Below are 57,671 nucleotides of genomic sequence, written 5' to 3' on the forward strand. Positions count from 1 at the left end.
CTGAGACAGGTGCTCAAGTTGTGCGGCATAACGGCTCCGGGCCAGTTCAGGAAAGAAAAAATGCAGCCACAGGGTAGTACGCCTGTCATCCACCCCTAACTGATAGAAGTCAGATGCGGTCCCAAAGGTTTCAATAACGCGGACCATGGCGTCTCCGCGCGCTAGCATAGGGATGTGCTCTGATACGCACTCTTCCGCCAACACCTCAACGGAAGAACCACGTAGCTCAAGCTCCCACCCGGTCTCCTCAATGAAATGCCGCCGCGCCTCTTCCACCAGTTCTGGAGCGGCCTGTCCGACGCACACGATACCCACCTTGCGCTTTTCTTGATAGATTGATGGCGTGTCGACGCAGGAGAGTCCTTCAGGCAGGATGCGGGTCAAGACCTCTTTCAGCGCCGGTGGATAGATAATCATATGCAGGCGCACATTCCAGCCGGTTACCCCCGAAATTGAGGCCAGCCGTTCAGCATAGCGCTCCCTGGCGATATCAGGGAAGGCAAAGCGTGGAATCAAGGTGTGGCTATCCACCTCTACTTTTACGCGCAAATAACCAGGCAGCGGCTTCAAGAGCTCTTGCGCGTAATGGAGTGCATCCTCCATGCGATATGGTTTATCAGTGGGACGCGTCGCCAACGCCCGGCTATGCAGATGGGAGCCGTTCGTCGTACCAGGCAGGGAAGAGACATGCAACAGCGAGAGCATCCAGCCGGTTGTAACCTGAAATTCGGTGCGCGCATCGCTAATGTCCTCTTGCGAATCGTAGCCATCATAAATGAGGCGCACCGTTTTCTGTGCCGGCAGAACCTCTGGCATTCCAACGCAGACCAATCCATCAGGCAGCGAGCGCCGGGCGACCTCGATCAGGGCATCACGAGCAGCGATGGGAACGATCTTGACGTGCCAGCCGGTAGCGTCGGCGATCTCTTGCCATAAAGAGGCATGACGGCCACGCGCGACATCGGGGAACAAAAACGAAACGATTAAATTGGAATCCTCGGCATAGACCCGTACAAAGCCCGGTAAAGAACTGAGGCGTTGCGTGGCAAATTGAAGCGCCTCCTCAGGCGATACCAGCACACCGGCGACTGGCTCCGCGACCATCTCGGGCAACGTCTGAGGAAGAGCGGTCGCGCCAATGGTTGCGCCGGTAAACGTGATATGCCAGCCGGTCAGATCACGATAGTGGGTCTGTGCCTCCTTCAGTGCCTGGGGCGTCGTCTGTCCACTGGCTTCAAAATGAATATGTTTGCTTTCCTGATAGACCGAAGGATGGCTCTGAATGCTCAGTCCCTCCGGAAGCACCTGCTGGGCAACCTCGCTGAGCGCATCTTGATGGGCATATGGCGATATAATAATGCTTACATCAACCTCTTCAGCGGCTTCGGACAAAGCCTGCTGATACTTCTTTTTGGCGATGTCCGGAAAGTGGAAGGAGAGTGTAAGATCGCCTGTATCAGGATCAAAACGTCTGCGATAAAGGTCGGGAGGATTACCGATATGCTGCTCCAGAATCTGCAATACCATGCGGCGATCAAGCTGGGAGGTTGAAGGCTCGGCCTCGTCTTTCTTCAGCGCCTCCTGCCAGTTGGGAGCCAGGGTATAGATGGTCTGACCCTCTTCGAATTGCGGCATTTGCTGCACATAAAAGAGTGAAGAGCTACGCTGCACCAGGTCCGCGACCGCCAGACGATCAACCAGTTCCCTGGAAGAGACACCGATCAACTCGCACAGCTCGCTCAATGTGTAGCTGGTATTCTCCTGGCAGGCTAGAGCCAGTTTGCGCGCGGAAAGTGAGCGGCGCAATACACGCGCCTGGCGGCTCAATTCAGTAAGATAAGACGAGACCTGGCGCTCTTCGATATGTTCGGGCAGCGCGCCCAGTACATCTAGAATTGTAGAGTAGGCATAGCGAATCCGATCGGATACGCCAGGGGCGAACTGCACACGTACAGAGGCGGTCGGCAGGAGACCCCGACATAAAGCGGGCATTGGACTGCCACCAAAGGCGACCTGCACAAAGAGCACCTGGCCGATCAAATCACTAAAGAGCTCCGAAGCTGTGCTTTTGCCACGCACATAAAACGCCTCTTCAAGCGCCCGGTGCGGCATAAAATAGCGATAGCGTGGATCTTGCTTGAGCACATCCAAAATACGAGTAATGGTCTCTTCGTGCGCCTGCCCCTCCCATATCAGAGCCAGTTCGCGCGCGGTTACGATACGCAGGAGAGGAATCTGTGAAACAACCTGCCAGAGCTGCTCAACATGGGCCCGTTCAAAAAGCCGTCCTTTGCCGATACCAACGGCGAGCTGCGATAAGGCGACCGCGTGATTATGTGTTACAGGATACACAACCCGGCCGGCAGAAATGGTAAACTCTGCCGCGTTATCTGGTAACAATACCTCCGCATCGGGCAGGCGCGCGCGCAACGCCAGCCGCGCCTCTTCATCTCCATGAACCAGGGCTACATATAAGGGCTGCAGAGAGGCTGCGTAACTGGCCAGCTCGCCAGCATCGGCATGGGCCGACAGGCTATACTTGCCCACATGGCACTGTATCAGGGTACTGACGCCGTCCAGATCGAGATGGTCCTGGCGCCGATCCACCACATCCAATAAGCGCCGGCCCGGCGATTCCTCATCCTGATAGCTGGTAATTAAAATCGAGGCCTGGGGATTGGAGATCAGGCGCGAGGCGTACCAGACGCTGGGTCCACCCGTCAGCATGCCAGAACTGGTAACGATGCAGGCCGGCTCACCGGCCAGAATATGTTCCCGATCGTGTTCATCCTTGACATATGTAATGCGCCGTCCGGCAAAAGGATAATAGCCCTTACTGATCTGGCGTGTCAGACGCGGGGTCAGCGCTTCTGGCAAAAGATGATAGGTTGAACAGACGCGGCGCACCAGGCCATCCACATAGATTGGGAATTCTGGGATCAAGCCTTTCTGCTGCGCATCCACGAGCAGCAACAGTACCTCCTGTCCCCTCCCCAGACCGAAACAAGGAATCAACACATGACCGCCACGCTCAATGCCTTCGGCGACCGCCTGCGCCAATCTCTGCTCCTCAGCCTGCCGATTAGCGTGCAACCGCGCCCCATATGTAGCCTCAAGCACGAGAAGATCAGGTTTCTCAATCGGCGGCGGCTGGGCACCACAAACGGTGCGCTGCTCAGTCACACTGATATCACCGGAGACCACCAGAGAGCCGTCAGAAGCGACGAAACCAAAGCTGACCGCGCCAGCGATATGTCCTGCCGGGCTGGCGATAACGGTCACTTCAGGCAGTTCTGGGACTGTAACGGCCTCTCCAACCGGCAGAGGACGTACCTGATTAAGCATACGTTCAACCAGATCACCAGGGTAAAGAGGAAGCTCCATCTCATCAACGGCCCGGCGCTGCATGATGCGCTGCGCATCCGCCAGCATCACCTCCATCAACAGGCCCGTCGCACGTGAAGCAAAAATAGGAGCATCTGGATATGCCTGGTGTAGCAGTGGCAACGCCCCAATATGATCGGCATGGGCATGGGTAACAAAGATTGCGCGGACATCTTTGTCCTCCAGTAACGCAAAATTGGGGAGAGGGTCGGCACTGCGATCTACACGCACACCCGCATCGATGACAATCCACTGATCAGCAATTTGAACAGCAAGACAACTGGCGCCAACTTCATTGGTGCCACCAATAAATAGTACATGCATAGACAATCCTTCGTCATATGATGATGATGCAACACGTATGCATTACATCATCAGCCTAAGTATCCTTCTAAGTCGAACCCCAAACACGCTGCTTGTGAGAGCTGCACTCTGACAAGAGCCATTGAGAACACATCACAACTCAACACATATGTACCCTTTGCCTGGGTGGCAAAACATTGCCAGCATCCACACAGGTCGCTACACCCGCGTAACAACACATCCATCATGTGGTCACAGAGAAGAAATATGTGAAGTAAAATATCACAGCAAACGACATCTATTCTATTATTTTAACGCATAGATAGATACTTTTACAATCTTTTTCATTTATATGCAAGCACTATAAATCCTTCTACTGTTATTATGTAATATTTTCCTACCTGCTTGCTGAGTTAATTGCTAGAAATGGAGCTCATGATACATAAAATATGGGATTTTATGACTGGATTTATGAATAGCGCAGTGCTTCCGCTGGTGCGACACGTCCAGCCTGCCAGGCGGGCAGAACAGCGCCGAGGAAAGAGGCAGCGAGGGAGATGGCGACAATCAAGCCAAGTTGTTGCCAGGGGATGCTGAAGACGAGACCCGTCTGATACTGCTCAAAAAAGTTGGCGGCAAAAATATTGCGCGACAGAATGACACCCAGTACAATTCCTAGCATACTACCCAGCGCTCCTATAAGGAACGATTCAAGTAAAAATGCACCCTGAATCAGCAGGCGCGAACTGCCCATGGCGCGCAACATCCCGATCTGCTGACGGCGTTCGATGACAGCCCGCGTTCCAATCAATGCCAGGGCCGCCATGCCCAGCAAAAGGACCAGGCCAACGACCGCCAGCAGCACATTGCTTAGTAGAATACGCGGTCCACGAGCCTGCCAGATAATATCTGCCAGGACCGTTGTCTCCAGGCCATCATCCAGATAGGCCGAACCCAACTGCAACGCTACCGCCCGTGGATCATGTCCGGGGGCTACTTTGAAATAGTAGCTCTGATTCTGCGGGGAATTCGTGCTCCCTGGCACGATACCGGGCTGGCTGGCATCATAGGCGGCTTGAGGCACATAGAGACCAAAATGGGCCGAGTCGCTATTATCGACCACTCCGATCACAGTTATCTTCGTTGCTGTCTTGCCGTGCAGACCAATCACCCAGAGTGGCACCGCCAGAAATGAAGTATCCCCCTGCGACACGCCGCTCATGGTAAAGGTCAGGTTGGGATCAAAGCCCGGCGGCGTTTTGGGTACATTGGCCGTCGTGGCATTGGCGGCGGAAGGATCATAGACGAATGATCGATTAGGATCATAGGGCAGTGCTCCACTATCGATCAACGCATAATCGGGATGCTGGCGCAGCGCCTGCCAGACCGCGTCATCGCTCTGAAAACCCTGCGCACGGGCAATGAGATGGGTACCATAGCCCTGCAAGAAACCGCCATTCACAACCTGGGCCGGGTAGACGGACCAGCGTGGGGAGGGCGCACCGGGCTGCAATACGCCCAGGGCGGTCGTGCGTCGCACCCCGATAGCGGAAAAATCGGACGAACTAATTCCATGCGCGGCCAGCGATTGCTGCAGATTCGGTATCGCTTTAAAGTAGGCCGTCGCCTGGATATCGTACCCTCCGGTCTGCGTGTTGATATCGACATACGAGTTCTGCATCGCATTGGTAATAACCGCCATCACCGTCATGGCAAAGACGACCAGACTGAACATGATTACGCTTAAGCCGGTGCGCAAGCGACGCTGCAGCGGATAGGCCAGGGCCAGCCTGAGCACAACGAAGATCGCGGGTATGCGTGCGAACAGGACCAGAAAAGGCACAGTCAGCAGGCGAGCATTGGCGCTCAGGGTCCAGACGGTGCCCAGAACCATCATGACGCCCGCGACAAAAAACACTTCAATGCCTGCTTGAAAGCGTGGCAGGCCGAGTTGAGCCAGCGCGTCAAAAGGTAGCGCCCAGTAGGCCAGCCAGGACAGTCCTATCAAAGCGGCGACAGCCCCATCAATCCAATACGACCAGGGCTGAAAGTCTACCTTCTCATATCTACGGCGCAGTCGCAGATAGACGGCCACGCTCTGAAGCAGCAAGGTTTTGAGCAACAACACGCCCCCAAAGACAAACAGAGAGAGGCCAAGTGAAAAAGGAATGACCTCCTCATTGTTCAAGCCCAGGTGGACCAGCAGGATACCAGCCAGCAGAGGAACGATGCCGATAACAGTCAACGTAATCAAGAAGCTCAACGCTACTTCAGGTACATGTTCAAACAGAATTCTGCGGGCACGTCGCCAGTTGCGCACGCCCGGTCGCAAACAATCCCGCAACTGCACGCTCAGCTGATAGAGGCGCGTCCCTTGCTCATGCAGAGGCAGGCGTACCCGCGCTGGCTCCGGCAGGTCCCGAATAGCCTCGCTCACCGTCATTCGGCTCACCAGCCAGGACGCCAGGGCCACCGAGAAAAAGGTAAAAATGACGCCCAGGCAATACGCGATCAGCAGGCTACGGGGCTGAAAACTAAATTTAAGCGGAAAATTGAAGCGTACCAGCAGAGGGCCTAAGAAATAAATCAAGGCGGCTCCCAATCCAAAACCAGCCAGCAAACCGACCAGAGAGGAGATCAGATCGTAGGCGGTACCCTCGAATAGATACATCAAAATGAGATGCCGCCTCTGTACGCCGATGGCGCGGGCGATCCCCATTTCCGAGCGTCTCTCAGCCGCCAGCAGCACAAAGATAAGAAATATCAACAGCAGCCCGATGGCCAGGGCGAAGAGGGCAAAGAGAGAAAAGATACGCGAGAAGATATCCTGCGCATTCTGCGAGGTTTGTACTCCCTGTTGCTTGACCTGTATCACATGAACGTCGCCCGGCAGCCACCGCTCAACCTGATCCTCTACCTGGTCTGATAGCGAGACACCATTGACGCCACCGCCACCGCGATTCGCGATCAGGATCTGGTTAATTCTACCCGGCTCGTTCTCTATCTTCTGGAAGGTATGCAGATTGCTGATCAGAACCGGCTGGTCGCCCACGATATCGGTATTGTTGACAATGGCAACGACGTTCATCGTATAGCGGCGTCCGGGCCAGCGTGAAGAATAGAGGTACAGGCGATCGCCCGCGCGGGCGTTTAGCAGGCTGGCGCATGATTGGTTCAGATAGACTGCGTTATCTGCCAGGGCGCTGATGCGCCGGGGTCGTTTAGAACTGGCATCCGTTAAGCCCCCAAATCCAAGCTCGCTATCAGGCAATACCGCCAGCGCGCCCACATTCGAGCGCACCTGGCGCGACGTCTGGTCCGCCAGCAACAGACCAGTGTCATGTAAATCCGCCCCCACAGCCGCGATATCGGGCGCCGTCTGCGCATGTCGCTTAACCTGAATATAGGTACGCAAGGAGTAGGTACCAAGAGCTCCATGACCTCCCTCCACCAATTCATCAATGTTGCCCCAGTTATACACGGCAACGCTCTGGACGGCCGAGGTCATCACATCGCCAGTGGCCAGTACCCCCGAGAGCAGGGTGGTAGAGAGCATGAGGGCAAACACGATCAGCCCCATCTGGGTACGGCGTCGGCTAACATTGCGTAGCCCGATCTTAAAAAAGATCACATTGGCGATGGCCAGTATCAGGGTCCCCCCCATAATAATACCGGTCACGATCATGAGGATAGGTGTTAGTTGGTCAAGCGGGGTGCCAAAAAATTGTGTCATGTTTTCAATGTCTTCAGCGTATGGTAGAAGATATCGGCCAGTTGCGCGTAACCTAGTTCATTGGGATGAAAGCCATCCTGGCTAATGTATTCGGGATGGTCGGCCAGGGCCGGCCAATCCTGATAGAGGTCGACCAGCACAACATGATTCTGCTGCACGACGCTGGCGATAGCAGCGTTATATACAGCAATCTGACGCTGCAGTGCCTGTGTATCACCATTTTTGAAGCGCGGCAACAGGGTCAGGTCTGGCACATTGGCCACCATAATCCGGGTATTGGGATTGGTGGAACGCAAACGCCGCACGATACTATCCAGGTCGTGTTGATAGCTAGCCAGCGGTACTTTATCAATCAGGTCGTTGACCGCCAGCCAGACCGTGATCAGGCCGGGATGGGCATCCAGCGCCACCGGTAACTCGATGTTAAGCGCATCATGAGCGTCAATGCCCGGGATTCCCAGGTTGATTAAGCGGGTCTGCGAGCCCAGTGCATGCGTGAGATCTACTGGCCAGCATTGCGTGGCGGGATCGTTCGTACCCGTGCCAAAGGTATCAGATGCTCCAATCGCCACATAGGTTAAGCCAGCGGTTGGAGGTGGTTGCACCTGCAATCGCGCGGACGAGGGAGCACTGGCGCACGCGGTACTGAAAAACAGACACAGGAACACAAAAAAAAGGCTGCCCAAAAGAGTCCCGGCGGATTGAAGCATCATAACCCCGCCGAACTTCCCTGGCAGCCGTTTTCGCTCTCTATCTCGATATTGCGGATAAGCTATCCATGCGCGCTGTTGCAGAATGACCTCTCAGGCGTGAAACGCGATCCCATATTGATAACGTTCGCTTTACAGACAATCACGCAAACTCAGGATACTTCGCAGAAGGTGCCCATACGAGCTTTATAATCCGCGAGCAGCAATAGCAGCACTCAGCAAAGAAATCAGAGCAAAGAGAACAATGAAGATGATTGTTGCATTAAAGATCAAGCGCTCAACGCCACGGCGTGTTTTAAACACGGATCCGGCACTACTACCACCAAAGGCACTTCCCAGACCCGCACCACGAGCCTGTAACAAAATAAAAACCACGACGGCAATGCTCAGAATGATCTGAACAATACGAATTGCCGGAAGCCACTGTTGCAGCAAGAGTTTTCCTCTCTTTCGAGCTAACCCATTTCTACCAAAGGTGAATCAATTTCGCACAGATTATACCATAGGATATATCAGACGTCGAGAGAACACACGCGCATATATCAATATGCCCACCGGCTCATTACCTGAATATGCAGGAACGTCATTTTGCGCCACGCGGCATAAAGGCATAGCTACTTGACGATGTTGACGTGTTCTGGCGCGTTCTGATTATCGCGCACTGGCTCAGCGATACTGATGCTCTTACTAAAACGCTGCTTTAACAGCATGGCCAGAGCGGGCCAGCCATCCTTCCAGGGTGAAAGCTTCTTTTCTTCACGAGGATAATAGTTGATGGGCACCTCAAAGATTGTGTAGCCGGCTTTGAGGATGCAGGTCGTGATTTCTGGCTCAATCTCAAAGCGCCGACCGGTCATGGGCAGGGCATGGGCCACCGCACCCGGCATCAATTTATAGCAGGTCTCCATATCATGAATGCGGCTACCAAATAAGACATTGGTCACAGCAGTCAGGAAGCGATTGCCCCAGCGGGTCGTAAATTTCTGACCTGAGAGATCGCGATACCCATAAATAGCTACATGCTTATGGCCCGCCGCCGTCGCGGATTCCCATTTGCGTACCAGCGCGGGAATGTCCTGGGGATCATATTCCATGTCCGCGTCCTGCACGGTTACCAGGTCGCCAGTCGCCAACTGGAATCCTGTACGCAGGCCCGCGCCTTTGCCCTGGTTGCGCTCATGGCGTACATACTGATAGGAATCATAAGGGGCCGTCTGGCGCAGTTGCTGGAGGATCTCCCAGGTGCGATCGCTAGACGCATCGTCGACAACAATTACCTCAAGGTCCAGTTGAACCTGAGCAAGCATCTCTAAAATCTTGGCCACTGTCTTCTCTTCATTATAAACAGGAACGATAACGGAAATCCGCATATATAAAGCCTCTCTTCTTGCTAAAAGAATACCTATACAGGCAAAAATAAGGACGCAAAAATAACTCTATTCCATATCAAGTAAACGAATGAGTAAGTATATAGCAACAAACTGCTTCACAATAGTATTTCTAGATCAGTAAGGATCCATTTATCCTTCCTCATAGGGAGACATACAAAAGTATTACCCACCCATTCGTCCCTTGTAGAACACTTAACCAATATGATACAATACAATCCGGGCGAGGACATTGGGTCCCCGCCCGAACTTATGTGAGAGAGTATTACAGTTATGGAAATAACCTGGCTTGGCCACTCTTGCTTTCAGCTACGTGGCAAAAACGTCGTTCTCGTTACAGATCCCGTTACTCCTCGGCAGGCGAACTCGGAAGTAGCAAACAGCTTGAGCAAGGTAAACGCCTCTATTGTCACAGTCAGTCATGATCATCCAGGCCATAACTACGTACAGGGTGTGGGTGGTAATCCACGAGTCGTACGTGGACCGGGTGAATATGAAATTAGCGATGTGTTGATTACCGGCGTTGCTTCCTATCACGATGACGAACACGGGCAAAAACTGGGGCGCAACACTATTTATATTATACACATGGACGATCTCGTCATCTGTCATTTAGGTGACCTGGGTCATGTTTTACAAGAGCAACAGTTAGAAGAAGTTGCCGACGCAGACATACTTCTCCTGCCAATTGGCGGTGGTAACTCGATTGATGCGACACAGGCTGCGGAGATTATCAGTCAGGTAGAACCACGCGTAGTTATTCCTATGCACTATCATCCCGAAGAAACTGAAGGTGTACCGGCACAACTCAATAAGTTTTGTCGTGAAATGGGTGTGGAGGCTATTGAGCCACAACCCAAATTTACGGTCACCAAAAACTCTCTGCCAGCGGCCATGCAGGTTGTGTTACTTACACCACGTTAAAGCTGTGGCACTATTGTCAATGTTTCAATTACTCAAGGCAAGGCTCCGGGTATAAGGAGGAAGCGAAGCTATGTCAAAATTTATCTTTGTAACAGGCGGTGTGGCGTCTTCAGTAGGGAAGGGTATCAGTGTCGCCTCACTCGGGCGTCTCCTCAAAAATCGCGGAGTCTCCGTCTCCCTTATGAAATTAGACCCCTATATTAATGTTGATCCAGGCACGATGTCACCTTACCAGCATGGTGAGGTCTTTGTAACCGATGATGGAGCCGAAACAGACCTGGACCTGGGCCACTATGAGCGCTTCACCGATGAGCCATCATACCAGGCCAACAACGTTACCACTGGCCAGGTCTATGCATCAGTTATTGGCAAAGAGCGCCGGGGTGAATACCTTGGCGGTACGATCCAGGTTATCCCCCACATTACTAACGAGATCAAGGATCGCATCCATGCGGTCGCCCGTCGCTCGGATGCCGACGTGGTCATCGTTGAGGTTGGTGGTACGGTCGGTGACATTGAGGGCGAACCTTATTTAGAAGCTATTCGCCAGATGCGTAAGGATGTTGGACGTAGGGATGTCCTTTATATTCATGTCACACTTCTCCCCTATCTTGGAGCCGCCAAGGAGCTCAAAACGAAGCCAACACAGCACAGCGTGAAAGAACTGCTGCGCGTCGGCATTCAACCCGATGTGATCCTGTGTCGCTCCGACTATCCGGTTCCAGATGATCTGCGTGAGAAGATCGCGCTTTTCTGTAACATCGAGGAAAAGGCGGTTATCGGCATGACCAATGCCGAAACGATCTACGAGGTCCCCTTGAACCTGGAGGAGGCCGGCCTGGGCGAGTTTATTGTGCAGGAGCTGAACCTGCCCAAACATGAGCCTGAAATGGGCGAATGGGGAGAACTGGTGGCCCGCATCAAGCGTTCACGGCCCGAGCTCACGATCGGCCTGGTTGGTAAATATGTCGAACTACACGACGCGTATATGTCGGTCGCGGAGTCCTTACATCACGCCGGATGGTTCCATGACGTCGATATTCGCATCAAATGGATTAATTCGGAGGCGCTGGAGCAGATGGGTGAGAACTACGAGGAGGCGCTGGAAGACGTCGCCGGTATCGTGGTTCCCGGTGGCTTTGGCCATCGTGGTATTGAGGGGAAGATCAAGGCCGCCAGCTATGCGCGCCGCCACAACATCCCCTACCTGGGTCTCTGTCTGGGTATGCAGGTAGCCGTCATCGAGTTTGCCCGCAACGTGCTGGGTCTGACCGATGCCAATAGCTCCGAGTTCGATCCCCAGAATGCCAACCCGGTCATCGACCTTATGCATACGCAGCGCAACGTCTCCGATAAAGGTGGCACCATGCGCCTGGGCAACTGGGTCTGCTGCCTGATGCCCGACACAAAAGCATATAAAGCCTATGGAGAGGCGATTGTTTTTGAGCGCCATCGCCATCGCTATGAATTCAACAACGAGTATCGCAAGCGCATGGAGGCTCATGGACTGGTAGTCAGCGGTCGGTCCGCGGACAATAGCCTGGTAGAAGTTATCGAGCTCAAGGATCATCCCTGGTTTGTCGCCTCCCAGTTCCATCCCGAGTTCAAGAGTCGGCCCAATCGTCCTCATCCGCTCTTCCGCGATTTTATTGGTACCAGCGTTCAGCTCAGCAAACAGCAGGATAACTCTTTCGAGACGTTAGAACCCAGTAAAGTGTTGCCTGATTCACGGGTAGAGATGTAATCACATGTTATACTTGAGCCAGCTGCTCGGCGCGCCATTGCTGGACCAGCACAATACGCGCGTTGGCAAGATCATTGATATACTCGCACGCGCATCCCAGGTAGGACAGGATAATCCAGCCTATCCTACCGCCCTGCTCATAGAGGTCGAAGATGACCAGCAAAAGCGTGTGCCGATCACGGATATTATACACAGTGAGGGAGCATGGTACCTGCGCTATCCCGAGGAGCAACTTGCTCAATTACAGTCCAACCTCGTATCTGAGGATGAGTTCCGCCTGGCTCAAGAGGTACTTGATAAACAGATCATTGATCTGGAGCATAAAAAAATGGTGCGCGTCAATGATCTGTGCTTCAGCGATAGCTGGCAGATTCTGGGTGTCGACAAGAGCTCCCTCAGCCTGGTTCGTCGCCTGGCCCCCTCCTGGCTGGCCAACGCGATCAACCAACCCACCAGCGCCACACTGGTCCCCTGGTCAGAGGTTGAACTGGTACAGACGGGCTACTATGAAGAGGAGAGCGGGCAGAAGGTCCCTACCACCCTCCTGACTACTGCTCCTACTCACCGCACCCTCAGCGGTCATCTATCAGAACTGCATCCTGCGGATATCGCCAATATCGTTCACCAGGTCTCGGTTGAACAGGGAGCGCGCCTGCTAGAGCGGCTGGACGATGAACTGGCCGCCGATACCATGGAGGAGATCGCCACCGAACGCCAGGCGCAGATTCTGGAAAATCTGTCTGATGAGCGGGCTACCGCCATCCTGCGCGAAATGGGCCCCGATGAGGTGGCCGACCTGCTGGGGCAGCTCCCTGAGGACCGGCAGCAGGAGCTCTTGCAGCAGCTAAATCCCGAAGACTCGGAAGAGGTACAGGATCTGCTGGAATATGAGGCCAATACGGCCGGCGGCTTGATGACGACCGACTACATCGTGCTCAATCAGACGCGCGCCGCGCAGGATGCGCTCACGGCGATCCGCACCGAGATCATTGAAAATGATGTACGTATCGCCTATATCTACTGCGTGGAAGATGAGAATGCCGATGAATATCGCCCGCTGGGGGTCGTATCCATCTGGGATCTACTGGTCGCGCAGACCGGTCAGACATTGCAGGAAATTATGGAAACCGATCTGATCACCGTGCGCCCAGATGATGAGCCACGCACCGTGGCCGAGACACTGGCGAAGTATAACCTGCTGGCCGTGCCCGTGGTCAACGAGAATGGCCTCCTCGAAGGTGTGATTACGGTCGACGATGCGCTGGACGTCTTGCTGCCCAATGGACGAAGACACAGACCCAATCGCATGTACTAACATAGCCGGGGGAGATTACCCTTATGGTGTGACGGAAAATGCTCGGCTTCTCCGTCACACCATAAGGGTAATGGGATGCTTAAAGCATCCATTATGGACGATCAGAGGTATTCGAGCATACGGCTGTTTCCAGGGCGGCCAGCACCTGCATAATATCCTGGCAGACTTCCACTAACACGCGAGGCAGCCACTCTTCGGGCTGTGGGTCATCTGGCAAAACGATCTGCTCCAATTCCCCATCATCTACCTGCAACAGAATACTTTCACCGGGCACAGGCTGCTCCTCATGCAGGCCACGCATACCCAGGGGATGCCAGATAGGGATCTCTACGCGTTGCTGCAGCGTCAAGACCTCAGGGTAGAGGCGATTATCGCGCAAGATCATGCTCACACCTGGACGCGTCTCAATGGTTCTACGGCTCTGCTCGCTGGCCTGGAGCTTGAGCATCTGCGCCAGCGAGAGCAGAGTCTCTTCGGTGGGCGCAACCCCATGCAGTACCAGCGTGTAAGAGAGATCCAGTACCAGCGGTGGAATCGCGCTGGTATGCAGATGGGCGCAATCCTGCTCGACCTCATGGAAAAACTCGCATACGCCGGCCGGACCATCTGTTGAAAGGGCGGTATCCAGTACACCCCAGGAAAATGACACTACACACGAGCTCTGCTGCTCTACGTCATCACAGGAACCCGTATGACAGGTACAGGTAAATTCACGTTCTAGCGAACGTGTATTCAACCAGGACTCGGGGTGTGCGACCAGACCAAGATCACATGCCGCCTTGATAAATAATCCGGTCAAGTCTTCAAATGTTAACACGAACTAGCTCCTTATCGCCCCTCACAGGCCATTTGCTGGCCCACGGTACTCCACCCTACAGCCCAGCAATAGAATTATCTCCTCTATATTACCGATGAGTATGACATGTGTCAAATGTTACCAAAAAAAAACAGGGCGCCCATGGTGTGGGCACCCTGGAAAAGTCTTGCTAAGCCAGGCTATAGCATTGGACGAACAGAAATGATCGTATATGTCGTTACACCGCCAGGAGTTGAAACACTCACTTCATCACCCTCACGGTGACCCATCAGAGCTTTACCCACAGGAGCCTGATCAGAGATCAATCCCTCTTTTGGATTCGCTTCGAACGTCTCCACAATCTTAAACGTACGCTTGGTGCCTCTATCCGTCTCTACTTCGACCTGCATACCAATATGGACGGTACCATCCGTGTCGGCGTGCATGTCTGGAGTCATTACTTCGGCATAGGCGATGCGATGTTCAAGTTCGAGAATCTCGCCTTCCAGCATTGCCTGGTCATTTTTTGCTTCTTCGTATGCGCTACTCTCACTGATATCGCCAGCTTCCTTGGCTTCGTGAATGTAGTCAGCGACCTCACGGCGTTTTACGTTACGCAAATAGTCCAGCCGCTCTTTCATTTTCGCGTAGCCTTCAGGGGTGAAGCGATAGATTTTGCGATCCGATGCATCACTCTGTCCACCAATACTCATTGTCAAACTCCTCCTGGTAGTGAGGCTCTCGACCCCAACGGGTCCATTCCCGATATCCGCCTCTGATTACCTATCTAGCTAAAACTAAAAGCTTCATCCAGCTTTTATATCTGATCTGTGCTGCTTGCCCCTTGCTTTAGCACCATACCAACGGCGCGGATAGCAAAAACCACACCCGACGTCGTTATCAATCCCTGCAAGCTTTCACAAAAAAAGAGGATGAAGTACCGACAGCAAATAAAACGCTTACACGCCTGCATATTAGTTGCTGTCTTTCTGATCATCGAGGCGACATAATTCCACGCCTCGTATCAATGCGAAACGTAGATGCTCAACACACATGAGGGAGATTATACGTTGAGAATGATAGAACGTCAAGTGATTTGCTCCATTTTTTCCTTACTTTCATAGCAAATCTCTGTGTTCTATAGTAAAGTAATGCAGCATGCCTCACTCAGCACTGCAGGCTCCTCAACATACACATCATTAACCTCGATTACCTCAACATCTACTATCGATTCATACAGAAATTATTATTTCAGATTACAACAAGCTGTTTCAACGCTTTTCATTGAAGGTTTTTAGTTACTCGTTGATATAAAACGAAAAAGTCGTGTACCACAGACAGGGCATATCCCTTCCATGGCACTTCTGTTATTTTTTGTAACAATCCGTCTGGCGTCTTTCATCCCACGCCTGGCACGACACTTCATACAATAGGCTTCGGTTTGCGCAACGGCAGCTTCCATAGGTTCTTTTTCTGTCATATCCGGCTCTACTGCGCTTTCCTGTTGTAGATCGGCCTCCTGGTTCTTGTCAGGTGAGGGCTCAACATCTGGCACTGACACCTGTTGGGCAGGCGGGAGATCAGTCGGCTCCACTACTTCTTCACTTACTGATGGATCAGCTATGACAGGTGATACTGTTTCATTTATCGGCTCTTCGCTGGCTGAAATACATTTCGCAGTCACAGACTCATCCACTTCCAACGCGATTGGCTCGGTAGATGATGATAGAGCCTCAACTACCTCAGTCCTGTTTGCGTCATGCTTCAGAGGGATAGAAGACCCCTCTTCGGCCAGGGGCGATGCAATTCTACCAAGGCTGGACGTCTGCAGGCGACTTGAGAGCCGCTGTAACACATAGCGACCCAGCATAAAAAGGATGCCAACAGTAACGACTATAAGTATTCTGACAACAATACGGCCATACCTTCCAACACGCCGCATATAATCCTCCTTACACGCTACAACATAACTCTATCGATAACATAATAATGGTCGAACCCAATCAGCGCTGATCAGTAGTATAAAGATAGTATCCGCACTATAATAGAACCATTTCGTTAGCGGTTTTATGGCGCCCTGGTTGAGTATATCATTATCTGCCATGGCTGGCTGCGCCCCATGACCCATGGAGACGGTAGCGCCGTAGCAACGGCCCTTAACATATCCCCTAGTCAATTCATGAGATGCGGTCTATAATGGGGCTGGCACTGGATGTACATCATACAAAGGAGCATTCGATGTCTAACATCATCGTTTCACTTGTTCTGACAGCGATTGTCGCTTATTTGTGGGGGTCGATCCCCGCCGGCTATTGGATGGGGAAGTTGCTCCGTGGTAGGGATTTTGATATTCGAGAGCATGGGAGTCGCAAAATTGGAGCAACCAATGTACAGCGCACACTGGGAACCGGTCCCGCGCTGATTGTTCTGATTATCGACCTCTCAAAGGGCATCGGTCCGGCCCTGCTGGCAACACTGGTCCCACTCTTTCATGCCGATGGCTGGGGCATTCTGGTAGCTGGCCTGGCAACTCTGCTGGGACACTGCTATCCCATCTTTATCGGCTTTAAGGGGGGGCGCGGCGTTCTGACAGGCGGGGGGGTGCTCCTGGTCTGTTCGCCGTTGACGTTTCTGATCTCAGCAGTCACCACCATCGGCACCATCAGTATCTGGAGATATGTCTCGCTGGGCTCCATCGTTGGTGGCCTGACCTCTATGATCTGCGGCATTGTATTTTACATCCTGGGCGTTACACATCCAGGCTTTTTTGCCGCCGTTAGCCTGCCTCAACTCCTCTATATGCTTATCGGGCCCGCACTGGTTATTATTTTTCACCGCGATAATATCGGTCGCCTGCTCTCAGGCACGGAACGCAAGCTGGGGCAAAAAGTGCCCGAGGCCGAAACGAAACCAACTGCATAGCGAGAAGAGCATGCTCTTCTCGCCTCCTGGAGGACCTATTTTTCGTCCGCATCGCTGCTGCGCAGCAGTGGCCAGCCTCCGATCAGGTATTCGACGCCCGACAGGATGGTCCAGATGGTGGCCACCACGATCAGGGCGTCAGCGATCAATAGCAGGATCTCTGCCGCGTTAACGGTCTGGCTATTGAAGGTAAGCATGATGGGGAAAAGCGAAAGCATGTGGGCGCCCAGACCTTTCGCTAGCAGTAATGCTCCCAGGGCGACCAGCGTAATAAAGGTCTTTTGCTTTCCCCATACACCCGCCGGAATCACCTTGCCCTTGGCGGCCGCAACTGAACGTAAACCGGACACCATAAATTCACGAGTAATGATGATGAAAGTGACCCATGCCGGCACCAGGTTGAGCTGTACCAGCGCGATCAGTACCGCGGCCACAAATACCTTGTCAGCGGTCAGATCCAGAAAAACACCCAATGAGGAGACCACCTTAAAGCGACGGGCCAGGTAACCATCCAGGTAATCGGTTACAGAGGCCAGGAAAAAGAGGACGGTGGCGACCAGAAAGGCCCAGGGCTGATTCACCAGGATCAAAATAAAGACCGCTACGGTGGCAATTAAACGGCTGATACTCAATATATTTGGGAGATTACGCATACATACCCCTTATGATGGAGCTATCCGTCTGCACAGACAGCTTCGGTGTCCCGATTGTTACAGCGATAATAAGTAACATTATATGCGAAGCCAGCTAACAATGTATAGCGACAAAGGAGCAGTTACGCTTTTACAGCAACGATCAGGTCACGCCGCTTGATGACGCGGTCTACAGGATGGGCAAACCGCGTATACACATCTTCATTCAAAACCTGGAGCTGCGTATGCTTTTGCAGGGCAGCCACCATATCTTCTCGCGTAATACGGGTGGCGTTCCAGGACAGGGCGATGCTGCCACCGGACACGAGCATGCCTTCCCACACCGGTAGCGCTTTGTTCAAAAGGGGTGCGATCTCACCAAAATGCTGGATACCATAAGGCAGGTCACCAACGATCACGTGCATACGCGGTCCTCCCACGACCTCGCGCATGTGCAGGGTCGCGTCCGCCGCGTCCCCATTCGCCAGGACCAGATGTTGAGCATTGCCTTTGGCGCCAATCTCAAACTGATAACGCCGACCACTACGCCGACCACGCTCATCGGTCTCTTTGACCCTGATATGCTCTCCCTGCAGGTACTGGCGCACGAATACCGCTGTCGTATCAACGTCCTGCCGGTTCAATTCGATGCCAAAGGCATCATAGCCAAAGGCAAGGGCCAGAAACAGGGTAGTTCCTCCACCACTCAGGGGATCCAGCACCCTGATGCGCTCACCTTCCGCGAGTTCAAAGCGGCCAGAAAAGACGGCCGCATTGAGCATGACACGTGTAAATGTCTCATTGGTTTTGCCGCGATAGCGACGCGCCTCGGCCATTTCAAGGGGTAGAAATGGCGTAAACTGAGGCTCGATGGGGCGTAGCAGGGGGCCCGGGATATCTCCCAGCTGTTCAAAGTATTCGTACCCTTCGCTTAAGGCCCCCAGTCTGGGCAATATCGTCGGAAGCAAGGCCAGGTAGCGGTCCCTTTTATCATCAGGGATCGTCACAAGCACATATTCCTGTCCGGCCAGTGTTATAGGCTGTATATCCTGGGCAAAAGAACCCAATGGACTGACGAGCAGTTCTGGCACCGCCAGCAAAGCGGTCATATGCGCGTACTGCGTGCTGCGTTGTGGCATAATTTTGAGCGCTATTTTCATATCTAGCAGTATAGCATAGCACTGAGCCAGTTCCTAGCATTCAAACGTACTCAGTAACAGGAGAGGCTCCATACCGTCCCCAAATCATACTCATAATCGATGCCATTTATCTGGATGAGCGGAGCCGCATACTTTTTACAGTATCATGCGATTAGCAATCATGTATCAGTATGCTCTCTCTTCCCTATTTATTGAGCAGTAAGTACAATACAAAAAGACAGAGATCATTCAAAAGAGCAGCATGGAGGATGTTGTATGCATATCGTCACCATCTCAGAAATGAAAGAGCTGGAGGCCCGGGCCGATAAAGAATATGGTCTGACTTCAGAGATCCTCATGAGCAATGCAGGGAGAAGCGCCGCCGAGCTCTTTGAGGCGAATCTGCTCCCTACACATAAACTTAAAGGGCTTAAAGTACTCTTCCTGATCGGCCCCGGTAACAATGGCGGGGATGGACTGGTAATGGCCAGTCACCTGGAAAGAGGAGGAGCTCTGATTAGCCTGTATTACTGGAAAGAACATAAGCTGGTCGTACAGGGTGCCCGTAGAGCGGATGAGGTGGTCGATGAGGCCCTGGCGGAGCAGATTCAGCGATCGGACTACATCATCGACGCATTGCTGGGCACAGGGCGCTCTCGTCCCCTGCCCGACGATATGCGCGCTCTGCTGACCCGGGTAAAAGATGAACGCGCCCGCCGCGCCGATCTGCGCCTGGTAGCGATAGACCTTCCGACCGGCCTTAACGCGGATACCGGTGAGGTAGATCCAGGCAGCATCGTCATGGACACAACGATTACGCTGGCCTGCCCCAAACAAGGCTTCTTCTTTTTTCCAGGCCGCGATTACATCGGCAATTTAGAGGTGGGCGATATTGGCTTACCGGCAGCGTTAGAGAGCCAGCTACAGACAGAGATGCTGACAGGTCAACAGGTACATAAACTCCTGCCTGAACGACCACTCAATAGCAATAAAGGGACCTTTGGCAAGGTGATGTTGCTCTGTGGCTCACTGCCCTATCCCGGCTCGGCTTATCTGGCGGGCAGTTCGGCTGCCAGGGTGGGAGCCGGTCTGATTACGCTGGCCGTGACCGAGAAGATGCTGCCTTTCTACGCCAGTTCATTCCACGAGGCGACCTTCACCATCCTACCCGAGGAGAATGCGGAGAGCTATGAGCGCGCCAAGGCATTGATTGACAAGCTTGAAGGCTATAAAGCCCTGTTGATCGGACCCGGCCTGGGACAGTCAGCGAACACACGCGAGGTCATTCTACAGATCCTTGAGCATCTGCGCTCACTACCGGATGAGACGCGTCCCCACCTGGTTATCGACGCCGATGGATTAAATAACCTTTCGGCGCTGGAGCGCTGGTGGACCCTGCTGCCAAAGGATACTGTGATTACCCCTCATCCCGGTGAGATGGGCCGTCTCTGCAAGGGCATCAAGGTGTCGGGCGGCAACATTGAACGACTGGAGCTGGCACGCACTAAAGCCAAAGAGTGGCAGGTCAATCTGCTCTTGAAGGGCTCCTGCACCATTCTGGTCGATCCAGCGGGACGCACACGCATTAACTGGTGGGGCAATCCTGCCCTGGCTACCGCAGGCACAGGCGATGTCCTGGCGGGCATGATTAGCGGCTTCCTGGCTCAAAAAATGCAGCCATTCGACGCAGCCAGCGCCGCAATCTACCTCCATACAGCGGCCGCGGACCTGGTGAACCAGAACATGCACATCGGACGCGCCGGACTGCTGGCCTCGGACCTGCTACCCAACATTCCCATCTCCCTGGTAGATACCGCACACGCCAAAATGTAACCAGAAATAATGGCAGAGGGAGCTGGCTATATCTCCATAACCAGCTCCCTCTGCAAAAAAAAGACGCGGGCACATCAGCGCTCGCGTCTTTTTATGTCGAAAAGCTTACTGAGCAACAGCCGTTTCAGCCGCGTCAACAACGTTGACTGTGATCTTTGGCTCCAGTTGAGGCGCAATTCTCACAGGAACAGTGAAAGAACCTAACGCACGGATAGGCTCGGAGAGTGCAATAACACGGCGATCGACGGTGACGTTTTCAGCGTCGCGCAGGGCGGCGGCAATATCCTGGCTCGTGATTGAACCATAGAGGCGGCCCTGGGTGCCAACTTTAGCTTTGAAGGTAAGTGAAACTTCGCCCAATCGCTCGGCCAGCTGCCGATTGGTTTCGGCCTGCTTCTCCATTCTGCGCTGTTCAGCGGCAACACGCTGAGAGCGGTTAGCGATTAAACCTGGGGTTGCTCCTGCAGCCAAGCGGCGCGGCAAGAGGTAGTTTCGGGCATAACCATTAGCAACCTCTTTTAGATCACCAACTTTTCCCAAACCTTCAACATCTTGTAAAAGAATAACTTTCATTAAATTAAGCTCCTCACAGAGGGGGGCAAGAACCCGACTTCCTCCTCACGCAATTATACGCATGATAGTATACACCTTGAGGTAAACGAAAGCAAGCCTCCCTTTCTTTATATAAATTAGAAAGGTTCTTACTTTCTGTCACTTGAGGGCACGTGAGCGCCCCCGTACGCGCGGCCGCTGCGCGGCCGCGCTGGTTTTTATGTTGGTGCAGCGGGGCGCTAATGCGCCCCGCTGCACCAACATCGTACTCATATGCGAGCTCCACAGGTGCAAACCATCCAGTGCGCTCACGTATCCACTGTGTGTTGGTGCATTGGGGGGCGCGGCCGCGCCACTACTGTACAACATCGTACTCATATGCGGGCTTCGCAGGCGCAAACCATCCAGTGCGCTCACGTATCCACTGTGTGTTGGTGCATTGGGGGCGCGGCCGCGCCCCCAATGCACCAACACACAAAACAAATGCGGCCGCGCGTGTGGGGGCGCTCACGTGCCCCCACGATGACGAAAGCCAAATACGCACTAACACAATGAGCGGTAAAAGAGTTATACTATTTACGTTGAAATAATTTCATCCCAACCCGATACGATATAACGAAACTGGTCATAATTTTAAGCTCATAGTTGTAATGTGAGAGCGAGGCAGATCCGCTGTATGCCTGGCTCACACATCATTATAGGTAAGAAGAAACACAAACTTTCATAAAAAGGCTTTCTCCCCTATAATGGCAGCTAAGCGTGACCATTATTATTCAAGACGAGAACTCATCTATTACGAAGGATTTATCATATGAACATCGAAGGTACCTACACCTTGCAGGCTTCCCCGCAGGAGGTCTGGCGCTGCCTGACAGATCGGGAAATCCTCAGCATTACCATTCCAGGACTACAACAGATTAAGCAGATCAGCCCCAGTATTTATGACATTACGCTCACGATGAGCAACCGTCTGTTAGCAGGTTCCCATCACGGCGTGATGACGCTGTCTGAACAGCAGTATCCCTATCATTATCGCCTGACCTTCACCAGCGATGGCGAGACAAATTTAAGTGGGGCGGGTAGTATCCATCTGCATGAGCGAGAGCATAAAACGATCGTGGCCTATAAAGGAACGCTTACAACCAATAAATCAGCCGGCAAACTAACGCCAGCCTTGATCAAGGGGGCTATCAAACACTTTATCCAGCAATACTTCCAGCACCTGGCCGAATATCTGCGTTCACACGCCCACACAGCGTCGGCAGACCATGTTGAAGACCATCAGTATGCGGGCATGAACCATGGCGATGTGATCGTCATCCCGCGAAAGACGAGTCCGTTGGAGGCACCGCTCCCCGATACACTGGCGGCCAGAATTGTGCGCTTGCTTCGCCTGGGAGCGCGCAATCCACGGGCGCAACTACAGTGGGAACAGCGTATCCGTAGAACGGGGACCATTACAGGCCTGGCTATTCTGGTCTGGGTGGGCACACGTCTCCCACGGCGGCGGGGTTAATGCATAAGTAACGGAAGATCAGGCGTCGATAATGGAGCGCAGGCGCGATTTCCAACCATTATCATCATCATTTGAGGACTGCGTATTCTCGACCACCCAACTGCGTGTTCCATCAGCGGCACGCGCTGGCGCCGGACGAGTCTGGCGCGGTTCTTTTGTTAGCAGGTTGCGCAACGCAGTCTGGGCCGCCTTGCGCACATCTAGAACCGGATCGGTGAGCAGAGCGCTAATCGGTTCGATCGCGGACTGTGCACTTAAACGGCCCAGAGCACGGGCGCTGGCCGCGCGCTCATCAGAGGTGGGCGCCTGCAACAATGGGAGCAGGTCGCCAGTGAGTTGGGTCAGCGAGAGGTCCGCAATCAGGCGCAACAAGCGATTGCGCCGCATGGGATGCTTGACCATTACCAGGGCCGCCCGGCAATCAGCGATTACCTGCGCGCGGTTCACAATCTGGCCCTGCGCTTTGGCCTCCGCGATCGCCATCTCAGGTGAAAGCGTCGCGTTCCCGCGTAGAAATGGCTCAATCCAGTGCGCAACCAGGTCAACCTCACCATTCATCTCGTGTAACTGGAGGATGGCGTGATAGTGCAGATCCAGCCAGTGATATAGGGCCAGCGTCACCTCCGCGTCGCGGGCCGCGTACGCGACCATTGCCGGGGGCAGGGGACGCCGCGTCCAGTCGGTGCGCTGCAGACTTTTATCCAGGTGATAGCCAAAGGCTCGCTGAAGCATGGCAGCCAGTGAGGACTCATGCTGCCCAAAAATAGAGCGGCATGTCGCCTCCAGGTCATAATAGTGGGCAACCCGTAGTTCGCGTTCGGCCATTACACGCATGTCTGCACCAGCGCCGTGCAGAAGCACGGCAATTTCGGGATTACCAAGCACATCCATCAGTGGCGAAAGGTCCGCCAGGCGAAGCGCATCCACAACGAAGCAATGCTTCTCAATCGCTAATTGCAGAAGAGCCAGGCGAGGGATATTTGAAACAACATCACCCTGTGAGCGTGAACGTACCTGGGTAAATTCCGCGTCTACCGCCACCACACCAGACTGCTTGAGCAGGTTGACCGCGTGCGATAGTTGCGCAGGGCGATCAACCCAGAAGCGCTCTCCGCGTGGCGGCAGCTTGCCTGGCGGGGGTGTAGTACCCAGGTAACCGTGTAAGTTTTCCAGGTTCTCTAAATCTGTTAATGGTGAATTATCACTCAATGAATTGCCATTCTGATTTCTAAAAGCATGATAGACATGGTGTGTACTCTACACTATACCATACTTCACACCGCTAGTCCAGTTACAATGCGCCAATAGCGCTGAAGTATATGCCATATCATCAAATAACGCAAATGTTCATAAGGAGTGTTTCTCGCTCCCGCGGACGCCTGTGGCCGCTTGACAGCGGCAAAGCCAGCATATATAATTGCGCCACATTGCCACATTTAGGAAGTTACATGTCAGACGCTACAAAACGAACCGAATTTATTCTGCAAGAGCTGATGGTCCATGGGCGCGTGCTGGCCGAAGACCTGAGCCAGCGTCTCCATGTTAATTCCTCTACCATACGGCGCGATCTCGAAAAGCTGGAGCGCCAGCAGCTTTTACGCCGCGTGCATGGCGGTGCTGTGCCGCTGGATACCCCTTCCTACAGCACGTATGCCGGAGAACTCACATTCCAGAAAAATATGCATAAGCTGGTGGAAGAGAAGAATCGCATCGCCGCCGCAGCGCTCCACTTTATTCAACCAGGCGATACACTGGCACTTTCTCCGGGCACCACGACCACCCACCTGGCGCGCCAGATCCGCCGCGCCCTGATCCCCGATCTGACAGTGGTCACCAATGCCGTTAATATTGCGATGGAGCTGGCACAGGTGCCAGGGTTAACGGTCACGCTCACTGGCGGCTTCCTGCTGTCCGATTTCTTCGCGCTGGTGGGTCCGATGGCCGAACAGAGCTTGAGTCAGATGTTTGTTGGCAAAGCTTTTATCGGGGTGACGGGCATCAACGCTGCCTACGGGCTGACCGGTCCCAATCAGCTGGAAGCGCTGACGCATAAGAAGACGATTGAGCGCGCCCAGCAAACGATCGTGCTGGCCGACCATTCCAAGTTGGGGCAGGTCGCGCTGCACGCCATCGCCCCTATCTCAGCTGTACATACCTTGATTACAGATGGCGCCGCCCCGGCTCAGCCTGTGCAGGACATAAAGGACGCCGGCGTCGAGGTGACGCTGGCCTGAACCCTATTCACCATCTCCATTGGTTTCTCCTTCAGATCCCTTGATTGTGATATTATCCAGGTAATCCACTCCCGGTGGAGATACTGCACCGCGCACCACAGCTTTTTCATGGCACATTTATGCATATATTTTTGCACGAATGTGCATTGACGTGACGCGTTTCGTGCAGTATACTGTTAGTAGAGATAAAAATATACAGGAAAAAGCTACTGGAGGACAGTAAAGTGAAAGTACTTGTACCAGGTGGTGCCGGATATATCGGTTCGCATACAGTACGTGAGCTGGTTGCGCGCAACCACGAAGTTGTTGCTCTGGATACACTGGAAAACGGCAATCGGGCCGCGCTCCTGGGTCAGCCCCTTATCCAGGGTAGCATCAATGATGCGGCACTGCTGGATAAAATTTTTGAGCAGGAGAAACCCGACGCGGTAATCCATTTCGCGGCCTATAAAGCGCCGGGCGAGTCTATGACGCAACCAGCTAAATACTTTCGCAATAACGTCAGCGGCACGCTGACCTTGCTTGAAGCCATGCAACGCCATTCGTGCAACTATATTATCTTCTCTTCAAGCTGCGCGATCTTTGGTACCCCTAAAAATCTGCCGGTGACGGAGAATGCTCCTTTCGGTCCTGAAAGTGTCTATGGTGAAACCAAGCTGATGGTGGAAACTATGCTGCGCTGGCTCGATAAAACTACTTCGTTGAAATCAACCAGCCTGCGCTACTTTAACGCGTCGGGCGCCTCGCTGGATAATAAAATTGGCGAGGACTGGCGTATCACCGGCAACCTGATTCCCCTGGTGATGAAAGCCGCGGTGGGCAAGACGGAATCGGTGAAGATCTTTGGTACCGACTATCCGACCCCCGACGGGACGGCGATCCGCGATTATATCCACGTGGTCGATCTGGCGACCGCCCATGTGCAGGCGCTAGAATCGCTGGTGAAGACCAATAAAAGCACCGCCTACAACCTGGGTACCGGCGTTGGTAGTAGCGTCAAAGAAGTTGTCGATACGGCCAAACGTATCAGTGGCGTTGATTTCAAGGTTGAGTTGGAACCCAGACGCGCCGGAGATCCAGTAGCGATCTGGGCCGATAGCAGCAAGGCACAGAGAGAACTGAACTGGAAACCACAATACACCCTGGAGGATATCGTGCGTACCGCCTGGAAATGGCACAGCACACACCCGAATGGTTATACTGAGGAGCAGTAATGAGCGAGACAACTTTTCCCCGGCAAACCCGGTGGGAAGAGCGCTGGCACCCACTCCGCGAGGAGTGGGTGGTCATCGCCGCGCATCGCCAGGATCGTCCATGGATTGGAGAGACCGTTTCGATCGCCGATCGAGAGATACCAGCGTACCAGGCAGATTGTTATCTCTGCCCTGGCAATAGCCGCGTCTCAGGCGCGCACAATCCTGATTATACAGGCGTCTATGTCTTTGATAATGATCATCCCTGCGTGGGCCTCAATGCGCCGGAAGAACCGCCAGTGCCTCAATATCCCTACCGTGTGCGCCCGGCACGTGGACTGGCCCGCGTCATCTGTTATAGCCCCGCCCACAATCTGACCCTGGCGGAGATGGCACTCCCTAATATCGAAGATGTTGTTTCTATGTGGCAGACACAGACGCGTGAGCTCCAACAAGTGCCGGGCATCAAACACCTTCTCTTCTTTGAGAACCGGGGGGAGGTGGTCGGCGTCTCCAATCCACATCCACATGGGCAAATCTATGCCACCAATTTCGTCTTTAAATCCATCGAGACCGAACTTTTCGCGGCTCAGCGCTATCAGGTTGAGACCGGACAACATCTCTTTAGTACGATCATATCAGCCGAGCAGCGCGACGGCAGACGCGTTCTTTATGAAGATGAGCATAGCATCGCCTTTGTCCCCTACTTTGCCCGCTACGCCTATGAGGTCTATGTAGCGCCCAAGCGCCGCGTGCCGTATGTCTCGGATCTCAATGAACAGGAAGTCGTTTCGCTGGCGCGTGCGCTCAAAAATGTGACGGTGCGCTTTGATAACCTGTGGCAGATGCCCTTCCCTTATGTGATGGCCCTGCACCAGGCGCCCAATGATGGTGACTACGGGGCGTATCATTTCTTTATCGCCTTCCATCCTCCTCTGCGCCAGCCCAGCCGGCTCAAATACCTGGCTGGACCCGAGATCGGTGGCGGCAATTTCATCAGCGATACGCTGCCAGAGGAAAAGGCCGCTGAATTGCTCCAACAGGCTACCGTGCACTATCGTGAGCAGAACAAAAGGAATGAGCTATCATGATTCGCGCCGCTAATGAACTTTTGAGTACGATTCGCCAGATCCACACCGCCATTCGCGATGAGGTCGTAGCAACCTGCGAACGCGACTCGCTGAACGCGTTAAGCGAGATTGTGGCCGATCAGGCCGGCGATACCATCTTCGCCATCGACCGCGTCTCCGAACAGATCCTGCTCCAACATTTTGAGCAGTTGGGCAGCCGCTGGTCCTTTGTACTGGTGGCCGAGGGTCTGGGGGAAGACGGGCTGATGGTTTTTCCGCCCGAAACCGATCCAACCCAGGCCGAACTGGTCATCATCATTGATCCCATCGATGGCACGCGTGGCCTGATGTATCAGAAGCGCGCCGCCTGGATTCTGACCGGCGTAGCCCCCAATCGGGGCACGTCCACCAATCTTTCGGACATAGAGCTGGCGGTACAGACTGAGATTCCCCTGGTGAAGCAGCACCTGAGCGATTGTCTGTGGGCCTTCGCCGGGCAGCCAGCTCAGGGTGAGCGCTATAATCGCCTCACCGGCGAGAGCACGCCACTACATCCTCAGCCATCGCAGGCCCAGACCATCGCTCAGGGCTATGGCAACATCTCACGCTTCTTTCCAGGTGTGCGAGCCGAGCTGGCCGCCATCGATGACGAATTGATCCTGCGCACGCTGGGACCCGCCGCTGCTGGTAAGGTGCAGGCCTTTGAGGACCAGTACATCAGCAGTGGTGGACAGCTCTATGAGCTGATGATGGGGCACGACCGCTGGGTAGCGGATCTGCGTCCGCTGGCCGAGCCGCTGCTGGCCGCGCGCGGTCAGGCATCCGGTCTCTGCTGCCATCCCTATGATCTCTGTACCGAGTTGATCGCGCGCCAGCTGGGTATCATCATCACCGACGAACATGGCGAACAGCTTAGCGCCCCTCTGGATGTCTCGACCGATATGTCCTGGATCGGCTACGCGAACAGCGCTATTCACGAGCAGATCGCCCCCGCGTTGAAAACATTGCTAGCACAACATTTCACTCCAAAATCATCGTCGTAAGTGCCGGGCTTGCCCCGGCTTTCCAGCTTAACAAACGGGCAATGAAAGGAGTCACTCCCTTATGTGGCATTACCAGTCGGGCCAGTACGCCACAGATATAGAACGTCTGCTGACGGATCTCAATACTCGGGCAACCGATTTTTTTTCACCAGATAAACCGCTCCTGGTGGCGCGTGCCCCCGGCCGTCTGGACCTGATGGGAGGCATCGCCGATTACTCTGGTTCGCTGGTGCTTGAGATGCCGCTAGCGGTAGCGACCCTGGCCGCCATCCAACCTACCGATGATCCCAGCATCACGGTCTGCAGCACGGCTGCCAGCGAAATTTCGGAGCAGTCCGTGGTCAGCCTGCCACTCAGCAGTCTACAACGTGCCGACCAGCCACTTGACTATAATGAAGCCCGGCTCCTGCTCAATAGCGATCCAGCGACCTCGTGGGCAGCCTATGTTATCGGCGTGGTAGTAATTTTGCAGCGAGAACGGCAGTTGAATCTGACCGGCGGCCTGCGCATCATGATCCACTGTGAGGTCCCCATCGGCAAAGGGGTCAGTTCTTCGGCCGCCCTGGAGGTCGCAGTAATGCAGGCCCTCCAGGCACACTATCAGCTGCAGATCAGTGGGCGCGAAATGGCGATTCTATGCCAGCGGGTCGAGAATCTGATCGTGGGTGCCCCTTGTGGGGTAATGGACCAGATGACGGCGGCCTGCGGCGAGGACAATAGTCTGCTGGCCCTGCTCTGCCAGCCTGCGGAGCTACAGGGATCGGTACCTCTGCCCGAGGATGTCGAGATCTGGGGCATAGACTCAGGAGTGCGCCACGCCGTTTCTGGCGCGGACTATGGCTCGGTACGCATCGGCGCCTTTATGGGATACCGCATGATCGCCGACCTGCGCGGCTTTTCCGCTACCGCACAGACCGATACAACCGTCGCGATCGATGATCCCGACTGGCAAGGCTACCTGGCCAATATCACCCCCTCGCTGTGGGAAAGCCGCTACCGCGATCAGCTTCCTCTGACCATCCAGGGTGCGGACTTTCTGGCGCGCTATGGCGGTACTACGGATGCCGTCACGCGTATCGATCCCGAGCACAGCTACGCGGTACGCCAGCCAACGGCCCATCCCATCTATGAGCATCACCGCGTACGCCTCTTCCGCACCCTTTTACAGGACAGCTCCGCCAGCGATGAGCAGTTAAGCCTGCTGGGAGAGCTGATGTATCAATCCCACATCAGCTACAGCGCCTGTGGATTAGGCTCGAACGGTACCGATCGCCTGGTTGAGCTGGTACGCGAGGCCGGAACAGCCTCTGGACTCTATGGAGCCAAGATCACCGGTGGTGGTAGTGGCGGCACCGTAGCCATCCTGGCCCGTATCCATGCCGACAAACAAATTCAGAGATTGGCGACACGCTACGAGCATGAAACAGGCTTAAAAACCACCATCCTGCGCGGCTCATCACCGGGCGCCTCCGCCTGGGGTAGCTGCGAATTGCGCCATGGTTGACCGGACGAGGAAGCCGCAAGCCGGGGCATGATATTTAACAAATAAAGCTGGTATAAAGCGGGGAGGTGCAGGAGGGCCGGCCCTCCTGCCGGGGGTGTGGGGCGAGCATGCTGGGAGCATGCTCAAGTCCCCCACCAATCCCCCTTCCCCTTTCCCCGCCGCTGGCGGGGATACATGAGGCATGTTATGCCACGTTAAAAAGTTAAAGATCATAGCCCGGCCGCTACTTGTATACGGTACAATGTACATGTTAAACTGAGGCCGTCAAATTGCAAGGCTGTTTTTTCGATAAAGATAAATAAGGAAAATGACTTTGATGCTTCAAGATATTTTAGCTCACAATGAGCGCTTCCTTCAGCAAACAACGCTGCCCCACGTTGGACATGCTCCGAGTAAGCATACGGCGGTAGTTACGTGTATGGATTGTCGCCTGGTCAACATGTTTGAGCCCGCCCTGGGTCTGGAGCGCGGCGATGTGCTGGAACTGCGCACGGCTGGCGCCACTATCTCATCACCTGAGCGTGCTAAAGCGGACAACGATCTGATTCGTTCTCTGGCCGGTGGCGTCTACCTGCTGGGGGTGCGCCAGGTCTTCGTGGTCGGACACACCGAGTGCGGCCTCTCAAAAGTCGACCCGACCGTTCTGACCTCAGCCATGCAGGCGCTGGGAGTCGATCCACAACAATTGATCCAGCAATGCAACCTCAAGGATGCCAACGGGCTGGTTGATTGGATCGGTGCCTTTAAAGATGTACATCTCAATGTGCAAGAAGTGGTTGACATTATTCGCCAGAGTCCCTTCTTGCCCCGGATTCCAGTCTATGGACTGGTCATCGATATCAATACGGGTAAATTAACCGTTGTCGACGATGGAAGCAAAGCGAAAGCATAAATTTCATCTTTTTTGTGTGGTGGCGCAAGCGCGCGCCGGTTGCGCCACCACACAAAAAAGATGAAATTTTTCGCATGTGGTACAATGCGGGTAATCACTGACACCCTGTGCCATGATTACCCGGGGTTATTTTCAGGAGTCACGTACTGCAAGCGTCCATAGGCGAAGGTACGTGCTCTTTATTATGTTCCAAACCTTATACTCCGCTCCTTTGCATATGAGGAGCGGTCAGGCGGAGAAAGGACTCCTAAACGAATGGCAAACAAGACACCAATTACAGTGGCCCACGGTGATGGTATCGGGCCGGAAATTATGGATGCGACCCTCCATATTATCGAGGCGGCGGGTGCCCAGATTGAGCCTGAAACCATCGAAGTTGGCGAAAAGGTCTATCTACGTGGTATTAGCGCCGGAATTGAGCCCAGCGCGTGGGAATCGCTGCGCCGCACCCGGGTCTTCCTTAAAGCTCCTATCACTACGCCACAGGGTGGTGGCTATAAGAGCCTGAACGTGACAACACGCACCACCTTTGGCCTCTACGCCAACGTCCGTCCCTGCGTCTCCTATTATCCATTTGTCGATACCAAGCATCCTGTCATGGATGTAGTAATCATTCGTGAAAATGAAGAGGATACGTACACCGGTATCGAGTATCGCCAGACGAATGATATGATGGAGTCGCTGAAGCTGATCAGCCGCCCTGGTTCAGAGAAGATCATTCGCTACGCCTTTGAATATGCACGCGCCAATAATCGCAAAAAAGTCACCTGCTTCATGAAAGACAATATCATGAAGATTACCGATGGCCTCTTCCACAAGGTCTTTGATGAGATCGCCAAAGAGTACCCCGATATTGAGAATGAGAGCTGGATCGTCGATATCGGTTCCGCCAAGTTGGCCGATACCCCTGAGGCCTTCGACGTTGTGGTGATGCCAAACCTGTATGGTGATATCCTGTCGGACGTGGCGGCTCAGATCGCCGGTTCGGTCGGACTCGCTGGCTCGGCCAATATCGGTGAGCAGTGCGCGATGTTCGAGGCCATCCACGGTTCAGCCCCCCGTCGCGCTGGACAGAACCTGGCCAATCCTTCTGGCCTGCTGCTGGCCGCGGTAATGATGCTGGTCCATATCGATCAGCCTGAAGTCGCGACCCGCGTGCACAACGCCTGGCTGCGCACGATGGAGGATGGTATCCATACCTACGACATCTTTGAAGAGGGTGTCAGCAAGCAGAAGGTTGGCACGAGAGAATTCGCCGAGGCCGTAATTGCGCGCCTGGGACAGGAGCCTCAGACCCTGAAGGCGGTGCACTATGCTTCCGCCCCCAAACAGGAGACCAGTGAGCAGATTGAGCGCCAGCGCGTCGTGAGCAAGAAAGAGCTGGTTGGCGTAGATGTCTTCCTGGATTGGGCCGAGCATGATACCGAGAAGCTGGCTGCCCTCCTGCAGCAGGCCAACGGCGATGGTCTCGAATTGAAGCTGATCACCAACCGTGGAGCGCGCGTCTGGCCCCATGGTCTCCCCGAGACCTTCACGACCGACCACTGGCGCAGCCGCTTCCTAAGCAAAGGCACCATCAACCACGCCCAGATCACCTCACTGCTCCAGCGCATCAATGAGAGCGGCCTGGACTTCATCAAAATCGAGAACCTCTACGACTTTGATGGCCAGCCCGGCTACTCATCCGTTTCCGGCGCTTAAGCGTCAAAAAAAACAGTAAGAAAGGACCGTGTATGTGCCATCCGCTCAAGCGGACGGCACATACACGGTCCTTTCTTACTTAATAAAAAAATATCATTGTGTATCATGTTGCAATATACTGTCGTATGATACAATGGAGACGTTATTGCCTTCGTATTAGTCATTGCCAGAAAAAAGTGAATAACTGTATGCAGACCCATATCTATAAAAATTCGACCAGTTTCTTGCTGATCCTGGTCTGTGCCTTTATGCTATTTTTAAGCGCCTGTGGCGGCTCCAGCAGTCCGGTTAAAACCAATCAGCCAGCTACCACTCCTACAGCTACCACGGTTGCCAGTGCAAAGCTTCTCAACGGACCGCTGGTATATGTTGCGCTCGGAGCTTCAGACGCGGTCGGGGTGGGAAGCCAGCAGCCGGGGTCCCAGGGCTATGTCCCTTTGATTTCTGATCGTCTGCCCAAGGGATCACACATGATTAACCTGGGCGTCAGTGGGATCCACCTGCATGAAGCATTGACCCGAGAGCTCCCGCTGGCTCTGAACACCGATCCGCAGTTGATTACGATCTGGCTGGTCACCAACGACTTTATCGCAGGCGTCCCTTACAATGACTATATGCACGATCTTGATTCTATGCTCAAACAATTGCACTCACAGACCCAGGCCCGCATGGTTATGGCCAACCTGCCAGATCTGACACGTCTACCTGCTTTTGCGCGGAGCAGTGCCGCCCAAAAAACGCAGATGCGATCCGAGATCCAGCGCTGGAATGCCAGCATTGCCAGCCTGGCACATAAGTATGGTGTTACGCTGGTTGACCTTACTGCTGAGGATAGCCTGCTCACCTCACATCCCGAATATATCAGCGGTGACGGCTTCCATCCAAGCGCCGCCGGTTATGTACAGCTCTCAAACCTCTTCTGGCAGGCCATCAAATCCTGATCATGGCATAGAGCAAACGCATAGAGCGGCAGACACACGGGGGTATCTGCCGCTCTATGCGTTTGCTCTCAATTATTGCTTCTCTGAAGAGGCGATAATTTCGTTTTCGCCTTCAACGGTAAATACCAGGCGTTCACAGATATTGGTGCAGTGGTCAGCGACGCGCTCTAGCTTGTGGGCGATCCATAAGAGATAGGTGACGCGCTGCAAAGCCTTGGAGTCATTCTGCAACGTAGGAATGGCATGGGCGCCAGCCATCATGGCCATCAGATCATGGCGCACCAGGTGATAGCGCACATCCACCACGTCGTCCTCTTCCCAGATGTAGCGAGCCGCCTTCACATCGCGCTCAGCCAACGCCTTCATGGCCCCCTGTAAGACGCGACGCGCCTCTCGACCCAGTTCAAGGATGCCGCGCAGAGCCGTGGCTTCAGAAACCTGGGTATCACCAGTGGTTGCGGTACTTACAATTCCATCACCGCTACGCAAGGGTGCCATGCGCAAAAGAATCTGAGCGATACCAGCTGCCCCATCACCTGTACGCTCCAGATCACCAGCAATGGCCAGGGCCGACGTTAGATAGCGCAGATCGCGACCACCAAGAGGCTGCTGCATCGTTAGCAGGCGAATAGCATGTTCCTCCACTGTCTTACGTAAGCTATCAATTGTTGAATCAGCTTCAATGACCATACCCGCCTGTGCGAGATCGCCAGTCGCCAGGGCCTGCAGAGATTTATCTAATGCCTCATCGACGAGGGCACCTAAACGTTGAATCTGAGAATCCAACTCCTGTAATTCTCTATCTAATGTTGATCTTGCCATTCAACTCTCCTCACTCGGTTCTTATTGGCAATGCTATCACAAGCAATCGAAAGCATCACTTACTTGTAACCAGCTACAAATACCTTTTAATTGAAAGGAACAAATCAAATATTCAATCGATACATCATCAATTCCAGTTACTATTAGCGATAACTAAAAATAGCACAAATCTTTGCGTTAAAGAGGACTTTAGATGCATGCAATACTCTAATCTGCATATAAATTTGCACACTAAGCATAGTGTAGCATATTTATCAGAGGAATGATAGAGTCATAGTCTAACCCCACATTCTATTCTTTAGGGATAAGGCTTTACAAACTATAGTGTATCATGGAACGCACATAGAGTACCTTCTTATGCATGATAAACAAATATAAACCATATACTTGAAAAGCATCTTTATATATCCCTGTTATGAAGAGCAGAGGAACTGGTTTTAAATACTTGTTTTATGGTTAACAAGAGAGAATCGATATCAAAGGGCTTATAGACAACCTTCACTCCCTGCGCTGACAGATATCCTTCCTGCTCCTGCACTTCATCAATAGCGGTAGTGCAGATAATAATGGGGATATGGGAAGTGGGACGATACATTTTGAGCATCTGTAACATCTGCCAACCACTTTTCTGACTCCCATAAATAAAGTCGAGAATAATAAGATCAGGCTGGATATGCTCAATTTCCTGCGTCTTTTGCATTGGATACGATGACAGAAACACCTCAAAACCTTCTTCTTCTAGCAGGACACGAAACAGGTCGAGGATAGCCTCAGTATCATTGATAACCAATACTCTCTTCTTTGCATCTTTCATCATCAGTGTATAGCCTTTCCTGGGTATTTTTTCTGACGACCTTAACACGTCTTGCGGAATTTATTAGTAACAGAGCATCCCAGCAACCCTTACGGCCAAAAAAATGTGGTTATAATAAGCAAACATACACATATTAATAATCTATTTAAAGCAACCATACTCCCACCTCATTACACTGAAATAATGCGACCATTTTTTACTATACAAGCATAACTCGTAATATTAATATAAATAAAAGAGTGCTGATACTTGCGTTCTCCAGCCCCGTAGGCATCTGAAAAGCAACGCAATTGACAGTCATTCTTAGCGCATGCTACATTAGCAGAAAGGTTCCATCCACAAGGCAGGCAGTAGAAAAAGGAACAAAAACCATGTCAACGAAAAGACTACTTGGCGTTTTTGCCCACCCCGATGACGAGGGACTTATCAGCGGTGCTCTGCTGAAATATCAGGAACTAGGTGTTGAGACCGGCCTTGTCTATGCTACGCGTGGGGAAGTCGGAGAATCTTCCGACCCGATCCTGACCGCACCAAACAACCTTGGTGAGATTCGTGAGGAGGAGATGCGTGAGGCCGCCCGGGTGCTCAATGTCCAGCATCTATGGTTTCTGGGGTATCGTGACTCAGGGATGCCTGATACACCCGCCAACCAGCATCCCCAGGCGCTCATCAATGCCAATGCAGCCGAAGTAATTGGCAAGATCGTTAAGATCATCCGCGAATTTCAACCACAGGTCATTGTGACGTTTGATGAATCCGGGGGCTATGGTCATCCAGATCACATTGCCATCTATAAGTACACGATTGGAGCCTTTCATGCCGCGGCCGATAACGATCTCTATCCTGAGATGGGCCCTGGCTATTCCGCCTGCAAGCTGTACTATACCTCGTATTCACGCCGCCAGGTGTTGATGATGTCCGAGTGGATTCAGGATCAGGCCTTTGACAATGTATTCAAAAATCTGGACCTTGAACATTCGGGCTTTGATGATAATCAGATCAGTGTCCTGCTGGATGTTGAGGACTGGCAGCAGGAGAAGAAACGCTCGTGGGATATGCATCGCAGCGAGGTAGATTCGGTGCTCCCGATCATTCGCCTGCCGCGCGAGCTACAGCGCAAGTGGCGCAGTTCCGAATACTTTCAACTGGCCACCTCGCGCGTGGGCAACGACAACATGGGTGAGAATGATCTGTTTGCCCATGTCCCTTGATAGGGAGATAAACACATAAAAAAACTTCTCCAGGCAGAGAGGTTTTTTTATGTGCTCAACCGCTTATTTCTTGCCCAGTTTAGCCATGACGGCTCCCTTCAGCATCGATACCTCTTCTACCTTGAAGGCAATCACCAGCGCAAAGTAGACGATGGCCGCGATACCTCCGGCGATGATCACCGTCACCAGGCTGCTGATAAACGGCGATGACGCGAACAGGTGCAGATGTCCCAGGCCAAACTGGAGTCCCCAGGCCGCGGCCACCATCACAGCGGTCGCCACCAGCATCTTCAACAGCGCTGGCAAAACGCCACGCAGATGCAGCGATCCAATTGTCTTCCAGAGAATAAGCAACAGGATCAGCGGATGCAGGGTGTTCTGCACGGTATTGGCGAGGGCCATCACCGGTACACCGACGGTACGCCAGAACGGCAGCGCGACCGCCAGGTAACCCATCACACTGAGCACCAGTACGGCGACGGGGATGATGGTGTTCTTGCGCGCGTAAAAGGCCGAGATAAGCAACTGATCGATGGCGATAAAAGGTAACTGGTAAGCAAAGTTCTGCAACACCGTCGCGGTCACGACCGCCTGTGCCGGTGTAAAGTTGCCGTGCCGGAATAGCAAGGTAACAATCGGCAGTTTCAAGACGATCAGGCCGGCGGCGGCAGGAATCATCAGCAGCAGGCCCAGTCGGAAACCGAGCAGCAGCGTGCTCTTGAAGCGCTCGATGTCTCCTTCGCGCATATACGTAGTCAGAGTGGGCAACACCGCGAACGAGAGCGCCGAAGCGACGAGCCCGCCTGGAAATTGAATGAGCAGGGTAGCGAAGTTCATCGCGGATAGGTTTGCATCACCGCAGCTTTTAACCTGCCGCATCACCTCCATACAGGGCGTCAGGGTAGTCAAAAATTGGTCTAGAAAAGCCACACAGGCAGAAAAGAAGAAGCTAAAAGCGACCGGGGCGTAGAGCTTCAAGATATGGCGCAGCGCTGGATGTTTGAGATCGAGCACAAACATATAGCGCATGCGCTGATTGCGCATGGCCGGAATCAACAGCACGACCTCACCAACCGTACCCAGGATGACACCAAAGGCCAGCCCATAATGTCCCAGACCACCAAATAAGTGATCACCCACCACGGCCGTGAAGATAGCACCCGCGATAATACCCGCGTGATAGGCAGCAGCCGCGAAGGCGGTCCAACCGAACTCCTTTTGAGCATAGAGCGCGGCCTGCAGAACGGCGAAGGGTCCCAATGCAAGCAGTGAGAAGAAGACAATGCGCGTATACTGTAGCGTCAACAGCTTCTCCTGCGCATGGAAACCGGCCGCGAGGATCGTATTGGTAAACCAGGGAGCTACAAAAAAGTAACCCACTGATGAAATGGTCATGATGATCAGGACCAGGTTAACGATGGTAAAAACCAGGCGCCGTAAAGCTTCTCTGTCCTCGGCATAGTCATTGAAAGTAGGAATGAGGGCTCCAGGCACAGATCCGTTGACGATAAAATCATTGAACTTCTGCGCCGGAGAGAGCGAGGCAATAAAGGGTCCTGAGATAAGCGGTCCGGTAGAAGCGACGAAGCTCTGTCGTAGCATACCTAGCAAGCTACTGCCCAGGTTGCCCAGGGCGACCAGCGAGGCCGACTTGACCAGTTCCCTGCGATCGCTCTTTACCTCTCGTTCAGTTGGAGCAGTGGTTACTTCCTGCTCTTCCGATATTGTGGTTTCGGGCGCGGAGAGCGCCGCATCTTCATCCTGAGGAGCAACGGGCGCGGACTCAATAACCTCCATGCTAGCCTCAGAATCTCCATTCCGTCCGCCCAGCACCGTAGGCACCGCCTCTACCGCATCGTTATCTTGATTGTTTTGAGATGAGAGTGTTTTTTCATTGATAGAATCTTTTGCCATAAAAATTGCTCCTCATAGATCCATAAGCAAAAATAGTGGAGCTTCACACATAAGCAGAGTAACCACCCCAACCAACCATAAACCCTATGGCAAACGCTTGATTTTCGCGATCAACTCTGTGGTCGAGTGATGTGGTAGATAAGGGATAAGCTTGATTTCACCATTATAAGCCATGACATGCCTGGCTTCGGGCAGTCGCGTCGTATCGGGTTGACCACCCTGCGCCCCGGCGTAGTCGGCGCCCTTGACATAGATATCCGGACGCAGGAGATCAATCAGCGCCTCCGCGGTCGTTTCGGGGAAAATCGTCACATAATCGATACAGGATAGGGCCGCCAGAATCTCTGCCCGCTCGTCTTCGGGAACCAGGGGACGCGTAGGACTTTTGAAGCGGCGTACGCTCTCGTCGCTGTTCAGGCCCAGTACCAGGAAATCACCCTGCGCACGTGCTTCCTGAAGGTAGCGGATGTGGCCCAGATGTAAGAGGTCAAAGCAGCCGTTGGTAAAGACGCAACGCTCACCCGCCTGCTGACGTCGTCTGACCTCCTCGGCCAGTTCTGTACGCGTTAAGATCTTGTTTTGCGTCAACTCTTGAATCGTTTTACTCATGTAGAATTCCCATCAGTTCATCAGGTGTATTGCTGGCGCATCCCATGCGGCGTACGACCAGTGAGGCCGCGGCATTGGCCAGGTAGGCCGCCTCCGCCATACTGGCGCCAGCGGTCAAAGCAAGGGTAAACGTAGCGGCAACCGTGTCGCCCGCGCCATTGGTATCCACGATCTCGCTGCCAAAGGCATGTGGATAGATGGGCAGGTGTAGAGGTATTTTGCCAACCTCAAACAGACTCATCCCCTCGCTACCACGGGTAATCAATACACCCTGCGCGTTGCTTCTCTCTAATAAACGTCGCCCGACCTCATTTAATTCTGCCTGAGTACGAATGGTGATACCAATCTCAGCTTCGGCCTCGGGCTGATTCGGCGTCAAAGCGGTCACACCCTGGAAACGCGAGAATGATCCATGCGAGTCCACCACCACCACTTTGTTCAGGGACCGGGCCGTGGGGACGCAGTTTTCGATAATCTCAGGACTGATCACGCCGTTGGCGTAATCGGATATGACAACAGCATCGATGGTGGGAAGGACACGCCCGATGTAGTCGAGCATCTGACTCTTGCTGGCGGGACTGATATCGGATGTGTCGACGCGATCGACGCGCACGATATGCTGCTGCACGATCTGCGGACTACCGGCCAGGATGCGCGTCTTGGTGGAGGTGGGACGATCCTTATCGGAGATCACGCCGTCCTGATTCATGTTCCAGGTAGCGATAGCTTCGCGCAACTTGCGGCCCGCGATGTCGTCACCCACCACACCAGCCAGCAGAGTATCAGAGCCCAGCGAGCGGGTATTGACCGCGACGTTACAGGCTCCCCCCGGAACGATACGCTCTTCGGTCAGGTCTAATATGAGAACCGGAGCCTCGCGTGAGATGCGCGCGGGGTTTCCGATGATATATTCGTCAGATACCATATCTCCGATCACCAGTACGTGCTTGCCCGCGAAGGAGCGAATCAGCGAGCGCAGCGTGCTGGCAGTGGGGATAGAGGTAGGAGTGTCAAGCGTCATGAGAATTACGCCCTTTCAATACCACATGCAATACAAATAGAGGTAGAGCTAACATTCTTCGCCAGCGCCATGGTTCACGATAGAGGCGATACAGCCATTCGAGTCCGCTCTTACGCATCCAGAGAGGAGCCCGGCGCTGTTTGCCCGCCAGAAAATCAAAGGAGCCACCGACGCCCATCGCCAATGCCACCGGCAGACGACCAAGGTTGCGATATATCCAGAGATCCTGGGCGGGCGCGCCATAGGCGACACATAGGACATCAGCCCGCACAGCACGGATACGTTCAAGGATATCCAGTTCTTCTTCTACAGCTGGTGAACCCGCGTAAGTGCCCGCGATCTGCAAATCGGGATAAAGGTCCTGTAGGCGAGCACCAGCGATCTCAGCCACGCCTGGGGCTGCCCCCAATAAGAACATGCGATATCCCTGCCCGGCACATAATCTGGCCAGCTCAAGCAGGGTGTCAACGCCTGTGACCCGTTCCGGTGTTGGCTGACGCAAAAAGCGGGCCGCCAGCACAATACCGATCCCATCCGCCATCACCAGAGCGGCCTGGTTGATACAGGTACGGAAGAGGGGGTTTCGCCGGGCCGCCATCACGAACTCGGGATTGACGGTGATGATCTGCTGGCAGGGAGACGGTGTTGGATTGGCACGAGCGGAAGAGAGTATCTGCTCCAGGTGAGCAAGTACCTGGCGTTGGGTGAGGCGATCTACACGCACCCCCAATATATAAACGGGTGGTGGTACATCAGACGGTCGTGTATTGAGCATTTGTACCATAGATTTACCAATGAATTACTTCTTTTTCAAAAGCAGAAAGCACTATATCAGGACGTGTCTCCTCAATGTAGCGCCTGATATGGGATAATATTTCGTCAGCGAGCTGACTACTGTTACTAACATGGCTCAACCCGATTTTGGCGCTCTGCCAGAGGTCGTTATCGCCAACTTCAGCAATCGAGACATCAAACTTGTTGTGTACACGAGCCATGATAGATTTTATAATTTGCCGTTTATCTTTTAATGAGTGGCATTCCGGCAAATGCAATGTTATTTCAGCTGCAGCTATAACCATGCGTGTAGTATAGCATATGCAGGGCTGCCTTTCTCTTTTACTTGACCTATGGACTATTGGGACGCCATGCGCGCTCTTCCGAAGCTCACTCGCGCCTGCGGCGCGAGGGGGGAAAAGAAGAGAGGCAGGGACACCCCGCACCCCGGCATGGGGACTGCCGTCCCCCTGCACCCCCTGCTGCTTTGGTGCGCGGGGAAGGACAGAAGGCGGAGACACCCCGCACCCCTTACATTCGGCACCGGAGCGGGAGGTGCAGGAGGGCCGGCGAGGCCCTCCTGCCGGGGTGTGGGGTGTCCCCACAGAATCTCTTTTCTCTTCTTTCGCCGCCGCCCGCAGGGCGGCACTACGGGGCTAGGGGCTACGCCCCTGAAAGACGTCTACCATTATTCCACTCCTCTCATGCGAGAGGAGTGGAATAATGGTAGACTCGACGCCTCTGCTCAACTCTGATACAATTCTCAGTAAAGTTTATATGATTTATGATGAGGGTAGAGACATGCTAGGAACGAGTCCACAGGGCGGAAAGTCGAAATTGCCGATGCAGGGGGTACCTCAGCCGACGCGCGATGAGGTTTTGAAGCTGCCCCGGGTCCATATTTCGTCTCATCCTGTGATGGCGCATAAGATGACCCTGTTACGCAATAAGAATACTCCTCCTCCACAGTTTTATCAACTGGTGAAGGAGATCGGGGCGCTACTGGCTTATGAGGCGACGGAGAAGCTGGCTCTGGAGAAGAGCGAAATCGAGACGCCATTGCAGAGTACCACGGGCTATCGCTTAGCCGGTGGCATCGGGGTGACACCCATCCTGCGAGCGGGCCTCGGACTGGCCGAGGGCTTTCGCCAGGTGATCCCGGATGTGCAGGTCTGGCATCTTGGTTTGCGCCGCGACGAGGAGACGTTGCAGGCTATGGAATACTATAATCGCCTGCCACACCAGGTAGATCTACAGGTTGTCTACGCAGTAGATCCAATGCTGGCAACGGGTGGTTCAGCCATCGATGCGATCAATATTCTTAAGCGCCGGGGCATTCCACGCCTCTCGTATCTGGGTATCATCGCCGCTCCCTATGGGCTACAGAGACTGGCCCAGGCGCATCCCGATATAGATATTTATGTCGCGGCGCTCGATGAGTCGCTCAATGATATGGGTTATATTGTTCCAGGTCTTGGGGATGCCGGAGATCGCCAGTTTGGGACCTTCTAGTCCGGCTGCTCTATCAGCCGTTCTGCTGGATATAAAGGATTAATTTCTGTGTCTACGCCATCTGATTCTTTTTCGTCGGAAGATTCTGCTCGCGAAACGCAGCCTCCACAGTCAGCAGGGGCGGGATTGCCCCCTGAAGGAGAGACAGAATCACAGACCACACCGCCTCCCGCCTCCCCTTCTCCACAGTCACAGTTACCACCAGAAGCTCAGGGGGAAACCAATGGTGGCCCCCTTGGTTGCTGTCTGGGTACCATGGTCGGTATGCTACTCAGTTTGAGCGTGGCCCTCTTTGGTCGCTTCTACGCAGATCCCCTGGCGAGCGTACTCCACAGCAGCTTGAGCACGACCATTCGCGTCGTGATGTTTGTGGTTGCACTGCTGGCCGTGATCATCTGTGGCTACTTTGGTTGGAAGATAGGAAAACGCCTTTATCGTGAATATGAAGAGCCACGGGTAAGGCAGAGGAAACGCAAGCGTCGCCGGTAAGTAAATATGCTATCATTCATAATGATATTTCTTTGACAAAGAACCTGACTAATCAGAACCAGTAACCAGATTCGCCAGGCTGTATGTCTTCTGGTAGGTTTGAACAACCAGCTGGAATTCAGGCTTTCCAGACAACCCACCAGCGATAGCAAAAACACGACCATTCTCAATTCCAATCACCTTATGCTACCAGTTATACGTGAAAAGTAAGTAGTATAGCCATAACGCCTCCGGGTTCACCGAAACAACGTATCTATCTGAAAGGACCCGTAAATATGGATGTATTTTGTATAATAAAAACAGGCGTACCGGTACCTTAAACCGCTCATGGCTATAAGGAGTTCCCTACCAATGACACAGCAATCGACAGCCATACAGCCACAAAAAAATATATTGATCGTCGAGGATGATCCCAACAATAGGGAATTTCTTTCCCTGGTAATTTCGCAGGAGACAATCTATACGCCAATCCTGGCGGCCAACGCGGACGAGGCGCTACAGGTAGTTCAGACGATAACGCCGGATCTCTTTATACTTGATTATTTTCTACCTCCAGGCATTAATGGTTTTGAACTTTATCAACAACTCCACCAGCAAGCGGGGCTGAAAAACGTTCCTACTATTTTTCTGAGTGCCAGCACTGAAAAAGAGGATATTAAACAGAGCAATGTGCTTTTCTTAGAGAAACCATTTGAATTGGATGAACTGCTAAAAACTATTGAAAAAGTGGTAAAGATGTCCGATACATCCAGCTCTCCTCATTAGACTCAAATTTAAATGGTCGGAAACATTTTGCCGCCGATCGCTGCAGGTCCTACACTTTTTGTATATTCCCATCGTTGCCGTCGAAGATGCCTGAATTTTATATAGCGTGAAACGGGATACCCTTTATCCGCGTACCTAATATGACTCTATTTATCCAGTGGTTGAAACAGGAGTTGGAACCTATGTCAGACAAAACAACCTCAGGCACTAAAGATGCCGTTGCAATAAAAACCCTCCTTGTGGTTGAAGACGATTTAGATATTGGCGAGTTTATTGTTCATGCGATTCAACAGGAAACACCTTATCAGGCATTCCTGGTTGTCGATGCCTTTAAAGCGTTGAACGCTATCCGTCAACGTAAGCCAGATATGTTCCTGCTGGACTACCAACTTCCTGGTATGGATGGTCTCGAATTATACAACCTTCTACATACAACTGAGGGGTTGGAAAATACACCTGTTCTATTTATGAGCGCGAACTTTTCTGAAAAGGAATTAGACAGGTTGCGCCTACCCTATATAGAAAAGCCTTTCGAACTGGATGACCTCTTACAAGAAATTGAAAAAATAATAACTGCATAAAAGCTGCACAAAAGGAGACGCGGGGTAAGTAACTGCTTACCCCGCGTCTCCTTTTGTGCAGCTTTTATGCAGTTCACCTGGTGGTTAGGAGGCGATGAGGCATAAAGTACTATGCCTGTTTTATCAGTAGAACGGATAGGAGTATGATACGAGTAATAAATAGGGGGAAAAGGAAGCGAAGATAGTTACCCTGGCAGGTTGGAAAGAGAGCATACATGCGCGTTGTCATTTTCTGTGATATGGAAGGCATTTCTTGTATTGAGGCATGGGAGCAGGTTAACGCCGGGACAGCCCTTTATGAAGAATGTCGCAAACTCTACACCGATGAGATGAACGCGGCCGTACGGGGAGCACGAGCGGCCGGGGCAACTGAAGTGGTGGTAGTCGATTGTCATGGAGCCGGGGGAGCCTATAGCTTTAAAAGTTTCCTACCATCGCGGCTGGAGTCGGGCGCGGAATATGTATTCGGCTATCCATGGGCTCGTTATATTGAAGCCTTTGAAAAAGGGTGTGATGCAGTCCTTTTTGTGGGTGCCCATGCTATGGCTGGTACACCAGATGGGGTGCTCTGCCATACCGTTTCTACCGAAGAATGGCACAATGCCTGGATTAACGATACGCTAGTGGGAGAGAGCGGCATCCTGGCCGCCATCGCAGGCTGCTGGGATGTACCAGCTATCTTCGCTTCTGGTGACGAGGCGACCTGCCGCGAAGTCAAGGCACTGCTGGGTGAAGAGATTGTGACCGCCCAGGTTAAACAGGGGCTTGGACGCTATACAGCCAGGAACCTGGCTCCCCAGGATGCCTGCTCTCTGATCGAGATGCGCGTGGCGCAGGCTCTGAGTCAGAACGCAAACTGGCCCAAACCCTACAAGGTCGCGGGGCCGGTGACGTTCCGTGTTGAACTGGCCACCCCAGAGCGCGCCAGCAGCTTTATCGGACGCGAGGGCGTTCGCATTGAGGGTCCGCGCATGGTGTCAGCGACCGCTGATACTTTCTGGGAAGCCTGGGACCACTTCTGGTATAGACACTGATATAACAGACCAGGGACAATCGGGGGATGCCAACCTGTTTAAGTGTTCTTAAACAGAATATTCTTTAAGATAAAACATACGAGTTATTCGAATAGATTGCCACAGAGCACAAGAAAAAAGAAAGGGCAGCCATGCAAAGTTCTGCTCACTCGCAATATATGGATGAGAGCTATTCATCGATTTTTTCAATCGCCAATACGTTTGATGTCGTCGACCCCGATGCGCCGGAAACCGCTTTAAGTGCTTATGAGCAGGCCATCTTCCTGGCACCACGCGCGGCCGCTTTGTATTACCATAAGGGGCAGGTGCTGGAGCAGATGGGCAGAACAACCGAGGCTCAGAACGCCTATACAGAAGCACGCCAACGGGGTCATCGGTGCTAGGAGTTTGACGGCGCGGCCCTCTCACTCATCACGCAAACGAATCAGTGCCAGCCGTGAACGTAACGCATCCGTAAATTCAGACAAACGATTCGTAGATTGTTGCATTTCACGCATATGGCGGGTGACATCACCCGTCATACGCAAGATTTCAGTGATGGCGCTAACAGCCATTTGAGAACCCTGCGACTGGCTCTCAGCGGTTGCACAGATGCCATCGATCAGGTGCGTGAGCTGATCTGTTACCACCCCAATCGCATCCAGCGCCACCCCTGTCTGCATTACCAGCTCCGTCTGCTTGACCACTTCCTGGGTACTCTGCTCCACGCTCTGCGAAGCATTGGTCGTCTCTTGCTGAATAGTATGAATATAAGCGCTCACCGTCCGCGCGATTTCAGAACTACTCATCGCCAGCGTGCGAATCTCCTGCGCAATCACCGTAAAGCCCTGACCGTTTTCTCCGGCACGCGTCGCTTCGATGGCTGCATTGAGAGCCAGCAGATGCATACGCATGGTCAAATCATTCAAGCCGGAGACGGTCTCATTGATCTCCTGGCCGCTCTCGCTTAGCTGTTTCATCATGCGAGCGGACTGCAGGGTAGCCTCGCGTACCATCCCCATCCCCTCGGCAGTGCGATCCACGGCGTTCTGCGCCTCATTGGTAACGTCAACTCCATCGATGGCCGTCTTCGAAAGGTGGGCCGCCCGTTCGGAGATGCGGCTCATCATCTGTGCGAAATCACTGATGGTGCGCGAGATCTGATCGATCTGCACCTCCTGGACATGTGTGTCATGCACCAGGAGTTCAGAGTTCTGCTGCACATTCTGCACATGGGCATCAACCGCCTGGGCCACCCCGCGCATATCGTGCAAAATAGCACCGATACGCTCAACCGTCAAATTGAGCGTATCGGCGATCGGCTGTAGACGTGGGTGTTGCGAAGAGATGCGTGGTCGCATATCGCCCTGCGAAAGCAACTGGATCTCCTCACTTAAAGCCGAAACCGCCGACTCCAATGCACGATGCTCCGCCTCGCGCTCCTGAAAGATGCGCACATTATCGATCGCGATCGCCGCCTGATTAGCAAATAGCTCTATCACCTGTATGGTCTCGGCAGTTGGCACCTTACCATCCTCTGGATCATCTAAAGAGAGAAACCCCAACAATTCTTGTTTGCGCGGGCTGTATAGAGGTATTAACAAAGAATCATCAGGGTGCCATTGCCCTGGTTCATAATGGTCGCGGTCTACTTTTGTCACCGTTATACTTGGTATAGCCGACAGCGCTTCATCGCGATCATGAGGAATAAAATAACTCTGGCTAATACGAAATTCAGGCTGCATTGTGTTGGTAAACAATTCAACGGCAAACGGCGTTTCGCGCAGAGTACGCGCATCGTCTTCTGAGAGACCAATCGAGGCCACGGACGAAAGCATTTTGCCGCTCTGATCCAGCAGATTGATATTTAGGTTACGAAAACCGGTGCAGGCAGCAGTGGAAGCAACAATCTGCTGCAGGACATCATTGAGGTCCAGATCGGCGCGCAACAGACTGCAAAGTCGTACCAGTTCGCGGGTCTGTTGAATATAGCGCTCCCTTTCGGAAAGGGACGAGTTGCTAACAGTCGATTGTAACTCACGCTTCACAGTATGCTCCTGCGTAATACTAGCCGCATCACGTCCCTGGAGTGTAGGTTGGATACGGACGCGGAGGAATCTTGATGGCGGTTTTCGTTCTGACATAATCTGTGCCTTTTCAAACTCAAGATCGGAGTGATTATACCCAGCAGAATAGCATACCACCCCCTGATCGACAAGATAGTAGCCCTTCCAGCCAGATCAGTATCGATAGGGTCCCTGTAGAGTGTCTGCCAGCGACCAGCAATGACGAGGTGCATGAAGGTACGATCATCATACCTTCATGCACCTCGTCATCACAATGTTTTGAGCATACAGACAGGTAAGCTATCCAGCGTTCGAATAGGAGAGGAAGTAGCCACGCAGCGCGCGGTGGATACGCCCTACGATATGTACCCCATCCTCCAGATGCTCTTCCTTTTCAATATTGCCCCGACGATGGAAAAGCTCGACCAGGTCCCCTTTGCGATACGGAATAATCACATCTATCTCTACCATATCCTCCGCTATCACCCGGGCCATAGTCTCCATCAGATTATCCAGTCCCCGCTTCTTGAGTGCCGACACAGGGACCGCATTGGGATACAGGCTGGTATCGATATCGTCGGGATCATCCACCAGGTCTACCTTATTCAGGGCTGTTACCCTTGGTTTGTCGGCGGCCTCCAGTTCTTCCAGGATCTCGTTGACGGTTTCATTCTGCTCGATAGCGTTCTCGTGGCTGATATCCACAACCTCAAGCAGTATATCCGCCTCCACCACCTCTTCAAGGGTGGCTCGAAACGCCGCGATCAGTTTGGTCGGCAGCTTCTGGATGAAACCCACAGTATCTGTTACCAGGATCTCCTGGTGATTGGGCAAGGTAATGTTGCGGGTGACTGGATCAAGTGTGGCGAACAACATGTTCTCAGCCAGTACATTCGCGGAGGTCAGGGCGTTAAAGAGGGTGGATTTGCCAGCGTTGGTGTATCCAACCACAGCGATGACAGGCATGGCCTGGGCCTCGCGCTGCCGACGGTGAATGGAACGCTGCCGACGCACATCCTCGATCTCTTCTTTGAGCTCCGAGATCCTGCTACGAATGCGCCGCCGATCAATCTCTAGCTTGGTTTCACCGGGGCCACGGACGCCGATCGCGCCGCCCACACCACCGCTGGCACCCCGCGATCCACCGGCCTGGCGGGTAAATTCTACATCCTGACCACTCAATCGAGGCAGGCGATATTCCATCTGGGCCAGTTCCACCTGCAGAATACCTTCACGAGTACGTGCATGTTGAGCAAAGATGTCGAGAATCAATGCCGTACGATCAATGACACGCGCGTTAAGGGCCTTTTCAAGGTTGCGCTGCTGGGTAGGCGACAACTCATCGTCAAAGATGATCAGTTCACAATCAAGCTGCCTCTCCAGATCGATAAGATCCTGTAAGCGTCCTTTCCCCAGGTATGTCGCGACATCAGGATGTGCTAATCGCTGACGCAGGGTGCCGACTACTTCAGCACCAGCCGTGTGGGCCAGCGCGGTCAGCTCGTTCAGCGAGTCCTCGACGCTCCAGACGCTATCAGCATTTGTAGCCTCGACCGCTACCAGACAGGCACGCTCAGGTCCACGACTGACACCGGTATCGATGAAACGTTCAGATTTTACCGTAATCAACCTCCGGTCTATTACTAATACAAACAGCATGCTATTGTGTATTGTATGAATTAGACCATGAGAATGCAAGTTTTATCCGGTCCACGAGAGACGGACCTACGGTAGTCTGGGCAAAGATTTGACGAACAGGCCATTCACTTTGGCGAATAAGCTATTGGTGACCGCCTGATTGTAGAAGTCGTGCCAGCCCTGTAATTGCTCGGTGGGAACGTTCAATCCGGGAACTACACTGGAGCCCTGAACCAGCGAGGTTTGCAGATGACCCAGGAAGGCACCCAGCACGATCAGCAACAAGAGCCAGAGCAGCCAGGCTTCGACAAGACCGATCGCGCCACCCAACAAGGTGTCTCCCTGACTGATAACAGGGAGGCTTCTGACCGCGCCACGAATAAAGTTGCCGACAATGTGAACCGCGAAAACACACCCAAAGAAGAGCACAATATACGAGATGAGGGGCGTTGCCGGAATGCCATTGGAGGAGAGCGTCTGGGTAAACTGAGGACCATAGGTGTATGCGACCCAGAGACCTATGGGAAGTCCAAGCAAACTCACTAAACTAAAAACGGCTCCATTGCGCAAACCATTAAAGACTAATAGGGCGACTGTCACAAGAAAGAGAATATCAACCCAGCTGAGAGACATCGCTTTATCCTCCCGGACCATGAGTATTTACTTTACAGTTGAACGGATGAGTCTATTATCATACACAATGATACAACGTGAGTAGGAGGTTGGTAACAAATGGGGTGTGAGGTGGCTCACATCTCCATTCGGGACCTTCGTGTTCGCCAGCCTGGGGGCGCTGACGCCCCAATCTCTTTTGTTTGTGCTGTGCTGCAGGCCACGCGCTACAGCGCGTGGCCTGCAGCACAGCACAAACAGTGCTTCTATTGAAGCTCCCATGCACTCAAAGCATATCTGGCCAGTTGTATATCACATGCGCAGATGCGCATGTGATATACAACTGCTACTACCTGCTTAGCCGGTGATACCGGTGAAGTTGAAGCTGTCGGCGCGCAGGGCGGGCGCTACAACTGTGAGATAATCAGTATATTGAATGCTTTCGCAGCCAAGCGCGGTTGTGCCACGTAAGACATCGAGAATACTTTGGGTAAAGCGTAAATTTTTTACGGGCCGGGTTAGCTCCCCATGCTCAATGAGAAATGTCCCATCTCGCGTCATACCTGTGAGCAGCGTTTTCACCGGATGCAACGGATTTGTGTAGTGAAAACGTGTTACATAAATACCACGATCGACACCTTTAATTAGTTCTTCAAGTGTTGCATCTCCCGCCTCTAACATGAGGTTGAGCGGCATCGGGCCTTCGCTGTTGGGCGCCGGCAGGGCATGACCAGTATTGGGCTTGCCTTCGCGGGCGGCTGTAAACGAGTCGTAGACGACCGCCTTCGCGATACCGCGCTCGATGATGTTGACACGCTGCTTGGGAACCCCCTCGTAGTCAAAAGCCTGCGGCAGACCAGCGGGGTCGTGACCATCGTCGTAGAGTGTAATCAATGAGCTGGCCAGTTGCTTACCAAACTGACCATTCATAAAGCTGCGCTCCTCCTGCACAGCGGTCGCGGAGAGTCCCATGAAGATCAGATTTTGAAGCATGTCGGCGACTGCATACGAATCCAGGACGATGGGATATTCTCCTAACTCGATATCGATCGGGTGGCGGCTGCGCTCGGCCTTGGTGACCGCCTCGCGTGCCATGCATTCAAAATCGAGCTTATCCACGTTGGTGTCCATACGCTGGGTATAACCAGAGCCGTGCGCGTCGGCCATCACGACGGCATGGCATTCCGCATCCGTTCGTGGCTCATAGGAGAAAACGCCGAGCGAGTTGGCGACCGCCACGTGGTGGGTGCTGGTCGAAAATGCGCCCGCGGCCTCCAGGTGGCGCTCTTTGGCCAGTTGTACAATAATCCCTATGCGGCGCGCCCGTTCCTCGGGCGTAAACCCGGCGGTGCGCTCACTGTAGCCAGCCGCCGATAGCGTCGGAGCGGGGCTCGGAAGCGAATGGAACTCGGGATTCTCGGGCTGGATGCGCGCAATCTCCAGCGCCTGCTCCGTCACTTTGCGCAAGGACTCATCGTCCAGCCGATTGGTGGTTGCGACTCCTACTCGCTTGCCGACCACGGCGCGCACCCGCAGTTCGTGATCGCTCTCGGCGACGTTCTGATGGATATGGTTGGTGGCGAAACGGGTCAGCGCGCTCTCAGTGGCGTCAAATACCACCTCTGTCTGCTCGGCCTGGGAATAGCGCAAAACTTTCTCCAGCAACGTGCGAACGCTTGCCTCATCAAAATACATGCTATTTACTCCCATTTCTATGACCACCGTCCAACGCCAACCTGCACATTGCGGAAACGTGCTGGGGCCGCTCCATGACCGGTGCGCATCACTTGCATTGGCTCGCCCTTCCCGCAGTTTGGCGTGCCCCACACGGTCCATTCATCCTGGCTACATACGGCATCGCACGAGCCCCAGAACTGCGGCGTAATGCCCGTATAGGTAGCATTTTTATAGAGGCGTCCTAACTTGCCATTCTTGATCTCGTAAGCCAGCTCTACCCCAAACTGGAAGTTCAGGCGGCGATCATCGATGCTCCAGCTTTTATTAATGCTCATATAGAGCCCATCACTGGTATCAGCGATCAGGTCATCCAGCTTCCATGTACCGGGTTCCAGACTGACATTGGTCATACGAATCATCGGTAGACGGTTCCAGCCATCCGCCCGCACACAACCATTGCTGCTCAGACCGATCAGAGGCGCGGTATCGCGCGACATCAGGTAGCCGCTGAAGATGCCCTGAGAAACAATCGGCGTGCGTTGAGCCGGTACCCCTTCGTCGTCCCAGCCAAAGGTTCCTAACGCACCTGGAATAGTCGCGTCCGCCGTCAAATTAACTACGTCCGACCCATAGCGATAGTTGCTATTTAGCTTGTCTGTGGTTAAGAAGCTCTTACCTACAAAACCCGCTTCGTAGCCGAGCACACGATCCAGTTCAATGGGATGTCCACAGGATTCATGTACCTGGAGAGCGGTCTGCGGACCATCCAGGATAATGGTGGTGACGCCACTGGGGCACTGCGGGGCCGCCAGCAGGCGCACGGCCTCTTCACCTATGCGCGCGCCATGATTCACCAGGTCCATCGCCTCGATAAATTCGTATCCGGTTGTCCCTGCCTGGCGACCAAATGAGTTGGGATAGGAGCGCGTCTGTAGCTCGTTGCTCTCGGGATCTACAGCCGTGGCGGAGATGGCCGCGCCGGTGTCGAAAAGCTCCTGCTCGATTTCGCTACCTTCGGAGCTGGCGAAAAACTTGCGCTCACGCGAGTATTCCATCATCGCGCTGGTGATAGCGACCCCATCAACACTGCGCATGGCGGCATCGGCATCCAGTAAGAGCTGCACCTTCTGATTTAAGGGCACCGTAAATGGATCGATCCGCATCGGAGTACGATAAGACCCTTTTTGTGGCGGCAGCTCTGATAGGCGTACCGCTTCACCGGAGACCAGTGCGCTCGCGCGGGCAATCTGTACCGCCTGGCGGGCGATACGCTCGGCTTCAGCATTATCCATACGCGCGCTACTGGCGAATCCCCAGGCTCCATTAACAATCACGCGCACATTAAAACCACTGCTTGTCCCACTGGACACGCCCTCGACACGGCCGTTTTTAACCTCAATGCCTTCGGTGGTACGCTCCATCACGCGTACATCTACGTAGCTTGCTCCGAATTGCCGGGCGGCATTGATGGCTCTGATTGCGAGTTCACGCATGTATTATTCTTTCTACTTCATACAAGCCGGCCAGCACACGATATATGACCTTCTAAATAAGGTCACGCCAAAGGAAACAACAGGTATGTCATATGATATATGAACCTGCTGCTTTTTTGCCATTCCCTCATTGGAATAGAGTCGGCATACAATGCGCTTTGGCCGAACAACATACCGATAGAAGTAAGCAATCGCGCAACAATTGCGCATCGATAAAGAGGCACCCATACTTCTATCGCACTATCGTTGTGATATTATGCTTTATTGTACGGATTTTTCCCTCGCCTGTCCACTCGCCCGGATCGTCACCAAATTGACATGAACAGGCCGTGTATGCCGTCGGACATGCCTACGGGTAAGGCACATAAAGTGTGTTATAATAGCCTCAATCTTTTACGACCCTACAGTCCCTATCTTTAGACGCATAAAGCTTACAAATCGAAGAAACAGTAAGGAAGACCATGCAATACGGACCCACCGCCCAGCCACAGTATGGAAGCCTGCACTTACCCCATGGCGCCATCGACCTACCAGTGTTTATGCCGGACGCAACGCTGGGAGTTGTTCGTTCAACCGATGCGACCGATCTGCAAAATTGCCAGATCCAGGCCCTGGTTATGAATACCTTTCACCTGATGCAGCGGCCCGGCACGTCCACCATCCAATCCCTGGGTGGACTCCACGCCATGAGTGGCTGGCAGGGACCGATTGTAACCGATTCTGGTGGCTTTCAGGCCTATTCACTGATTCAGCAAAACGCGAAGTTTGGCTCTCTGAACGCGGATGGCATCACGTTTAAGCCGGAAGGTGCCGATCGTAAGTTTCAGCTGACCCCTGAAAAAGCTGTCCAGTTGCAGATGAGTTATGGGGCTGACATCATTATGTGCCTGGATTATTGCACCCATGTCGATGCGGATGCTGCGTTGCAGACCGAGGCGGTCACGCGCACGATCGATTGGGCTAAACGCTGCAAAAAAGAATATGAACGCCTGCTCAAGCAGAAGAAGCTGGCGGAAGAGAAGCGTCCGCTGCTCTTTGGCGTTGTTCAGGGGGGAGGGTCCGAAGAACTGCGCCGCCGCTGCGCCGAGGCACTATTGGAAATCGGCTTCGATGGCTTCGGCTATGGCGGCTGGCCCCTGGATAAACATGGCAACCTGCTCACCGACATCATTACCTATACCCGCAACCTGATACCCGCTCAGTATCAGATGCACGCTCTGGGCGTGGGACATCCGGGCAGCATCGCGGAATTGACTCGGCTGGGCTATGGTATCTTTGACTGCGCCATGCCCACGCGCGATGCACGCCATGCCCGCCTCTATAGCTTTACCTCCGCCACCACCTCTTTCGCCAGCGGCGAGCGATGGTTCAGCTACATATATGTGAACGATGACAAATATATCAAAAATGATCGCCCGGTCTCGGAGTTTTGTGACTGCCTCTGCTGCACCCACTATTCGGCCGGCTATCTCCATCATCTCTTCAAAATCAATGATACACTCTTTTTTCGCCTGGCAACTATTCACAATCTACGCTTTATGACCATGCTGACACAGCGCATTAGAAATGAATATTATGGCCAGATTAGATAAAACGACGGCCCTGGAACAACTGGTGGCGGATGTCAGCCGTAGCAGCAAATATAGAGATATCTGCCCTGAGCTTATCAGCAGCATAGGGGCGCAAGAATTGGAGAAGCGACGCAACCTGAAGGAGGCGATAAAGGCTACCAAGAACAAGCTGCACCAGGTTGGAGGGGCCTACCTGGATGGACGCGACCATCTAGCCGATTGGCAGGCCGTGCTGCAGCAGGCCATGACAACGGGACAGGCCGAGCAGATCAAGCAAGCCTGCCGACACCTGATGGGATACCACGCCTCAACCCGTGAGCGCCTGCCGATCCTGGACGTTTTTTATTCCACCCTCTTCTCCCAGCTTCCTCCTATTCACAGCATAGTAGACATCGCCTGTGGTCTCAATCCACTCGCCCTACCCTGGATGCCTCTGTCAGAATCCTACACTTATTACGCCTATGATATCTACCAGAACATGATGGATTTCCTGGCCTCCTACTTTGAACTTATGCACATAGAGGGCCATAGCCACGCCCGCGATGTCGTCCGCTCCAGTCCTACTCAGCCGGTGGACCTGGCGCTCGTGCTCAAAGTGCTCCCCTGCCTGGAACAGCTCGATAAACAGGCGGCCCACCAGCTCTTACACACCATCAATGCGCGCCATATCGTTGTCTCGTATCCGATTCAGAGTCTCGGCGGCAAAAGCAAGGGGATGGCCAGCTATTATGAGGAGCATTTTAAGCGCCTCGTGGAGGCCGATAACTGGCTGGTCCACAGGCTCGAATTCGCCACCGAACTTGTGTTTCTGATCGATACTTGCCCGGCATAACACATAGATTTTCTGACTCTTATTGAGTATTATTAAGTAAGTACAACGTTGAATGTATCTCCACAATATCTCTCGAAGGAGCTAGAGTATTTTTATGAGTATTCCCCGATCAGAATACCCACGCCCACAATTTGAGCGCAATGCATGGCAATGTCTCAACGGCGAATGGCAGTTCGAAATCGACAATAGTGATAGTGGCCTGGAACGAGGGCTACTCGACAGAGACTTAAAGGATCGTATCACCGTCCCGTTTTGTCCGGAGTCGGAGCTCTCGGGGGTCAACAATAAAGATTTTATGAATGCCGTCTGGTATCGTCGCAACGTGACGATACCTAGAGAGTGGGAAGGTCAGCACATCCTGTTGCATTTTCAGGCCTCTGACTATGACACAACGGTATGGGTAGACGGGGTTGAGGTCGTCCGCCATCGCGGTGGTTTTACGCCTTTCACCTGTGACCTGGGCAAGGCCAGTGGCACCAAAACGATCGTTGTACGCACCCGTGATGATCATCGGCCGCCTCAGCCGCGCGGCAAACAATCACAGCGCTACTACGACTGGGGCTGCTTCTATATCCGCACCACCGGCATCTGGCAAACCGTCTGGATGGAACCGGTGCCAGAGGTATCCCTGCGCCGGCCACGCATTACACCCGATGTGGCCAATAGTGTGATTCGCCTGGAGCAGCCAATCACAAACAACACGCCTGGACTGCGCCTGCGCGCCGAGCTCTCCGACAAAGAGGGGATCGTGGCCGAAGCCGAAACGGCTGCCGACTGGGATTTTTCGCCACGGCTGGACCTGCCCATTCCCGCGGACCGTCGCCATCTTTGGTCTATTCAAGATCCATATCTCTATGATCTGACCATCTCCCTGGTGGATGCTGAAGGCAAGGTCATCGACAGCGCCCGCAGTTATACGGGCTTGCGCAGCGTCACCATCGATGGGCGTGCCATCAAAATCAACAACGAGGTCGTCTTCCAGCGTCTGGTGCTCGACCAGGGATACTATCCTGACGGCGTGCTAACAGCCCCCAGCGATGAGGCTCTCAAACACGACATCGAGTTGAGTATGGAGGCCGGATTCAACGGTGCGCGCCTGCATCAAAAGGTCTTTGAAGAGCGCTTCCTGTACCACGCTGACAGGTTAGGCTACCTGGTATGGGGTGAATTTCCGGATTGGGGCTCTGAGGGCCGTGTTCCCTGGCAGGATGACAACACTTTCACGCCCGCCTTTGTGGCGCAATGGTTGGAAGAACTGGAGCGCGACTATTCGCATCCCGCCCTGGTCGGATGGTGTGGGCTTAACGAGACCCTCTATGATCGCCAGGAAAAGATCACGAACCTGGACGACATTACACGCGCCATGTTCCTGGCCGCCAAAGCGATGGACACCACCCGTCCCGTGCTGGATGCCTCTGGTTACGCCCACCGTGTTCCGGAGACCGATGTATACGACTCACACGACTATCTGACCGGAAAGGATTTCTGGGCCGACATAGAGCGCTATAAAGAGCGCCACGCGCATGTAGGAGAGGGCAAGGTCCATACCAATCTGCGCGACGGCCACGAGATGTCCTTACCCTATAACAACCAGCCTTATTTCGTCAGTGAGTTTGGTGGCATCTGGTGGAGCGAGCAGGTTAAAAAAGGCGATAATAAATCAAGCTGGGGATACGGCACCGCGCCCGAGACCCATGAAGAGTTTTATAAACGCTTCCAGGCTCTCTGCGATGTCCTGCTGGACAATCCACACATGTTTGGCTATTGCTATACCCAGCTCACCGATGTCTCGGTAGAACAGAACGGCATCTTCACCTTTGATCGCCGCTCAAAATTCGACAATAGCCGCCTGCATGAGATCCAGGCGCGTCCTGCGGCCATTGAGCAGGAGGTACAAAAAAACACCCGCCAATAAGCCAATAACACCATCAAAGAAGAGGGACGGGTCCGCGTACGCGGACCCGTCCCTCTTCTTTGATGGTGTTATTGGCTTAACCAACATCCTCATGCGCATCGCGCTCGGACTGGCTTTCACCATCCTGGTGCTTCTGCTCCTCCTCAGCGACAGGATTGGTCTGCTGCTCATTCGCTCCCTTAATGTAGTGGATACCCCACCAGCAGAAGGCCAGCAGACTGGCGGACACCATAAAGATCAGCGGGGTAAAGCCGACCAGAGTGGCGAAGGCACCGGCAAACAACAAAACGGGGATGGTGCCCGCGCTATATAGCATAAATTGCAGCGAGAGCACGCGCGCACGTCCACTCTCAGGGGCGCGCTCCTGCATCAGAGTCTGGGTCGGGATATTAACGCAGGCCATGGCAACACCAAGCACAAACAATACCACAATAACACCCAGCAGAATGCCGAGTGACTGCGTACCATGAACTGGATTAATCCAATGGCCCAGCCATTCCAGTCCCGGCAGGAGAATAAACCCGGCAGCCAGCGCGATAAATCCGATCACAGTCAGGCGAATACGGCCGACCTTTTCGACGAAGCGGGTCATCAGGACCGACGCACCCACCAGTCCAACCGCCGCCGGAGTCAGAACGATAGACATATCCTCGGGCGGGCGATTTAAGACTTGCTGCACAAATGTACCTGCCAGTTCACCAATCAGCTGCATTAATACGCCTACCAGGGAAAGCTGAAGCACCGAGAAGAAGAGCAGGCGATCGGCCCGCACGATCTTCCAGCCCGTCACCATATCACGCCAGAGGGTATGCAGCGCCTGCGTGCCCGCCGCGTAAGCTCCATCAGTCTCATGCTTATGCTTATGCTTATTGA

At 53.5% G+C, this 57,671-nt stretch carries 49 protein-coding genes (2 of these 49 cut by a window edge); 24 read left to right on the plus strand and 25 right to left on the minus strand.

Annotated features, from left to right (window positions below):
* The 5 genes from KTT_RS07080 to KTT_RS07100 all read right to left on the minus strand — a co-directional run.
* Positions 1 to 3,708, minus strand: partial view of an MBL fold metallo-hydrolase gene (locus tag KTT_RS07080; RefSeq protein WP_126595308.1) — the 5' portion only. It extends 501 nt beyond the left edge of the window; the window shows 3,708 of its 4,209 coding nt (coding positions 1-3,708); its start codon is at positions 3,706 to 3,708; its stop codon lies beyond the left edge, outside the window.
* A gap of 448 nt (positions 3,709 to 4,156) precedes the next feature.
* Positions 4,157 to 7,420 carry an FtsX-like permease family protein gene (locus tag KTT_RS07085; RefSeq protein ID WP_126595309.1) on the minus strand — a complete coding sequence of 1,088 codons (3,264 nt, stop codon included), beginning with the start codon at positions 7,418 to 7,420 and terminating at the stop codon, positions 4,157 to 4,159.
* Entirely contained in the window at positions 7,417 to 8,133 is a 717-nt protein-coding gene (locus KTT_RS07090) for an SGNH/GDSL hydrolase family protein (protein WP_126595310.1), read from the minus strand. Before KTT_RS07090 ends, KTT_RS07085 begins: the two co-directional genes overlap by 4 nt.
* A gap of 183 nt (positions 8,134 to 8,316) precedes the next feature.
* Positions 8,317 to 8,565 (minus strand): preprotein translocase subunit SecG, encoded by a 249-nt coding sequence (gene secG / locus KTT_RS07095; RefSeq protein ID WP_126595311.1) that lies wholly within the window; start codon positions 8,563 to 8,565, stop codon positions 8,317 to 8,319.
* 179 nt (positions 8,566 to 8,744) lie between these two features.
* Positions 8,745 to 9,500, minus strand: a complete 756-nt coding sequence (locus KTT_RS07100; protein WP_126595312.1) for a glycosyltransferase family 2 protein — start codon at positions 9,498 to 9,500, stop codon at positions 8,745 to 8,747.
* Between the two features lie 291 nt (positions 9,501 to 9,791).
* On the opposite strand from KTT_RS07100, the gene KTT_RS07105 reads away from it, so the two are divergent.
* The 3 genes from KTT_RS07105 to KTT_RS07115 all read left to right on the plus strand — a co-directional run bounded on the left by KTT_RS07105 (position 9,792) and on the right by KTT_RS07115 (position 13,501).
* Entirely contained in the window at positions 9,792 to 10,442 is a 651-nt protein-coding gene (locus tag KTT_RS07105) for an MBL fold metallo-hydrolase (RefSeq protein ID WP_126595313.1), read from the plus strand.
* A gap of 70 nt (positions 10,443 to 10,512) precedes the next feature.
* Positions 10,513 to 12,186 (plus strand): CTP synthase, encoded by a 1,674-nt coding sequence (gene pyrG, locus KTT_RS07110; protein ID WP_126595314.1) that lies wholly within the window; start codon positions 10,513 to 10,515, stop codon positions 12,184 to 12,186.
* Between the two features lie 4 nt (positions 12,187 to 12,190).
* Positions 12,191 to 13,501, plus strand: a complete 1,311-nt coding sequence (locus KTT_RS07115; RefSeq protein ID WP_126595315.1) for a magnesium transporter — start codon at positions 12,191 to 12,193, stop codon at positions 13,499 to 13,501.
* A 91-nt stretch (positions 13,502 to 13,592) separates the two neighbouring features.
* Here KTT_RS07115 and KTT_RS07120 read toward each other — a convergent pair whose 3' ends face one another.
* From KTT_RS07120 to KTT_RS07130, 3 genes are all read right to left on the minus strand, one after another.
* Entirely contained in the window at positions 13,593 to 14,318 is a 726-nt protein-coding gene (locus KTT_RS07120; protein WP_126595316.1) for a hypothetical protein, read from the minus strand.
* Between the two features lie 179 nt (positions 14,319 to 14,497).
* Positions 14,498 to 15,010, minus strand: a complete 513-nt coding sequence (gene greA, locus KTT_RS07125; protein WP_126595317.1) for a transcription elongation factor GreA — start codon at positions 15,008 to 15,010, stop codon at positions 14,498 to 14,500.
* 581 nt (positions 15,011 to 15,591) lie between these two features.
* A complete protein-coding gene (locus KTT_RS07130) occupies positions 15,592 to 16,239 on the minus strand; it encodes a DUF5679 domain-containing protein (RefSeq protein ID WP_126595318.1) in 648 nt (215 codons plus the stop codon).
* Positions 16,240 to 16,535: 296 nt separating this feature from the next.
* Here KTT_RS07130 and plsY point away from each other — a divergent pair, with 296 nt between their 5' ends.
* On the plus strand, positions 16,536 to 17,219 hold the full coding sequence (plsY, locus tag KTT_RS07135; protein WP_126595319.1) for a glycerol-3-phosphate 1-O-acyltransferase PlsY: 684 nt from the start codon (positions 16,536 to 16,538) through the stop codon (positions 17,217 to 17,219).
* 35 nt (positions 17,220 to 17,254) lie between these two features.
* Here the strand turns inward: plsY and pgsA are convergent, their stop codons facing one another.
* Positions 17,255 to 17,872, minus strand: coding sequence for a CDP-diacylglycerol--glycerol-3-phosphate 3-phosphatidyltransferase (gene pgsA / locus KTT_RS07140; protein WP_126595320.1), 618 nt, complete (start codon positions 17,870 to 17,872; stop codon positions 17,255 to 17,257).
* A gap of 122 nt (positions 17,873 to 17,994) precedes the next feature.
* Positions 17,995 to 18,990 carry a TRM11 family methyltransferase gene (locus KTT_RS07145; protein ID WP_126595321.1) on the minus strand — a complete coding sequence of 332 codons (996 nt, stop codon included), beginning with the start codon at positions 18,988 to 18,990 and terminating at the stop codon, positions 17,995 to 17,997.
* A 276-nt stretch (positions 18,991 to 19,266) separates the two neighbouring features.
* Here KTT_RS07145 and KTT_RS07150 point away from each other — a divergent pair, with 276 nt between their 5' ends.
* Entirely contained in the window at positions 19,267 to 20,823 is a 1,557-nt protein-coding gene (locus tag KTT_RS07150) for an NAD(P)H-hydrate dehydratase (RefSeq protein WP_126595322.1), read from the plus strand.
* A gap of 105 nt (positions 20,824 to 20,928) precedes the next feature.
* Here the strand turns inward: KTT_RS07150 and rplI are convergent, their stop codons facing one another.
* Positions 20,929 to 21,396 carry a 50S ribosomal protein L9 gene (gene rplI / locus KTT_RS07155; RefSeq protein WP_126595323.1) on the minus strand — a complete coding sequence of 156 codons (468 nt, stop codon included), beginning with the start codon at positions 21,394 to 21,396 and terminating at the stop codon, positions 20,929 to 20,931.
* A 790-nt stretch (positions 21,397 to 22,186) separates the two neighbouring features.
* Between rplI and KTT_RS07160 the strand changes: the two genes are divergently transcribed.
* A complete protein-coding gene (locus tag KTT_RS07160) occupies positions 22,187 to 22,891 on the plus strand; it encodes an SRPBCC domain-containing protein (protein WP_126595324.1) in 705 nt (234 codons plus the stop codon).
* Between the two features lie 18 nt (positions 22,892 to 22,909).
* On the opposite strand, the gene KTT_RS07165 is transcribed toward KTT_RS07160, so the two are convergent.
* On the minus strand, positions 22,910 to 24,100 hold the full coding sequence (locus tag KTT_RS07165) for a HEAT repeat domain-containing protein (RefSeq protein WP_126595325.1): 1,191 nt from the start codon (positions 24,098 to 24,100) through the stop codon (positions 22,910 to 22,912).
* A gap of 239 nt (positions 24,101 to 24,339) precedes the next feature.
* Between KTT_RS07165 and KTT_RS07170 the strand changes: the two genes are divergently transcribed.
* The 8 genes from KTT_RS07170 (at position 24,340) to KTT_RS07205 (ending at position 33,469) form a co-directional block, all read left to right on the plus strand.
* Positions 24,340 to 25,125, plus strand: a complete 786-nt coding sequence (locus KTT_RS07170) for a DeoR/GlpR family DNA-binding transcription regulator (RefSeq protein ID WP_160145703.1) — start codon at positions 24,340 to 24,342, stop codon at positions 25,123 to 25,125.
* Between the two features lie 224 nt (positions 25,126 to 25,349).
* On the plus strand, positions 25,350 to 26,339 hold the full coding sequence (galE, locus tag KTT_RS07175; RefSeq protein ID WP_126595327.1) for a UDP-glucose 4-epimerase GalE: 990 nt from the start codon (positions 25,350 to 25,352) through the stop codon (positions 26,337 to 26,339).
* A complete protein-coding gene (gene galT, locus KTT_RS07180; RefSeq protein ID WP_126595328.1) occupies positions 26,339 to 27,409 on the plus strand; it encodes a galactose-1-phosphate uridylyltransferase in 1,071 nt (356 codons plus the stop codon). Before galE ends, galT begins: the two co-directional genes overlap by 1 nt.
* A complete protein-coding gene (locus tag KTT_RS07185) occupies positions 27,406 to 28,431 on the plus strand; it encodes an FIG domain-containing protein (protein WP_126595329.1) in 1,026 nt (341 codons plus the stop codon). Before galT ends, KTT_RS07185 begins: the two co-directional genes overlap by 4 nt.
* A gap of 61 nt (positions 28,432 to 28,492) precedes the next feature.
* Positions 28,493 to 29,935, plus strand: a complete 1,443-nt coding sequence (locus KTT_RS07190) for a galactokinase (protein ID WP_126595330.1) — start codon at positions 28,493 to 28,495, stop codon at positions 29,933 to 29,935.
* Positions 29,936 to 30,251: 316 nt separating this feature from the next.
* Positions 30,252 to 30,827 (plus strand): beta-class carbonic anhydrase, encoded by a 576-nt coding sequence (locus KTT_RS07195; RefSeq protein ID WP_160145704.1) that lies wholly within the window; start codon positions 30,252 to 30,254, stop codon positions 30,825 to 30,827.
* 255 nt (positions 30,828 to 31,082) lie between these two features.
* Positions 31,083 to 32,528, plus strand: coding sequence for an NADP-dependent isocitrate dehydrogenase (locus KTT_RS07200; protein ID WP_126595332.1), 1,446 nt, complete (start codon positions 31,083 to 31,085; stop codon positions 32,526 to 32,528).
* Between the two features lie 188 nt (positions 32,529 to 32,716).
* Positions 32,717 to 33,469 carry an SGNH/GDSL hydrolase family protein gene (locus KTT_RS07205; RefSeq protein ID WP_160145705.1) on the plus strand — a complete coding sequence of 251 codons (753 nt, stop codon included), beginning with the start codon at positions 32,717 to 32,719 and terminating at the stop codon, positions 33,467 to 33,469.
* Between the two features lie 72 nt (positions 33,470 to 33,541).
* Here the strand turns inward: KTT_RS07205 and phoU are convergent, their stop codons facing one another.
* Both phoU and KTT_RS07215 read right to left on the minus strand, forming a co-directional pair.
* The gene (gene phoU, locus KTT_RS07210) at positions 33,542 to 34,291 is read right to left on the minus strand and encodes a phosphate signaling complex protein PhoU (protein WP_126595334.1); all 750 of its coding nucleotides are present in this window, start codon (positions 34,289 to 34,291) and stop codon (positions 33,542 to 33,544) included.
* Between the two features lie 400 nt (positions 34,292 to 34,691).
* On the minus strand, positions 34,692 to 35,108 hold the full coding sequence (locus KTT_RS07215) for a response regulator (RefSeq protein WP_235845629.1): 417 nt from the start codon (positions 35,106 to 35,108) through the stop codon (positions 34,692 to 34,694).
* A gap of 368 nt (positions 35,109 to 35,476) precedes the next feature.
* Here KTT_RS07215 and KTT_RS07220 point away from each other — a divergent pair, with 368 nt between their 5' ends.
* A complete protein-coding gene (locus tag KTT_RS07220; protein WP_126595335.1) occupies positions 35,477 to 36,316 on the plus strand; it encodes a PIG-L family deacetylase in 840 nt (279 codons plus the stop codon).
* Between the two features lie 63 nt (positions 36,317 to 36,379).
* On the opposite strand, the gene murJ is transcribed toward KTT_RS07220, so the two are convergent.
* From murJ to KTT_RS07245, 5 genes are all read right to left on the minus strand, one after another.
* Positions 36,380 to 38,230, minus strand: a complete 1,851-nt coding sequence (gene murJ / locus KTT_RS07225; protein WP_126595336.1) for a murein biosynthesis integral membrane protein MurJ — start codon at positions 38,228 to 38,230, stop codon at positions 36,380 to 36,382.
* Between the two features lie 84 nt (positions 38,231 to 38,314).
* Entirely contained in the window at positions 38,315 to 38,839 is a 525-nt protein-coding gene (locus tag KTT_RS07230) for an adenylyltransferase/cytidyltransferase family protein (protein WP_126595337.1), read from the minus strand.
* Positions 38,832 to 39,860, minus strand: a complete 1,029-nt coding sequence (locus tag KTT_RS07235) for a bifunctional heptose 7-phosphate kinase/heptose 1-phosphate adenyltransferase (protein ID WP_126595338.1) — start codon at positions 39,858 to 39,860, stop codon at positions 38,832 to 38,834. The genes KTT_RS07230 and KTT_RS07235 overlap by 8 nt, the downstream gene beginning before the upstream one ends.
* Positions 39,850 to 40,644, minus strand: a complete 795-nt coding sequence (locus KTT_RS07240) for a WecB/TagA/CpsF family glycosyltransferase (protein WP_218030851.1) — start codon at positions 40,642 to 40,644, stop codon at positions 39,850 to 39,852. Before KTT_RS07240 ends, KTT_RS07235 begins: the two co-directional genes overlap by 11 nt.
* A 4-nt stretch (positions 40,645 to 40,648) precedes the next feature.
* Positions 40,649 to 40,939, minus strand: coding sequence for a DUF503 domain-containing protein (locus KTT_RS07245; RefSeq protein ID WP_126595339.1), 291 nt, complete (start codon positions 40,937 to 40,939; stop codon positions 40,649 to 40,651).
* Positions 40,940 to 41,357: 418 nt separating this feature from the next.
* On the opposite strand from KTT_RS07245, the gene upp reads away from it, so the two are divergent.
* The 6 genes from upp (at position 41,358) to KTT_RS07275 (ending at position 45,398) form a co-directional block, all read left to right on the plus strand.
* Positions 41,358 to 42,146, plus strand: a complete 789-nt coding sequence (gene upp / locus KTT_RS07250) for a uracil phosphoribosyltransferase (RefSeq protein WP_268904496.1) — start codon at positions 41,358 to 41,360, stop codon at positions 42,144 to 42,146.
* A 48-nt stretch (positions 42,147 to 42,194) separates the two neighbouring features.
* Positions 42,195 to 42,635: a hypothetical protein gene (locus KTT_RS07255; protein WP_126595340.1), complete on the plus strand. Its 441-nt coding sequence runs from the start codon at positions 42,195 to 42,197 to the stop codon at positions 42,633 to 42,635.
* Between the two features lie 351 nt (positions 42,636 to 42,986).
* Positions 42,987 to 43,400, plus strand: a complete 414-nt coding sequence (locus tag KTT_RS07260; RefSeq protein ID WP_160145706.1) for a response regulator — start codon at positions 42,987 to 42,989, stop codon at positions 43,398 to 43,400.
* A 182-nt stretch (positions 43,401 to 43,582) separates the two neighbouring features.
* Positions 43,583 to 43,981 carry a response regulator gene (locus tag KTT_RS07265; RefSeq protein WP_160145707.1) on the plus strand — a complete coding sequence of 133 codons (399 nt, stop codon included), beginning with the start codon at positions 43,583 to 43,585 and terminating at the stop codon, positions 43,979 to 43,981.
* 215 nt (positions 43,982 to 44,196) lie between these two features.
* Complete coding sequence (locus KTT_RS07270) at positions 44,197 to 45,015, plus strand: M55 family metallopeptidase (RefSeq protein ID WP_126595343.1); 819 nt, start codon at positions 44,197 to 44,199, stop codon at positions 45,013 to 45,015.
* A gap of 131 nt (positions 45,016 to 45,146) precedes the next feature.
* Complete coding sequence (locus KTT_RS07275; RefSeq protein WP_126595344.1) at positions 45,147 to 45,398, plus strand: hypothetical protein; 252 nt, start codon at positions 45,147 to 45,149, stop codon at positions 45,396 to 45,398.
* 21 nt (positions 45,399 to 45,419) lie between these two features.
* Here KTT_RS07275 and KTT_RS07280 read toward each other — a convergent pair whose 3' ends face one another.
* The 5 genes from KTT_RS07280 to KTT_RS07300 all read right to left on the minus strand — a co-directional run bounded on the left by KTT_RS07280 (position 45,420) and on the right by KTT_RS07300 (position 52,480).
* Positions 45,420 to 47,138, minus strand: coding sequence for a methyl-accepting chemotaxis protein (locus tag KTT_RS07280; RefSeq protein ID WP_126595345.1), 1,719 nt, complete (start codon positions 47,136 to 47,138; stop codon positions 45,420 to 45,422).
* Positions 47,139 to 47,360: 222 nt separating this feature from the next.
* A complete protein-coding gene (gene hflX, locus KTT_RS07285) occupies positions 47,361 to 48,689 on the minus strand; it encodes a GTPase HflX (RefSeq protein ID WP_235845631.1) in 1,329 nt (442 codons plus the stop codon).
* Positions 48,690 to 48,785: 96 nt separating this feature from the next.
* Positions 48,786 to 49,331, minus strand: coding sequence for a CvpA family protein (locus KTT_RS07290; protein ID WP_160145708.1), 546 nt, complete (start codon positions 49,329 to 49,331; stop codon positions 48,786 to 48,788).
* 336 nt (positions 49,332 to 49,667) lie between these two features.
* Positions 49,668 to 51,005: a TldD/PmbA family protein gene (locus tag KTT_RS07295; protein WP_160145709.1), complete on the minus strand. Its 1,338-nt coding sequence runs from the start codon at positions 51,003 to 51,005 to the stop codon at positions 49,668 to 49,670.
* Positions 51,006 to 51,022: 17 nt separating this feature from the next.
* A complete protein-coding gene (locus tag KTT_RS07300) occupies positions 51,023 to 52,480 on the minus strand; it encodes a TldD/PmbA family protein (protein WP_126595349.1) in 1,458 nt (485 codons plus the stop codon).
* A 461-nt stretch (positions 52,481 to 52,941) separates the two neighbouring features.
* Between KTT_RS07300 and tgt the strand changes: the two genes are divergently transcribed.
* The 3 genes from tgt to KTT_RS07315 all read left to right on the plus strand — a co-directional run bounded on the left by tgt (position 52,942) and on the right by KTT_RS07315 (position 56,798).
* Positions 52,942 to 54,072, plus strand: a complete 1,131-nt coding sequence (tgt, locus tag KTT_RS07305) for a tRNA guanosine(34) transglycosylase Tgt (RefSeq protein ID WP_126595350.1) — start codon at positions 52,942 to 52,944, stop codon at positions 54,070 to 54,072.
* Positions 54,056 to 54,883, plus strand: coding sequence for a class I SAM-dependent methyltransferase (locus tag KTT_RS07310; RefSeq protein ID WP_160145710.1), 828 nt, complete (start codon positions 54,056 to 54,058; stop codon positions 54,881 to 54,883). Before tgt ends, KTT_RS07310 begins: the two co-directional genes overlap by 17 nt.
* Before the next feature lie 94 nt (positions 54,884 to 54,977).
* Positions 54,978 to 56,798 carry a glycoside hydrolase family 2 protein gene (locus KTT_RS07315; RefSeq protein ID WP_126595352.1) on the plus strand — a complete coding sequence of 607 codons (1,821 nt, stop codon included), beginning with the start codon at positions 54,978 to 54,980 and terminating at the stop codon, positions 56,796 to 56,798.
* 76 nt (positions 56,799 to 56,874) lie between these two features.
* Here the strand turns inward: KTT_RS07315 and KTT_RS07320 are convergent, their stop codons facing one another.
* Positions 56,875 to 57,671, minus strand: the 3' portion of a protein-coding gene (locus KTT_RS07320) for an MFS transporter (RefSeq protein ID WP_126595353.1). It continues 703 nt past the right edge of the window; only the last 797 of its 1,500 coding nucleotides appear in the window; the start codon falls outside the window, past its right edge; its stop codon occupies positions 56,875 to 56,877.

The organism is Dictyobacter aurantiacus, from assembly GCF_003967515.1.
Classification (GTDB): domain Bacteria; phylum Chloroflexota; class Ktedonobacteria; order Ktedonobacterales; family Ktedonobacteraceae; genus Dictyobacter; species Dictyobacter aurantiacus.

What these genes read in the sequence shown, in the direction of transcription:
- KTT_RS07085 (WP_126595309.1), bottom strand. Translation starts at nt 7,420, where the DNA reads ATGACACAATTTTTTGGCACCCCGCTTGACCAACTAACACCTATCCTC.
- KTT_RS07090 (WP_126595310.1), bottom strand. Translation starts at nt 8,133, where the DNA reads ATGATGCTTCAATCCGCCGGGACTCTTTTGGGCAGCCTTTTTTTTGTG.
- KTT_RS07100 (WP_126595312.1), bottom strand. Translation starts at nt 9,500, where the DNA reads ATGCGGATTTCCGTTATCGTTCCTGTTTATAATGAAGAGAAGACAGTG.
- KTT_RS07105 (WP_126595313.1), top strand. Translation starts at nt 9,792, where the DNA reads ATGGAAATAACCTGGCTTGGCCACTCTTGCTTTCAGCTACGTGGCAAA.
- pyrG (WP_126595314.1), top strand. Translation starts at nt 10,513, where the DNA reads ATGTCAAAATTTATCTTTGTAACAGGCGGTGTGGCGTCTTCAGTAGGG.
- KTT_RS07115 (WP_126595315.1), top strand. Translation starts at nt 12,191, where the DNA reads ATGTTATACTTGAGCCAGCTGCTCGGCGCGCCATTGCTGGACCAGCAC.
- greA (WP_126595317.1), bottom strand. Translation starts at nt 15,010, where the DNA reads ATGAGTATTGGTGGACAGAGTGATGCATCGGATCGCAAAATCTATCGC.
- KTT_RS07130 (WP_126595318.1), bottom strand. Translation starts at nt 16,239, where the DNA reads ATGCGGCGTGTTGGAAGGTATGGCCGTATTGTTGTCAGAATACTTATA.
- plsY (WP_126595319.1), top strand. Translation starts at nt 16,536, where the DNA reads ATGTCTAACATCATCGTTTCACTTGTTCTGACAGCGATTGTCGCTTAT.
- pgsA (WP_126595320.1), bottom strand. Translation starts at nt 17,872, where the DNA reads ATGCGTAATCTCCCAAATATATTGAGTATCAGCCGTTTAATTGCCACC.
- KTT_RS07145 (WP_126595321.1), bottom strand. Translation starts at nt 18,990, where the DNA reads ATGCCACAACGCAGCACGCAGTACGCGCATATGACCGCTTTGCTGGCG.
- KTT_RS07150 (WP_126595322.1), top strand. Translation starts at nt 19,267, where the DNA reads ATGCATATCGTCACCATCTCAGAAATGAAAGAGCTGGAGGCCCGGGCC.
- rplI (WP_126595323.1), bottom strand. Translation starts at nt 21,396, where the DNA reads ATGAAAGTTATTCTTTTACAAGATGTTGAAGGTTTGGGAAAAGTTGGT.
- KTT_RS07160 (WP_126595324.1), top strand. Translation starts at nt 22,187, where the DNA reads ATGAACATCGAAGGTACCTACACCTTGCAGGCTTCCCCGCAGGAGGTC.
- KTT_RS07170 (WP_160145703.1), top strand. Translation starts at nt 24,340, where the DNA reads ATGTCAGACGCTACAAAACGAACCGAATTTATTCTGCAAGAGCTGATG.
- galT (WP_126595328.1), top strand. Translation starts at nt 26,339, where the DNA reads ATGAGCGAGACAACTTTTCCCCGGCAAACCCGGTGGGAAGAGCGCTGG.
- KTT_RS07185 (WP_126595329.1), top strand. Translation starts at nt 27,406, where the DNA reads ATGATTCGCGCCGCTAATGAACTTTTGAGTACGATTCGCCAGATCCAC.
- KTT_RS07190 (WP_126595330.1), top strand. Translation starts at nt 28,493, where the DNA reads ATGTGGCATTACCAGTCGGGCCAGTACGCCACAGATATAGAACGTCTG.
- KTT_RS07195 (WP_160145704.1), top strand. Translation starts at nt 30,252, where the DNA reads ATGCTTCAAGATATTTTAGCTCACAATGAGCGCTTCCTTCAGCAAACA.
- KTT_RS07200 (WP_126595332.1), top strand. Translation starts at nt 31,083, where the DNA reads ATGGCAAACAAGACACCAATTACAGTGGCCCACGGTGATGGTATCGGG.
- KTT_RS07205 (WP_160145705.1), top strand. Translation starts at nt 32,717, where the DNA reads ATGCAGACCCATATCTATAAAAATTCGACCAGTTTCTTGCTGATCCTG.
- phoU (WP_126595334.1), bottom strand. Translation starts at nt 34,291, where the DNA reads ATGGCAAGATCAACATTAGATAGAGAATTACAGGAGTTGGATTCTCAG.
- KTT_RS07215 (WP_235845629.1), bottom strand. Translation starts at nt 35,108, where the DNA reads ATGATGAAAGATGCAAAGAAGAGAGTATTGGTTATCAATGATACTGAG.
- KTT_RS07220 (WP_126595335.1), top strand. Translation starts at nt 35,477, where the DNA reads ATGTCAACGAAAAGACTACTTGGCGTTTTTGCCCACCCCGATGACGAG.
- murJ (WP_126595336.1), bottom strand. Translation starts at nt 38,230, where the DNA reads ATGGCAAAAGATTCTATCAATGAAAAAACACTCTCATCTCAAAACAAT.
- KTT_RS07230 (WP_126595337.1), bottom strand. Translation starts at nt 38,839, where the DNA reads ATGAGTAAAACGATTCAAGAGTTGACGCAAAACAAGATCTTAACGCGT.
- KTT_RS07235 (WP_126595338.1), bottom strand. Translation starts at nt 39,860, where the DNA reads ATGACGCTTGACACTCCTACCTCTATCCCCACTGCCAGCACGCTGCGC.
- KTT_RS07240 (WP_218030851.1), bottom strand. Translation starts at nt 40,644, where the DNA reads ATGGTACAAATGCTCAATACACGACCGTCTGATGTACCACCACCCGTT.
- KTT_RS07245 (WP_126595339.1), bottom strand. Translation starts at nt 40,939, where the DNA reads ATGGTTATAGCTGCAGCTGAAATAACATTGCATTTGCCGGAATGCCAC.
- upp (WP_268904496.1), top strand. Translation starts at nt 41,358, where the DNA reads ATGGTAGACTCGACGCCTCTGCTCAACTCTGATACAATTCTCAGTAAA.
- KTT_RS07260 (WP_160145706.1), top strand. Translation starts at nt 42,987, where the DNA reads ATGACACAGCAATCGACAGCCATACAGCCACAAAAAAATATATTGATC.
- KTT_RS07265 (WP_160145707.1), top strand. Translation starts at nt 43,583, where the DNA reads ATGTCAGACAAAACAACCTCAGGCACTAAAGATGCCGTTGCAATAAAA.
- KTT_RS07270 (WP_126595343.1), top strand. Translation starts at nt 44,197, where the DNA reads ATGCGCGTTGTCATTTTCTGTGATATGGAAGGCATTTCTTGTATTGAG.
- KTT_RS07275 (WP_126595344.1), top strand. Translation starts at nt 45,147, where the DNA reads ATGCAAAGTTCTGCTCACTCGCAATATATGGATGAGAGCTATTCATCG.
- KTT_RS07280 (WP_126595345.1), bottom strand. Translation starts at nt 47,138, where the DNA reads ATGTCAGAACGAAAACCGCCATCAAGATTCCTCCGCGTCCGTATCCAA.
- KTT_RS07290 (WP_160145708.1), bottom strand. Translation starts at nt 49,331, where the DNA reads ATGTCTCTCAGCTGGGTTGATATTCTCTTTCTTGTGACAGTCGCCCTA.
- KTT_RS07295 (WP_160145709.1), bottom strand. Translation starts at nt 51,005, where the DNA reads ATGTATTTTGATGAGGCAAGCGTTCGCACGTTGCTGGAGAAAGTTTTG.
- KTT_RS07300 (WP_126595349.1), bottom strand. Translation starts at nt 52,480, where the DNA reads ATGCGTGAACTCGCAATCAGAGCCATCAATGCCGCCCGGCAATTCGGA.
- tgt (WP_126595350.1), top strand. Translation starts at nt 52,942, where the DNA reads ATGCAATACGGACCCACCGCCCAGCCACAGTATGGAAGCCTGCACTTA.
- KTT_RS07310 (WP_160145710.1), top strand. Translation starts at nt 54,056, where the DNA reads ATGGCCAGATTAGATAAAACGACGGCCCTGGAACAACTGGTGGCGGAT.
- KTT_RS07315 (WP_126595352.1), top strand. Translation starts at nt 54,978, where the DNA reads ATGAGTATTCCCCGATCAGAATACCCACGCCCACAATTTGAGCGCAAT.